The 57,671-nt window shown below is 61.9% G+C and carries 48 protein-coding genes, 1 tRNA gene and 1 pseudogene (1 of these 50 cut by a window edge); 29 read left to right on the forward strand and 21 right to left on the reverse strand.

Annotated features, from left to right (window positions below; all coding sequences use genetic code 11):
• The first annotated feature begins 374 nt into the window (after nt 1–374).
• The 4 genes from CIT37_RS11975 (at nt 375) to CIT37_RS11990 (ending at nt 4,215) form a co-directional block, all read left to right on the forward strand.
• Nucleotides 375–1,937, forward strand: a complete 1,563-nt coding sequence (locus CIT37_RS11975; protein WP_028144432.1) for a 2-isopropylmalate synthase — start codon at nt 375–377, stop codon at nt 1,935–1,937.
• Nucleotides 1,938–2,159: 222 nt separating this feature from the next.
• Nucleotides 2,160–3,164: a TRAP transporter substrate-binding protein gene (locus CIT37_RS11980; protein ID WP_028144433.1), complete on the forward strand. Its 1,005-nt coding sequence runs from the start codon at nt 2,160–2,162 to the stop codon at nt 3,162–3,164.
• A 209-nt stretch (nt 3,165–3,373) separates the two neighbouring features.
• A complete protein-coding gene (locus tag CIT37_RS11985; protein ID WP_028144434.1) occupies nt 3,374–3,982 on the forward strand; it encodes a Spy/CpxP family protein refolding chaperone in 609 nt (202 codons plus the stop codon).
• Between the two features lie 157 nt (nt 3,983–4,139).
• Nucleotides 4,140–4,215 (forward strand) — tRNA-Lys (locus CIT37_RS11990).
• 475 nt (nt 4,216–4,690) lie between these two features.
• Here CIT37_RS11990 and CIT37_RS11995 read toward each other — a convergent pair.
• From CIT37_RS11995 to CIT37_RS12030, 8 genes are all read right to left on the reverse strand, one after another.
• Nucleotides 4,691–5,479, reverse strand: a complete 789-nt coding sequence (locus CIT37_RS11995; protein WP_038973595.1) for a 3-hydroxybutyrate dehydrogenase — start codon at nt 5,477–5,479, stop codon at nt 4,691–4,693.
• A 65-nt stretch (nt 5,480–5,544) separates the two neighbouring features.
• Nucleotides 5,545–6,336 (reverse strand): acetoacetate decarboxylase, encoded by a 792-nt coding sequence (locus tag CIT37_RS12000; RefSeq protein WP_095425547.1) that lies wholly within the window; start codon nt 6,334–6,336, stop codon nt 5,545–5,547.
• Nucleotides 6,337–6,370: 34 nt separating this feature from the next.
• On the reverse strand, nt 6,371–7,540 hold the full coding sequence (locus tag CIT37_RS12005) for a DUF3734 domain-containing protein (RefSeq protein WP_038973597.1): 1,170 nt from the start codon (nt 7,538–7,540) through the stop codon (nt 6,371–6,373).
• Between the two features lie 151 nt (nt 7,541–7,691).
• Nucleotides 7,692–8,291: a PepSY domain-containing protein gene (locus CIT37_RS12010; protein ID WP_095425546.1), complete on the reverse strand. Its 600-nt coding sequence runs from the start codon at nt 8,289–8,291 to the stop codon at nt 7,692–7,694.
• Nucleotides 8,292–8,334: 43 nt separating this feature from the next.
• Nucleotides 8,335–8,922, reverse strand: coding sequence for a hypothetical protein (locus tag CIT37_RS12015; RefSeq protein ID WP_152036329.1), 588 nt, complete (start codon nt 8,920–8,922; stop codon nt 8,335–8,337).
• Nucleotides 8,923–8,962: 40 nt separating this feature from the next.
• A complete protein-coding gene (locus tag CIT37_RS12020; protein WP_038951218.1) occupies nt 8,963–9,181 on the reverse strand; it encodes a hypothetical protein in 219 nt (72 codons plus the stop codon).
• An 18-nt stretch (nt 9,182–9,199) separates the two neighbouring features.
• Nucleotides 9,200–9,358: a hypothetical protein gene (locus CIT37_RS12025; protein ID WP_167456562.1), complete on the reverse strand. Its 159-nt coding sequence runs from the start codon at nt 9,356–9,358 to the stop codon at nt 9,200–9,202.
• Nucleotides 9,355–9,561, reverse strand: a complete 207-nt coding sequence (locus CIT37_RS12030; RefSeq protein WP_038973599.1) for a hypothetical protein — start codon at nt 9,559–9,561, stop codon at nt 9,355–9,357. The genes CIT37_RS12025 and CIT37_RS12030 overlap by 4 nt, the downstream gene beginning before the upstream one ends.
• A 176-nt stretch (nt 9,562–9,737) precedes the next feature.
• Between CIT37_RS12030 and CIT37_RS12035 the strand changes: the two genes are divergently transcribed.
• The 3 genes from CIT37_RS12035 (at nt 9,738) to CIT37_RS12045 (ending at nt 11,156) form a co-directional block, all read left to right on the forward strand.
• The gene (locus CIT37_RS12035) at nt 9,738–10,031 is read left to right on the forward strand and encodes a hypothetical protein (RefSeq protein WP_095425548.1); all 294 of its coding nucleotides are present in this window, start codon (nt 9,738–9,740) and stop codon (nt 10,029–10,031) included.
• Between the two features lie 4 nt (nt 10,032–10,035).
• On the forward strand, nt 10,036–10,473 hold the full coding sequence (locus CIT37_RS12040; RefSeq protein WP_244611228.1) for a hypothetical protein: 438 nt from the start codon (nt 10,036–10,038) through the stop codon (nt 10,471–10,473).
• Between the two features lie 65 nt (nt 10,474–10,538).
• Complete coding sequence (locus CIT37_RS12045; RefSeq protein WP_240536551.1) at nt 10,539–11,156, forward strand: TetR/AcrR family transcriptional regulator; 618 nt, start codon at nt 10,539–10,541, stop codon at nt 11,154–11,156.
• 19 nt (nt 11,157–11,175) lie between these two features.
• On the opposite strand, the gene CIT37_RS12050 is transcribed toward CIT37_RS12045, so the two are convergent.
• Entirely contained in the window at nt 11,176–11,838 is a 663-nt protein-coding gene (locus CIT37_RS12050; protein WP_038951224.1) for a TetR/AcrR family transcriptional regulator, read from the reverse strand.
• A gap of 208 nt (nt 11,839–12,046) precedes the next feature.
• Between CIT37_RS12050 and CIT37_RS12055 the strand changes: the two genes are divergently transcribed.
• Entirely contained in the window at nt 12,047–12,772 is a 726-nt protein-coding gene (locus CIT37_RS12055) for a sensor histidine kinase family protein (RefSeq protein ID WP_244611398.1), read from the forward strand.
• Here CIT37_RS12055 and CIT37_RS12060 read toward each other — a convergent pair.
• Nucleotides 12,763–13,827 (reverse strand): IS630-like element ISRj1 family transposase, encoded by a 1,065-nt coding sequence (locus tag CIT37_RS12060; protein WP_011084514.1) that lies wholly within the window; start codon nt 13,825–13,827, stop codon nt 12,763–12,765. The genes CIT37_RS12055 and CIT37_RS12060 overlap by 10 nt on opposite strands.
• A gap of 196 nt (nt 13,828–14,023) precedes the next feature.
• Here CIT37_RS12060 and CIT37_RS12065 point away from each other — a divergent pair, with 196 nt between their 5' ends.
• The 4 genes from CIT37_RS12065 to CIT37_RS12080 all read left to right on the forward strand — a co-directional run bounded on the left by CIT37_RS12065 (nt 14,024) and on the right by CIT37_RS12080 (nt 19,912).
• Nucleotides 14,024–15,136 (forward strand): efflux RND transporter periplasmic adaptor subunit, encoded by a 1,113-nt coding sequence (locus CIT37_RS12065; protein ID WP_095424429.1) that lies wholly within the window; start codon nt 14,024–14,026, stop codon nt 15,134–15,136.
• Nucleotides 15,133–16,209, forward strand: a complete 1,077-nt coding sequence (locus CIT37_RS12070) for an efflux RND transporter periplasmic adaptor subunit (protein ID WP_095424428.1) — start codon at nt 15,133–15,135, stop codon at nt 16,207–16,209. Before CIT37_RS12065 ends, CIT37_RS12070 begins: the two co-directional genes overlap by 4 nt.
• A complete protein-coding gene (locus tag CIT37_RS12075; RefSeq protein ID WP_095424427.1) occupies nt 16,206–19,358 on the forward strand; it encodes an efflux RND transporter permease subunit in 3,153 nt (1,050 codons plus the stop codon). The genes CIT37_RS12070 and CIT37_RS12075 overlap by 4 nt, the downstream gene beginning before the upstream one ends.
• 329 nt (nt 19,359–19,687) lie before the next feature.
• Nucleotides 19,688–19,912, forward strand: coding sequence for a hypothetical protein (locus tag CIT37_RS12080; protein WP_193374900.1), 225 nt, complete (start codon nt 19,688–19,690; stop codon nt 19,910–19,912).
• A 428-nt stretch (nt 19,913–20,340) separates the two neighbouring features.
• Here the strand turns inward: CIT37_RS12080 and CIT37_RS12085 are convergent.
• The 3 genes and pseudogenes from CIT37_RS12085 to CIT37_RS12095 form a co-directional block, all read right to left on the reverse strand.
• Nucleotides 20,341–20,740, reverse strand: a pseudogene (locus tag CIT37_RS12085) (Lrp/AsnC family transcriptional regulator); the annotation flags it as partial.
• Nucleotides 20,741–21,230: 490 nt separating this feature from the next.
• Nucleotides 21,231–21,467: a hypothetical protein gene (locus CIT37_RS12090; RefSeq protein ID WP_038951231.1), complete on the reverse strand. Its 237-nt coding sequence runs from the start codon at nt 21,465–21,467 to the stop codon at nt 21,231–21,233.
• A 983-nt stretch (nt 21,468–22,450) separates the two neighbouring features.
• The gene (locus CIT37_RS12095; RefSeq protein WP_081494417.1) at nt 22,451–22,792 is read right to left on the reverse strand and encodes an H-NS histone family protein; all 342 of its coding nucleotides are present in this window, start codon (nt 22,790–22,792) and stop codon (nt 22,451–22,453) included.
• Between the two features lie 485 nt (nt 22,793–23,277).
• On the opposite strand from CIT37_RS12095, the gene CIT37_RS12100 reads away from it, so the two are divergent.
• The 17 genes from CIT37_RS12100 to CIT37_RS12180 all read left to right on the forward strand — a co-directional run bounded on the left by CIT37_RS12100 (nt 23,278) and on the right by CIT37_RS12180 (nt 48,990).
• Nucleotides 23,278–23,994: a hypothetical protein gene (locus tag CIT37_RS12100; RefSeq protein WP_038973609.1), complete on the forward strand. Its 717-nt coding sequence runs from the start codon at nt 23,278–23,280 to the stop codon at nt 23,992–23,994.
• A gap of 166 nt (nt 23,995–24,160) precedes the next feature.
• Complete coding sequence (locus CIT37_RS12105) at nt 24,161–24,352, forward strand: hypothetical protein (RefSeq protein WP_028144438.1); 192 nt, start codon at nt 24,161–24,163, stop codon at nt 24,350–24,352.
• A gap of 2,054 nt (nt 24,353–26,406) precedes the next feature.
• The gene (locus tag CIT37_RS12110) at nt 26,407–36,222 is read left to right on the forward strand and encodes a VCBS domain-containing protein (RefSeq protein ID WP_109866594.1); all 9,816 of its coding nucleotides are present in this window, start codon (nt 26,407–26,409) and stop codon (nt 36,220–36,222) included.
• A gap of 485 nt (nt 36,223–36,707) precedes the next feature.
• Nucleotides 36,708–36,923 (forward strand): hypothetical protein, encoded by a 216-nt coding sequence (locus tag CIT37_RS12115; RefSeq protein WP_095426978.1) that lies wholly within the window; start codon nt 36,708–36,710, stop codon nt 36,921–36,923.
• A 101-nt stretch (nt 36,924–37,024) separates the two neighbouring features.
• Complete coding sequence (locus CIT37_RS12120; RefSeq protein WP_038949703.1) at nt 37,025–37,531, forward strand: A24 family peptidase; 507 nt, start codon at nt 37,025–37,027, stop codon at nt 37,529–37,531.
• Nucleotide 37,532: 1 nt separating this feature from the next.
• Nucleotides 37,533–38,498, forward strand: a complete 966-nt coding sequence (cpaB, locus tag CIT37_RS12125; RefSeq protein WP_038949702.1) for a Flp pilus assembly protein CpaB — start codon at nt 37,533–37,535, stop codon at nt 38,496–38,498.
• Nucleotides 38,498–39,703 (forward strand): CpaE/TadZ family protein, encoded by a 1,206-nt coding sequence (locus CIT37_RS12130; RefSeq protein WP_038973516.1) that lies wholly within the window; start codon nt 38,498–38,500, stop codon nt 39,701–39,703. Before cpaB ends, CIT37_RS12130 begins: the two co-directional genes overlap by 1 nt.
• Nucleotides 39,700–41,118, forward strand: coding sequence for a TadA family conjugal transfer-associated ATPase (locus tag CIT37_RS12135; RefSeq protein ID WP_091962875.1), 1,419 nt, complete (start codon nt 39,700–39,702; stop codon nt 41,116–41,118). Before CIT37_RS12130 ends, CIT37_RS12135 begins: the two co-directional genes overlap by 4 nt.
• The gene (locus CIT37_RS12140; RefSeq protein ID WP_038949698.1) at nt 41,115–42,047 is read left to right on the forward strand and encodes a type II secretion system F family protein; all 933 of its coding nucleotides are present in this window, start codon (nt 41,115–41,117) and stop codon (nt 42,045–42,047) included. The genes CIT37_RS12135 and CIT37_RS12140 overlap by 4 nt, the downstream gene beginning before the upstream one ends.
• Nucleotides 42,044–42,952, forward strand: a complete 909-nt coding sequence (locus CIT37_RS12145) for a type II secretion system F family protein (RefSeq protein WP_038973518.1) — start codon at nt 42,044–42,046, stop codon at nt 42,950–42,952. The genes CIT37_RS12140 and CIT37_RS12145 overlap by 4 nt, the downstream gene beginning before the upstream one ends.
• Before the next feature lie 2 nt (nt 42,953–42,954).
• Complete coding sequence (locus CIT37_RS12150; protein ID WP_038973519.1) at nt 42,955–43,602, forward strand: methyltransferase family protein; 648 nt, start codon at nt 42,955–42,957, stop codon at nt 43,600–43,602.
• A 51-nt stretch (nt 43,603–43,653) separates the two neighbouring features.
• Entirely contained in the window at nt 43,654–44,085 is a 432-nt protein-coding gene (locus CIT37_RS12155; protein ID WP_049806641.1) for a hypothetical protein, read from the forward strand.
• A 9-nt stretch (nt 44,086–44,094) separates the two neighbouring features.
• A complete protein-coding gene (locus CIT37_RS12160; protein WP_038973521.1) occupies nt 44,095–45,432 on the forward strand; it encodes a TadG family pilus assembly protein in 1,338 nt (445 codons plus the stop codon).
• Nucleotides 45,429–45,848 (forward strand): TadE family protein, encoded by a 420-nt coding sequence (locus tag CIT37_RS12165; protein WP_038973522.1) that lies wholly within the window; start codon nt 45,429–45,431, stop codon nt 45,846–45,848. Before CIT37_RS12160 ends, CIT37_RS12165 begins: the two co-directional genes overlap by 4 nt.
• Before the next feature lie 433 nt (nt 45,849–46,281).
• Nucleotides 46,282–47,961: a type II and III secretion system protein family protein gene (locus CIT37_RS12170; protein ID WP_038973523.1), complete on the forward strand. Its 1,680-nt coding sequence runs from the start codon at nt 46,282–46,284 to the stop codon at nt 47,959–47,961.
• A 12-nt stretch (nt 47,962–47,973) separates the two neighbouring features.
• Complete coding sequence (locus CIT37_RS12175; RefSeq protein ID WP_038949689.1) at nt 47,974–48,372, forward strand: hypothetical protein; 399 nt, start codon at nt 47,974–47,976, stop codon at nt 48,370–48,372.
• Between the two features lie 168 nt (nt 48,373–48,540).
• Nucleotides 48,541–48,990 (forward strand): tetratricopeptide repeat protein, encoded by a 450-nt coding sequence (locus tag CIT37_RS12180; RefSeq protein ID WP_240536539.1) that lies wholly within the window; start codon nt 48,541–48,543, stop codon nt 48,988–48,990.
• A 37-nt stretch (nt 48,991–49,027) separates the two neighbouring features.
• On the opposite strand, the gene CIT37_RS12185 is transcribed toward CIT37_RS12180, so the two are convergent.
• The 8 genes from CIT37_RS12185 to CIT37_RS12220 all read right to left on the reverse strand — a co-directional run.
• Nucleotides 49,028–49,774, reverse strand: a complete 747-nt coding sequence (locus CIT37_RS12185) for a hypothetical protein (RefSeq protein WP_028143803.1) — start codon at nt 49,772–49,774, stop codon at nt 49,028–49,030.
• Nucleotides 49,775–50,018: 244 nt separating this feature from the next.
• Nucleotides 50,019–53,171: an efflux RND transporter permease subunit gene (locus CIT37_RS12190; RefSeq protein ID WP_095426979.1), complete on the reverse strand. Its 3,153-nt coding sequence runs from the start codon at nt 53,169–53,171 to the stop codon at nt 50,019–50,021.
• Nucleotides 53,168–54,406 carry an efflux RND transporter periplasmic adaptor subunit gene (locus tag CIT37_RS12195; RefSeq protein ID WP_049806640.1) on the reverse strand — a complete coding sequence of 413 codons (1,239 nt, stop codon included), beginning with the start codon at nt 54,404–54,406 and terminating at the stop codon, nt 53,168–53,170. Before CIT37_RS12195 ends, CIT37_RS12190 begins: the two co-directional genes overlap by 4 nt.
• Nucleotides 54,407–54,470: 64 nt before the next feature.
• Entirely contained in the window at nt 54,471–54,716 is a 246-nt protein-coding gene (locus tag CIT37_RS12200; RefSeq protein ID WP_028143801.1) for a hypothetical protein, read from the reverse strand.
• A gap of 332 nt (nt 54,717–55,048) precedes the next feature.
• Entirely contained in the window at nt 55,049–55,606 is a 558-nt protein-coding gene (locus tag CIT37_RS12205) for an HdeD family acid-resistance protein (protein WP_028143800.1), read from the reverse strand.
• Between the two features lie 172 nt (nt 55,607–55,778).
• Nucleotides 55,779–56,264, reverse strand: coding sequence for a DUF992 domain-containing protein (locus CIT37_RS12210; RefSeq protein WP_028143799.1), 486 nt, complete (start codon nt 56,262–56,264; stop codon nt 55,779–55,781).
• A complete protein-coding gene (locus CIT37_RS12215; protein ID WP_028143798.1) occupies nt 56,265–56,855 on the reverse strand; it encodes a hypothetical protein in 591 nt (196 codons plus the stop codon).
• On the reverse strand, nt 56,852–57,671 hold the 3' portion of the coding sequence (locus CIT37_RS12220) for an AI-2E family transporter (RefSeq protein WP_095427035.1). The gene runs 293 nt beyond the window's last position; only the last 820 of its 1,113 coding nucleotides appear in the window; the start codon falls outside the window, past its right edge; it ends in the stop codon at nt 56,852–56,854. The genes CIT37_RS12215 and CIT37_RS12220 overlap by 4 nt, the downstream gene beginning before the upstream one ends.

Here is a 57,671-nt window from a genome sequence, read left to right on the forward strand (position 1 = left end):
AGACCCTGCAACCAGGTCAGGTTCCCTGACCATCTTTTGGCGTTGCAGTTGCTGCTATTTCTCGTCTAGAAACGGGTCACTGAGCCTCCCGGCAACCAACCGTCAACGGTTTTGACCGAGGATTTGGGGCTCAAAAGGGTCTGGCAATGCTGATTCGCGGCCAAATTGATGGGATTTCGGGGGAGGTGGCTCTGGCCGCCGCCACGATCCCGGCCGCGCTGCTGCCCACCCTCCTTATTGGCGGCCTTCTTCTTACTTGCCCCTGAGGGCCGGCTGGGCGCGACGCGCCTGGGCACTCAGGGGTTGGTCGAGATCACCGGACACCTCAAGCGCCCAGCAGACTGACGGCGCAAAAGCTCAAAAGGAAATTTGCAATGGTCCCCGCGAACAAGTCCGACAAGGACCGCGTCATCATTTTCGACACCACCTTGCGCGACGGCGAGCAGTGCCCCGGCGCCACCATGACCTTCGAGGAGAAGCTCGAGGTCGCCGAGTTGCTGGACGATATGGGGGTCGACGTCATCGAAGCCGGCTTCCCGATCACCTCGCAGGGTGACTTCGAAGCTGTGAGCGAGATCGCCCGCCGCTCGAAGAATGCCGTCATCGCCGGCCTGTCCCGCGCCCATCCGGCCGACATCGACCGCTGCGCCGAAGCGGTGAAGTTCGCCAAGCGCGGCCGCGTCCACACTGTGATCGCGACCTCGCCGTTGCACATGCGGGTGAAGTTGAACAAGACGCCGGAAGAAGTGCTGGAGACCTCGGTCGCCATGGTCGCCCGCGCCCGCAACCAGATCGACGACGTCGAATGGTCGGCCGAGGACGGCACCCGCAGCGAGATGGACTACCTGTGCCGGATCGTCGAAGCCGTCATCAAGGCCGGCGCCACCACGGTGAACATCCCCGACACCGTCGGCTACACGGTGCCGGAGGAATACACCCACTTCATGAAGACGCTGATCGAGCGCGTGCCGAACTCGGACAAGGCCGTGTTCTCCGTGCACTGCCATAACGACCTCGGCATGGCGGTCGCGAACTCGCTGGCCGGCGTCGTCGGCGGCGCGCGCCAGGTCGAGTGCACCATCAACGGTATCGGCGAGCGCGCCGGCAACGCGGCGCTCGAAGAGATCGTGATGGCGATCAATGTCCGCAACGACAAATTCCCGTACTGGAACAAGATCGACACCACCCAGCTCACCCGGGCCTCCAAGGTGGTGTCGGCGGCTACCTCGTTTCCCGTCCAGTACAACAAGGCGATCGTCGGCCGGAACGCGTTCGCGCATGAGAGCGGCATCCACCAGGACGGCGTGCTGAAGGACGCCTCGACTTACGAGATCATGCGGCCCGAAATGGTCGGCCTGAAGCAGTCCTCGCTGGTGCTGGGCAAGCACTCCGGCCGCCATGCCTTCGTGCACAAGCTGGAGGAGATGGGCTACAAGCTCGGCCCGAACCAGCTGGAAGATGCGTTCACGCGGATGAAGGCGCTGGCCGACCGCAAGAAGGACATCTACGACGAGGACATCGAGGCGCTGGTCGACGAGGAGATGGCAGCGTCCCACGACCGCATCAAGCTGACCTCGCTGACCGTGATCGCCGGCACCCACGGTCCGCAGCGCGCGACCATGAAGCTGGACGTCGACGGCCAGATCAAGATCGAGGAAGCCGAGGGCAACGGTCCGGTCGATGCGGTGTTCAACTGCATCAAGCGCCTGGTCCCGCACGAGGCCAAGCTGGAGCTGTATCAGGTCCACGCGGTGACCGAAGGCACCGACGCGCAGGCGGAAGTCTCGGTGCGGCTGTCGCAGGAGGGGCGTGCGATGACGGCGCGCGCGGCGGATCCGGATACGCTGGTGGCTTCCGCCAAAGCCTATCTCGGCGCGCTCAACAAGATCGTCATGAAGCGCCAGCGCGACACCGTGACGACCGCGGCGGCGAGCTGACGAACATAGTTCGTCATTCCGGGGCGATGCGAGAGCATCGAACCCGGAATCTCGAGATTCCGGGTCTGGTCCTTCGGACCATCCCGGAATGACGGTATTTATGATGAATACCTGCCCTGCTAACGGCCAATAGCGGCTGCGTCTCCCAGCCGCTATTGATGCTGTCGGCAAAAGGATTGGCCGCCCGCGCGCGGGCGGCTTAGATAATAACAGGGAGAGATTATGCGCACCTTCGCGATCGCCGCGTCCATCGCGGCACTGGCACTCGGACTTGCCGGGCCGGCATCGGCGCAATCGCCGATCATCATCAAGTTCAGCCACGTCGTCGCCACCGACACGCCGAAGGGCAAGGGGGCGGAGAAGTTCAAGGAGCTCGCCGAGAAGTACACCGGCGGAAAGGTCAAGGTCGAGGTCTACCCGAACTCGACGCTGTACAAGGACAAGGAAGAGCTCGAGGCGCTTCAGCTCGGCAGCGTGCAGATGCTGGCGCCGTCGAACTCCAAGTTCGGACCGCTCGGCATTCGCGAGTTCGAGGTGTTCGATCTGCCCTACATCCTGCCCGACCTGAAGACGCTGCGGAAGGTGACGGAAGGCCCGCTCGGCACGCGGCTTCTCAAGCTGCTGGATGCCAAGGGCATCACCGGCCTTGCCTATTGGGACAACGGCTTCAAGCAGATGAGCGCCAACAAGAAGCTGATCGCGCCCGTCGACTATCAGGGCGTCAAGTTCCGCATCCAGTCCTCGCGCGTGCTGCAGGCCCAGTTCAAGGCGCTCAGCTCGCTGCCGCAGGTGATGGCGTTCTCGGAAGTCTACCAGGCGCTCCAGACCGGCGTGGTCGACGGCCAGGAGAACACCTGGTCGAACATCTATACCCAGAAGATGCACGAGGTGCAGAAGTACATCACCGAGACCAATCACGGCTACATCGGCTACGTCGTGATCGTGAACAAGAAGTTCTGGGACGATCTGCCGGCCGACATCCGCGAGCAGCTCACCAAGGCGATGAAGGAAGCGACCGACTTCAGCAACGCGCAGTCGCAGAAGGAAAACGACGACGCGCTCGCCGAGATCAAGAAGAGCGGCAAGAGCGAGATCATCAAGCTCACCGGCGAGCAGGACGAGGCGATGCGCAAGGCGATGGAGCCGGTCTACAAGGACGCCGCAGGCCGCATCGGCCAGCCGCTGATCGACGAATTCCTCAAGGAAGCCAAGAGCACCACGAATTGAGCGCGACGAACTGATCGTTTCGAACGATGAACGAAGGCTTCCGTGCGGTCTGCACGGAAGCCTTTTTGTTGCGAATGATGTCCGATTGCGGCTGGAGGTAAAATCGGGCGTTACAGTCCTGGTAAGGGCGCGCTTCCTGTCCAAGTTGTAAGTTGCGGGTCAGCCGCGTCGGGCCCATCTTCAGGGACATCCTTCCAGAGGAGGTCCGGATGAGGAAGTTCACCATCGCCGCCATCGCCGTGCTCAGCATCGCCGGCTCGGGCGCGGTCTATGCCCAATATCATCGTCCGTGGATGGAGCACATCCGCCACATCCGCATGAACCCGGAAGACCGCGCCGCTTTTGTCGACGCGCGGATCGCCGCCGTCCATGCCGGGCTGAAGCTCAACGCCGACCAGGAGAAGCTGTGGCCGCCGGTCGAGGCTGCGGTGCGCGAATTCGCCAAGCTGCGCATCGACCGCGCCAATGCGCGGATGAATGCCGGCCCCGGCGATGCCGGCAAGGACGCCGACAGGCCGGAGGATCCGGTCGCCCGCCTGCGCCAGCGCGCCGAGGACATGGGCGCGACCTCGGCGGCCCTGAAGAAGATCGCCGATGCCGCCGACCCGCTCTACAAGACCCTGGACGAGGGCCAGAAGCGGCGCCTCGCCGTGCTGACCCGCCACCGCGGCCCGTTCGGCGGCGGCGAAGACGGCCCGCACCGCCACTTCATGGAACGCGGCATGGACCGCATGATGGAGCGCGGCATGGAGCACTTCCATCGTGACCGTTTCGACCGCGACGGCGGCGAGGGCCGGGATCGCGAGGGCCGGCTCTGAACGGGACTGGATTTTGCGACGATTGACCCTGGAGAAGCCGCTGGAATCCAGCGGCTTTTCGCTTTCTGGGGACTGTGGAAAAACCTTCATTGCATCGCTTGCCAGACCCGGATCGCTTTGCTAAACGACCGACCTCGCAAGGCACTAGCCGCCTTTCGGGCGCATAGCTCAGTTGGTAGAGCAGCTGACTCTTAATCAGCGGGTCCCAGGTTCGAGCCCTGGTGCGCCCACCAAATCAACGACTTAGCCAGCAAGACCGTTTGAGCAACTGATTTTTCAAACGGTCCTTTTGGAAAATGTGACCCACCAGCACTCGATGCTGTGGGGCGCGGCCTCGCTCCATAGATTAGGCAGTTCGCCCGCCTGAATTGCTACCGTCGCAGCAAAAAACGGTCTTGCGGCCCGAGCCCCGGCCTCAAGAGATGGCGACCGGGAAGGCGCCGCGATGTGTCCAATGATGGACTGGAGCGAGAGTTCAAGTGTTTCAATTGGTTAGGACGCGGCGCGTGCACGACGTGTGCACCGGGAGATCAAGAAAAAGCTTGCGAGAGCCAGTGTTAGCAGACGCTCAGAAGCGGAGCAGGGCACGTGAACTTGGCCGACGTGCGCGAGAAACGACTCGCCAGGGCGCGGGAGCTACGGGTGCGGGGACGAGCGGCCGCTGGTGCTGGCTTCAGGTTGGCGGCCTCCGATGCAGGACAGGCAGCCCTATGCGGCCGTCCAGCCGCCATCGATGGCGAGATTTGCGCCGGTGATCTGCGCGGCGTCGTCGCTACACAGGAACAGTGCGAGCGAGGCGACCTGCTCGGCCGTGACGAACTCTTTCGTGGGCTGTGCTGCGAGCAGGATGTCACTGATGACCTCATCTCTCCTCAAGTTGCGCGCCTTCATCGTGTTCGGGATCTGCCTCTCCACCAGCGGGGTCCAGACGTAACCCGGGCTGATGCAGTTGCAGGTGATCTTCGACCGGGCAAGCTCCAGCGCTGCCGTCTTTGTGAGGCCCGCGATGCCATGCTTGGCAGCGACATAGGCCGACTTGAAGGGGGAGGCGACCTGCGAATGAGCCGAGGCCGTGGTGATGATGCGGCCCCAGCCGCGCCTCTTCATGCCGGGCACCGCTGCTCGGATGGCGTGGAATGCGGCGGACAGGTTGATCGCGATGATCGCATCCCACTTCTCGACCGGAAATTCTTCAATGGGAGAGACGTGCTGGATGCCGGCGTTGTTGATGAGAACGTCAACACTGCCGAAGGTGCTTTCGCCGAGCGCGATCAGGTCGACTACTTCTTTCGGCTTCGCCATGTCCGCGGGCGAATAGATCGCCTGGACCGAAAATTCGCTCTCGATTGCGGAGCGCTCCGTCTCGACGTCGGCCGGAGCGCCCATGCCGTTGAGCACGATGTTGGCGCCGGCGCCTGCGAACGCACGCGCGCACGCAAGGCCTATGCCGCTGGTCGAGCCGGTCACGACTGCCGTTTTGCCTTTCAGAATACTCATCTCAATTCGCTTGTTCTGTATGTTGGGTTAAAGCTCACGGGGGTGCTTGGTTGCGTGGAGCTTGGTCAGGTGACCAGACTTCGCTCCGAGGCCCGGAACGCACGTCGGCTTGGTTCCTGCAGATAGTCATGGGCCACTCTGCCGAGGCCGAGCGTGAGATCCGCACGGATGTGAGTTGCGGAGACGATTTCGAGCACCGGCAGATCGGCCACCGGTGCCAAGGCATGCGGCGTCAGCGATAGGGCTGCGGGCCCGGTCCAGGCCCCCTTCAGCGCAATCTGCTCAAGATGGTATTCGACGAGCTCGCAGATCCGCGGGCTGCCGTCGACATGCGGGATGATCTTGAGCAGGAAATTCGGCTCGCCCAGCGCGGCCTTGACCTGGCAAAGGTCGGCCTCCCGGTGCTTGTAGCCCATCGTACCCGTTGCAACCCGCAAGGGGCCGTAGTCCAGCGTGCCGATCAGGGTGTCGATTTCGGTTCGTAATGTCGGCTGGGCCAGCTTTTTCGGAAAGCCCCAGAGTTCGCGCCCGCCTGCAATCGGGCCTTCGTCGTTGAGGAACATGCAGTGCGTGTACCCGCCCTTGCGCCCTCGGAAGGAGACCGGGATGACCTGGCCACTTTCGGTGTAGTCGCCAAAGCCGTTCGAATCCGGCATGCGGATGAATTCATATTTGACGAGCGCTTCGCGTGCATCGAGCTCCAGTGGTTCAGGCACCACGGCGCGCAGCTTTGCCGGGTCGGTGCGATAGGTGATGATCAGGTATTCGCGGTCCACAAACCGATACGGTCCTGGCGTATAGGCCGGGCTGGTAAGCGGCATTGCAAAGGCACGCTTTCGTACTTCACTCTCACGCATTTGGTTCTCCCTGCAGCGGCCATGACGGCCGGACCTATTCGCGACCATCGTTCTCCAGGTCGAATGTAAAAACGCCGTCCGCGCTGGCGGGGCGTGTGAGCACCTCGGGATGTCGCAGCGTGCGGAGTGCATCGTGGTAACCGGCGCGCCAGTGATCCTGCATCGAAAGCCGGGAGAACTCGTAGTCCTTCGAGTGCCCTTCGTGATTGCGTGCGCGATAAATCAGGTGGACGATGTTGTAGACGTTGTGAGAGACCGCGGTGCTGAGGAGCTTCACGTCGTCATGTTCCTGAAGCTCTTCCGGAAGCCGGCCCAACAGGGCGGTGAGCGCACGTCGCAGGCGCTGCACACGCTTGAACTGATCGGTGCTTGCGCGCGTGCGGCTCGAATATTGAACCTCCTTTTGACGCGTGACGACCTCGGCCATGTTGCCCGGGAGCTGACCTTTCGCGCTCCAGAGATCGACCTGAAAGGCCAGCATGTCCTGCGGCGCACCCCAGTCGATCACCCATTGCAGCGGCGTATTGGACACCAGGCCGCCGTCCCAGTAATGCTCGCCCTCGATCTCCACCGCGGGAAAGCCCGGCGGCAGCGCGCCGCTCGCCATGATGTGCTCCGGCAGGATCGTATGGGTGCTGTTGTCGAAATAGACGAAATTGCCCGTTCTTACGTTGACCGCACCTGCACTGAAGCGCGTCATTCCCTCGTTGAGACGATCGAAGTCGACCAGGCGCTCCAGCGTGCTCTTCAACACACTTGTGTCGTAGAAGCTGGTCGCCTCGGTCGTTCCGCCGGAATGTAACCAGGGCATGAGGGGGCGCGCCGAGAAAAATCCGTTTGCGCCGCATGCCGCGGCAAGGCCGGCGCTCATCTGGTTGAGGACATTGCGTGCATTGTCGTTGCGCCGATCGAGAAGTGGATTTCCGGACCAATCCCAGGGCGCAGTGGAAGTCACTTGCGTCCAGAAATCGCGGAGCCGGTCAACACGGGACTCCGGCGGGTTGCCTGCGATGATCGCGGCGTTGATTGCGCCGATCGAAATGCCGGCCACCCAATCTGGATGGATGCCGGCTTCGGCGAGCGCCTCATAGACGCCCGCCTGGTAGGCCCCCAGAGCGCCGCCGCCCTGCAGCAGCAGGGCAATGCAATCGAATGGTAGCCGCCGTTGGGCGGCGGGCAGATGGGGGCGAGGCTGGAAGTTCATGACTTGGCTTGCTCTCGGGTGTGTGTTGATCGAGGCTGACGTCGTGCGAAGGCCTCGATAAAAAGAAACTATACGGTATAGTGTATATACGTGCGCATCGATCAAGCAACTCACGAGATCGTGTTTCAGCGGCAGATCAGCCAGTTGTCGGTTAGTGCTGAGTTGATCGCTGTCCGACCTTGGGCGGCTCGAGCATCACTTCCTTCAAGCGATCACCACTGGCGACGACGACCACGAAGTTGAGTTTGCCGTCCTGCTTCACCAGCCCACCGGCGAGTGCGTTTCCCGCCGCGGCCTTTTCGGCGACCCGCACCGCGTCCGACAGTTCCTGCTTGATCCACTTCAGGGCGATGATGTTGGCCAGGTCCTCTCGATCGAGTTCCTTCAGCGATGACGCAATTTCCGCTTGCGATACGCTTCCGGTGTTCGCATCTATGACATTTTCAAAGATCCGCTCATTCTTGACCGTGCGCACGCGATAGACCGGCGGGCCCGATATCTCGAAACTGACGTCTGCGGTCCTCGAGCCGTCATGCAGCCGCTCCGCGATCGCCATTGCCTGGCCGAGTGGTACCTTCGTGGTGCTGAATTGTTCGAGCACACGGCGAATAGCTGCTTCGTCGGCATTACCCTGCGCGGCCGCGGTGTGCTGTTCTGCATCGGCAGGAGCCTGCGTGACATCGGCCATAGCTCCCGTGCCAGCAAGGGCAGCCGAAAAAACGATCAGGGCAAACAGGTGCTTCTTGGACATCGCGTGAATCCTGTGGTTTTCATCCAAAAACATGAACAGTGACTTAGTTCGGCACGAGAGCGTACCGGCAAGGACCGTGCTCGCGACTCAATGAAACGCAGCCGCCGCGGCTGGTTTCGAAACCCGGATGTCGAGCGGATCGCCGCCGCTTTCCGGGGCGTGCCTGAGCGAGGGTGCGCTGTCCTGCCGCGACATCACGTGGCCTCGTGGCTTTGCTTGCTTGATCGTGAACGGGGGACTGCAACCGTGCCAGGCTTTCGCGGAGGCGCAGATCAGTCGTCGGCGCTGGGCTACTGTCACTGATAATCACAGCGGCGTTGGCGACCTCAGGTTCCAGCAGCTGCGATGGAGCCACAGCGATATCGTGTTCAGGGGGCATCGGGAGCAGTCCGAACCCGATGGTATCGATGATGACCGCTTCCGGTCCTCTCAGCTCTGTGTGGATGCGGATCGGCGGCAGCGCAGAATGCGAGTCCGTGAGCCGGCTCGGCAAAGGTGCGGGCAGCACCCAATCGGCGGCCAGCAGCAGCAGGAGCAGCGCTCCTCCAACCGACAGAAAATAGGCCCGCAACGGAAGCTCGGGTTCGACAAGACTGTTCGCGTGTCTCGACAGCGCAGATTTCCTGCTCACGGCAGCCGGCTCCTGGACATGGACTGATTTCGTCTCACCGTCAGATGCCCCAGGGGCGGGGATGCCGGCGCGCGAGTTCGGCATCGAGATAGCCGCGCTCGTCGATCCAGTCGGCCGGGCAATAGGCCATCGCCTTCGGGTCGATCAGGTGCCCGTCGCGTTCGAGGGCCGTTCGCGTGCCGGTGAGTCCGGTCCACACTGAAGCGCCGGTGGCCGGCTCCACGTGCATGATGTCGAACACTTCGATGAAGTTGAGCATGTCGAAATTCCAGGATGCTCAGGCGGCGGAGGGGGAAGGGTGCTCGACCCCTTCAAGCGCGATGCCTCTGCGGACGAGTTCCAATTCGATCATGTCGAACATGCATTCGACTGGCGCGAGCCAGACGTTGACCGAATAGATGATGCAACCGCGAGCGAGCAGCAGTGCCGCGGTCATGCGAAGCTCCGTGGGCTGGCCGCATGCCGTACCGGGGCGGGCTCGCGATCGGCGAGCGCGTGCACCCAGGCGAGCACCGAGATGGTGAGACCCACCAGCAGGCTCACGCCCACGAGCGACACGGCCACGATCAGATTGAGCGACGCGACGGCAATCCCCGGCCAGGGATTTTCCCGTACCAGCGCCAAGAACAGGCTTGACATCTTCGACCTCCTAAATAAACTACACCGTATATTTCAGATACAGCGCGGATCGCGGGATGTGTCAAGAGCTGAGACTCACAAGCCCGTGTTCGTCCTGGTTGGACGATGGGGGCTTCGGAATGAGGCCGGGATTCCCCCTTCGGACAGCAGTGCCTCAACTTGAGAAGGGATTCGATATGTTCAAGAACCGACTGGTGCTCGCAGTCCTGGTGTTCGTTGCGCTGGGCGCCGAGGCTGCTTTCGCGCAGGAGGACCGCGGCACAGCCGAGCAGAGGGCGGCATGCGCGCCTGACGCGTTTCGCCTGTGCGCCGGCTACATCCCCGACGCCACGAATGTGGAAGCCTGTCTCAGGCAAAAAAAGTCAGAGCTGAGCGAAGCTTGCGGAGCTGTCTTCGAGCACGCAGCGGCCGCTGCTTCGGTCAAGGCCGTGGGGTCGCACCGGTATCGTGGCACAAAAGATGAGGAATGATCGCATGAACACGATCTATTTTCCCGCTTTCGCCGCGTTCGGGGGCTCTGCCTTCGGAGCGATTTCCACGATCGTGACGGGATGGGTGACCCGTCGCCGCAGGGTCCGGGAGCGCCATCATGCCCACGCGGTCTCCAAGCGTGAAAAGCTGTATCGATGCTTCATCGAGGAGGCGTCCCGGCTTTATGCGGACGCGCTGACCAGCGACAAATCCGAGATCCCGGCATTGGTGAATTTGTATGCGCTGATCGGGCGCATGCGGATCCTGTCCAATGATGAGGTTGTCAATGCTGCGGAGCGGGCAGGGCGGCTGATCATCGAGACCTACCTTGCGCCGAACACATCGTTCGTCGACCTGCCGGGCTTCTTGGAGGAGATGGACCCGTTGCGCGAGTTCGGCGAGGCCTGCCGGCGTGAAATGCAGGCGTCCCCGTCACGTTGAGGCCGAACGTGCTCCAGGCACAGACTACCCGTCAGGTTGGATCGTCGTGCACCCACGAAAGAATTGTGCAGGCTGCCATTCGGCTGTACCGGGCCATCGGCTATCGGAAGACGACGGTTGCCGACGTCGCCCGCGGCGCGTCCATGTCCCCGGCAAACCTCTACCGGTTCTATCCTTCCCGCCAGGCGCTCGAAGAGGCAGTGGTGGCAGAATTGCTTGATGAGGTGTCGGCGGCAGCCGCAAGTGCACCTCGCCGTGGCGGCTCCGGCCTGGACCGCCTGAGCGCGACTCTCATCACGATCTCCCAGCGACATGAACACAGGCTGACACACGATCTCAGGCTGCACGAATTGGTGGTTGCCGCAGGACAGGCGAATTGGCCGATCGCCCTGTCCCACGCCGACGGGGTCCGCGGTCTCGTGCAGTCGATCATCGCGGCTGGGCAGGCGAGCGGCGAATTTCGAGCAGGGAGCCCGATGGTGCTCGCTTGCTGCCTGCTCGATGCGATGGATGCATACCTCAATCCGTCGCGCATCAAAGCGCATGCTCTTCGGCCGGCCTTCGGCGAGATGATGAGCTTTTGCGCCGAAGCGCTCAGCAACGCAGCGTCCGTTAACGCGGCGTCCTCTCAAGTGACCGGCATCCGGGTCGATTTGCTTTACAAGCCTGCCGGTCGAACCTAGCGCTCGACGGGTTGCCGGCTCACGGCGTCCAGTCCGCCTCACAGGCCGCAAGGAAAAAGCCGACCCGTTCGCGCACGAAAGACGGCAATTCCCGTCTCAGCTCCTTCGGTGTTTCTCCCACCAACGAACGAAACAGCATCGGCAACAGGATCAGATCCAGAAAGATCTGAGCGGTGGCAAGGCTTCGCTTCCCGGTGAAGGGACCTTTTGGAGAGCGCGCCAGCTTCTGCGTCGCTTCATTCAAGAGTTGGGAAACGGCGTTGACGGAGCGATCGCGCGCGGCATCGTGGACGTTGCGGCTCAATTCGGGGAAACGCTGCGCCTCGGCAATCGTGGCGCGAACCATGCCCAACGATTCTTCGATGACCTTCTCCACGACCGCGGTACCGAGACTTGAGAGCTTGTCCTGAAGGGTGCGGCCCTCAGGCTCGAAGCCTTCGAAATCCGTCAGCCCAGTGATGGTGCGGGCCACCACCGCCGCGAACAGTGCGTCCTTGCCGGGGAAATGAGCATAGATGGTCGGCTTGCTCGCCGGCGCCAGCTCGGAGATGTCATCGATGCTGGCGCTGCGGTAGCCCTTCTCGAGAAAGAGTTGCTGAGCTGCATCGAGGATTCGAGCCTGGACGTCACCGGCCAGGTCTTTCGTTGGTCTGCCCCGTTTCGGGCTGCTCTTTTTTGTCATCCGTCGGTCTCCCAATCACGAGTCTGTGCGCACGCAGATCGCACTTGACACGCCCGGCGGGAAAAGGCAAGAAAAAGAAAATATACGGTATAGTTTATTTATGCGTCGCTGGGTCGGCAAAGACCTGCGACGGCCTCCCGGATGGTCGAAGCCGCAAGGTGCGTTGGCCTCGCGATCGTCCGGTCCACATCAGGAGATCACAGTGACCATGTTGAGCCCGGACCCGTACCGCCCACAAGACGGCATCCTGCTGCGCGAATTGCATCACAGGGTCGATAAAGGGATCGCCTCGGCGATCGATCTGGTCGCGGCTGCGGCCATCCGGGCCGACGGGGCGGAAGCAAAGGCCGCTTTGAGCGATGTGGTCGAGCTGCTCCACGGACATGCGGAGTTGCATCGGGCGCTTGCAGTGCCACAGGGCGAAGCCCTCAATGACGCCGCGACATACATTCGCAGACTGGGCTGCGCCATGCGCCAGTCCTTGTTGGATCGAATGGGGATCCGGCTGGCATTCGCAACTGAGGCTCTCCCGCTTCAATCAGAGCGGTGCGGGCGGCTTGGCCTGATCGTCCACGATCTGATTGTAAACGCAGCGAAGCATGCGTATTTCGGCGCGCGCGCCGGCGAGATCAAAGTCAAGCTGACGCGCATCGGCTCGGTCGCCAACTGCGTCGTGCTGGATAACGGCTCGCGGCCGGGGCGGGCGGCCCCGGGCCGGGAGCTCCAGATCAGCAATGATCTTGCCAAGGGGCTCGGCGGACGGATCGAGCACGGCATAGCCGCCGAGTTCACGTCCGTCATTTTCTCATTTCACCTGAGCGAGCGGGAGCAGCAGGCGAGCTGGTCGATGGCGACGCGCCGCATGAGGTCGCCACGTCGGCTGAAGGCCAGGTCGTCCGTGGCGCCTGGCCCTAGTACCCGGAATCAGAGCTGAGTGATACGGCGGCCTTTGAAACGGCGTTGACGGACCTTTTTCTTGGTCCAGACGAAGGGCTCGGCTCTGTCGTTGTATGCGTTGACGTAGGCATCGATGTGTTCCTGAAGCTGCTTGAGGCTCGTGAAGGAGGTGCCGCTGAGCGACTGCCCCTGCAAGATGGAAAACCATACTTCGACCTGATTGAGCCATGACGCACTTGTCGGCGTGAAATGAAATTGCACGTTGGGGTGGGCCTTGAGCCAGTCCTCGTTCTTTTTATGGGTGTTGAGGTTGTCGAGGATGACGTGAAGCTTGCGGTTCGGAAAAGTCGCGGTGACGCTGTTCATGAAATCGAGAAACTCGACGCGGCGCCGGCGTTTTGAATGGGTCGCGATGATCTTTCCGGTGGCGACTTCGAGCGCCGCAAACAATGTTGTGGTGCCATGCCGCTTGTAATCGTGGCTTTGGCCGGTTAAGGCGCGGCCATTGGGCAACTTCAGATAACCCTGCGCTCGCTCCAAAGCCTGGATCGAGGGCTTCTCGTCCACGCACAGCACAATGGCCTTCGCCGGCGGCGCGACATAGAGGCCGACAACATCGGCGGCTTTGGCCGTAAAGTTCGGGTCGTTGCTCTCGCACCAGGACTTGCGAGCCACCAGGTCAATCTTGTGGCTGCGCAGGAACCGCCAGACATATTGGACATCGACATCGCCCAGCGCCTCGGCCAGCAGGGGGCCGGTCCAGCGCGCAAACCCTTGCGGTGGCGGCTTATCCAGCAGCTTCAGAATCCGCTTGTCGGTCGTCTTCGTATAGATCGGCTGCTTGCCAGGCCGCGGCTTGTCTTGCAGCCCTTCAAGGCCATGGTCGGCATAGCGATGCCGCCAAAGGCTGACAATCCGCGGCTGGACCCCAACTTCCTTGGCGATCGACCGGGTGCTGCGCCCATCCGCCGCCAACAGAACTATCCGCGCCCGCTTCAAATCGCGCTGCAACGTCACCGGTGAGCGACAGCACGCCTCAAGCACCTTGCGATCTTTCCTCGAAAGGTGGACTTCTCTTGCTTCGGGTATCATCCCGACCTTGAATCACGACTCACGTTCCAAGAAAAGTGGGTACTAGCTCCGGCCTCTCGGATCAGATCGAGCGTTCGGCCGCCATGCGAACGGATCCAAATCTATTGCGAGCGCATCCGAGCGAACCGGTCTCGCTCAGCGGGGCCTCGGACGTCTTGGGCGGACTGCTATCACCCTCTCCCCGAATGGCCGCGCTATGAAACCGCGCTATTTCAACCATTCCAAGATCGGTCTGAAACCTCTCGGCGCCTTGGCGCTCGCGCTTGTCGCCGGCCCGCTCGGCGGGTGCGATAATCACGCCGCCATGCCCCCCGCGCGCGCCGCGTTCGTGCGCACGGAAATCGTGCAGCCCAGGGATCGGCAATCCTTGATCACCTTGACCGGCGAGGTGCAGGCCCGCTTTCGGGCGGATCTCTCATTCCGCGTCAGCGGGCGTGTCCTCGCGCGTTATGCCGATGTCGGGACCCACGTGAAGGCCGGCGAAGTGCTGGCGCTTCTCGACCCGGCCGAACAGGAGGCCGATGTCGATGCCGCGACCGCCGCTGTTCTCGCCGCAGAATCGCAGCTGCGTGTGGCAAAGGCGACTTTCGATCGGCAGAAGGCGCTGATCGCAAGCGGCTTCACCACGCGCACGGCCTACGACCAGGCGCAGGAGGGATTGCGCACCGCGGAAGGCGCGCTCGAAGCGGCAACAGCGCAGCTTGGAACCTCAAAGGACGCCCTCGGCTATACCGCGCTGCGAGCCGGAGCGGACGGCGTCGTCACCGCGCGCAATCTGGAAACCGGTCAAGTCGTACAGGCTGCGCAACCCGTATTTTCGCTGGCGCAGGATGGGGAGCGAGACGCCGTCTTTGACGTTTATGAGTCCATTTTCCTCAGCAATGCCGATAGCCGCGACGTTTCGTTGGCGCTCGTCTCCGATGCGGGCGTGACCGCAGGCGGCCAAGTTCGGGAGGTTTCGCCGGCCGTCGACGCCAAGAGTTCGACCATTCGGGTCAAGGTTGCCATCGAGGATCCGCCTGCCGCAATGACGCTTGGAAGCCCCGTCGCGGGAACTGTGAAAGTAAAGGCCGAGCGGCAGATCGCATTGCCCTGGCGTGCATTGATGGCGGCCGATACCAGGCCCGCGGTCTGGACCGTCGATCCGGCGACGCGGACAGCCTCGCTGAAGCCGGTAACAGTGAGCGGCTACGAGGCCGGAGAAGTATTGATCAAAGCGGGCCTCGAGCCGGGCGAGCGCGTCGTCGTCGACGGCGGCAAGCTTTTGAGCGTGGGCCAGTCCGTGACTTATGAAGGAGACCGGTCATGACGAGCCGCGCAATGATCGTGGCGGGCCCACTTGCATGTGCGTTGGCACTTGCCGGATGTCAGCAGGAGACAAAGGCGCCCGAGCCCGTGCGGCCAGTCCAATCGGTGCTTCTCGAAGCGGACCGCGCAGACGATGCGGTGGCGGTGGGCGTCGTCGAGCCACGCTACAAGACAAATCTCGGTTTCCGCGTACTGGGACGCCTGACCACGCGACCTGTCTATGTCGGTGATCTCGTGAATGAAGGACAGACGGTGGGCGTCGTCGATCCCACGGCCCTTGAGCTCGCCGTTCGCGCCGCCAAAGGGCAGCTTGCCAAGGCCGAGGCGCAGTTCGCGACCGTGAGAGCGACGGAGGAACGGCAGCGAACGCTCATCACGACCGATGCGACCACCAAGCAGACGTTGGACAACGCCGAGCAGGCGCGTGCCGGCGCCGAAGCAACGGTGGCTCGCGAACAGGCAAATCTGACCAAGGCGATCGAGCAGCTCGGCTATTCGCAGATCAAGGCCGATTTCGCCGGTGTGGTCACCGCAGTGGGGGCTGAAGTCGGCCAGGTGGTATCTCCCGGCCAAAGCGTGGTGACGATCGCAAGACCCGATATTCGCGAAGCTGTCGTCGACATCGGACAGGACTTTCCGTTGCCGCTGGAGATCGGCCTGCCATTCACGGTCAGCCTGCAGCTCTTGCCCTCCGTTCAGGTGCAAGGGAGCGTTCGCGAGATCGCGCCGCAAGCCGATCCGGTGACGCGATTGAGGCGGGTCCGCATTGCGCTCAGTAATCCGCCCGAAGGATTCCGCCTCGGCGCGACTGTCACCGCGAAACTTGACAAGAGCCAAGGCGGGATATTGCGCCTGCCCAGCTCGGCGCTGCTCGCCAAGGACGGCGCAAATTTTGTCTGGATCGTCGATCAGCCCGCCAACACGGTCTCGCTGCACAGGATCGATGTGGCCGCAGACCAAACCGGCGCGCGCGTCACCGGCGGGCTCGCTCCCGGCACACGCGTCGTCACCGCGGGGATCCACAGCCTCAAGCAAGGACAGCAAGTCCGCATTGCACAGGATGAAATGCCATGAAACCGTTCAACCTTTCCGACTGGGCGCTCGGCCATCGTTCGCTCGTCTGGTATTTCATGATCGCCTTCATGGCCGCGGGCCTTTTTGCGTACCTTCAGCTGGGACGACAGGAAGATCCTGACTTCACCATCAAAACCATGGTGATCCAGGCGCAGTGGCCGGGCGCCTCGCCTGAAGAGATGACACGCCAGGTCACCGACCGGATCGAGAAGAAGCTGGAGGAGCTCGAATCGCTCGACTACACCAAGAGCGTGACGGTTGCGGGCCAGACCACCGTCTTCGTTTATCTGCGCGACACCACAAAGGCTGCCGACGTCAAGCCGACATGGGTTCGCGTCCGCAACATGATCGCGGATATCAAGGGCGACTTCCCGCAAGGAGTGATCGGGCCCGGCTTCAACGACCGCTTCGGCGATGTGTTCGGCAACATCTACGCGTTCACCAGCGACGGGCTGAGCCAACGACAGCTGCGCGATCAGGTCGAGGACATCCGAGCCAAGGTCCTGACCGTGCCCGATGTCGGCAAGGTCGACATCCTGGGCGCGCAGGACGAGGTCATTTATCTCGAATTCTCCACCCGCAAGATCGCAGCCCTCGGTCTCGACGTCCACTCCATCATGGCGTCTCTGCAGGGGCAGAACGCGGTCACGCCGTCCGGCGTGTTCCAGGAAGGGCCCGAGCGGATCAGTGTGCGAGTGAATGGCCAGTTCACGTCGGAGGCAAGCCTGAAGGCAGTCAATCTGCGCATCAACGATCGCTTCTTCCCGCTGACCGACGTCGCCACCATCACGCGCGGATATGCCGACCCTGCCAGGACCTTGTTCAGGTACAATGGCGAGCCGGCGATCGCGCTTGCCATCGGCATGAAGTCCGGCGCAAATCTGCTGCACTTCGGCGAGGCGCTGAAGGAGGAGATGTCGAAAATCACGGCCGACTTGCCGGTCGGGGTCGGCGTTCAACTCGTCGCCGATCAACCCATGGTGGTCGAGCATGCCGTGTCCGGCTTCACCGAGGCGCTGTTCGAGGCCGTGATCATCGTCCTCGGCATCAGCTTTCTCAGCCTGGGCATGCGCGCCGGACTCGTCGTCGCGATTGCGATTCCTCTGGTTCTCGCCATCACCTTCGTCGTGATGGCCTATGCCGGCATTTCGCTTCAGCGAATCTCGCTTGGCGCCTTGATCATCGCGCTCGGCCTCCTGGTCGATGACGCCATGATTGCGGTCGAAATGATGGTAGCGCGCCTCGAAGTCGGAGATCCCCTCGAAAAGGCGGCAACCCACGTCTATACCTCGACCGCCTTTCCCATGCTGACGGGCACGCTGGTGACCGTCGCCGGCTTTATTCCGATCGGGCTCAACAACAGCAATGCGGGTGAGTTTACCTTCACGCTGTTCGTTGTCATCGCGGTTTCCCTGATCGTCTCCTGGATCGTGGCGGTGCTGTTCACGCCGTTGCTCGGCGTCACCATCCTGCCCGCAAAAATAAAGGGCCATCATGAAGAGAAGGGGCGCGTAGCGCAGCTGTTCGCGCGTCTCTTGCTCTTCTGCATGCATTATCGCTGGATGACGGTCGGCGTCACGGTTGCGGCCTTTCTGCTGGCGCTGTTCGGCATGAACTTCGTGCAGCAGCAGTTCTTCCCGTCGTCCGATCGCGCCGAGCTGGTGATCGACTGGAACCTGCCGCAGAACGCGTCGATCGCCGACTCCAATGCGCAGATGGCGCGCTTCGAACGCGAACAGCTTCAGGGCAACCATTCGGTCGATCACTGGTCAACCTATGTCGGCACCGGCTCGCCGCGTTTCGTCCTGTCCTTCGACGTGCAGACCGCCAACACCTGGTTCGGCCAGATGGTGGTCGTGACCAAGGGCGGCATCAAGGCGCGCGACCAGGTCAAGACACAGTTCGAGGACTACCTGAAGAAGACGTTCCCCGGGACCGACACCTACGTCAAGCTGCTCGAAGTCGGGCCGCCGGTGGGTCGTCCCGTGCAGTATCGCTTGAGTGGGCCCGACATCGCGAAGGTGCGAGATCTCTCGCAAAAGCTTGCCGGTATCGTGCGAAGCAATCCCGATCTCGGCAATGTCGTGTTCGACTGGATGGAGCCGGCCCGCGTCGTCAAGGTCGACGTTCTCCAGGACAAGGCGCGCCAGCTCGGCGTGACCTCGGAGGACATTGCTACGACCTTGAACTCCGTGCTCGAGGGCACGCCGATCACGCAGGTGCGCGACAGCATCTATCTCGTCAATGTCACCGGACGTGCAACCGCGCCGGAACGTGCTTCCATCAACACGCTGCGCGATTTGCAGTTGACGGGGCTCGGCGGTCAATCCGTGCCGCTCGGAGCCGTCGCCAATCTGCGGTACGAGCTCGAGCAGCCGACGATCTGGCGGCGCGCACGGATCCCCACCATCACGTTGAAGGCCGGCATCGTCGGCAACGTGCAGCCCAAGACGATCGTGGACCAGCTCGCGCCGAAGGTGGCGGAGTTCAGCAAAGCGCTACCGGCCGGCTATTCGGTGATGATCGGCGGCTCCGTGGAGGAGAGCGCCAAGAGCCAGGCGCCGATCATGGCCGTCGTTCCGCTCATGCTCTTCGTCATGGCCACGGTGCTGATGATCCAGTTGCAGAGCTTCCATCGCTTGTTTCTGGTGTTCGCCGTTGCGCCGCTCGCCGTCATCGGCGTGGTCATGGCGCTACTGCCGAGCGGTGCCCCGCTTGGCTTCGTGGCCATCCTCGGCGTGCTCGCCCTGATCGGCATCCTGGTGCGCAACTCCGTGATCCTGATCGTCCAGATCGAGGATTTGAGGAAGGAGGGGCGCGCGGCCTGGGATGCCGTTGTGGAAGCGACCGAGCATCGCATGCGACCGATCCTGCTGACCGCGGCCGCGGCAAGTCTCGCGCTGATTCCGATCGCGCGCGAGATCTTCTGGGGCCCGATGGCTTACGCGATGATGGGCGGCATCATTGTCGGCACGCTGCTGACGCTGCTGTTCCTGCCTGCGCTGTATGTGGCCTGGTTCCGCATTCACCCTGATCACAGCGATCACTCGTCCACGCATGAGCCCGCGGTGCCTTCTCACGATGATGCGCCTGCGTCGGAGCGGATATCCGTACTCAAACCCGAGCCCGTTCTCGAAACGCAGTTTTGACAAGAGGAAAGACCATGTCCCGCAAGACACTCCTGATACTGTCCCTCACTGCGACGCTCGCAGCCGTGACGCTGTCGCCACATGCAGCCTTCGCGCAGTTTCCTCCGCCGCCCCCCATGGCCGGGCCTCCGCCGATTGCGGCCGGCGGGCCGCCTCCGCTGGCAGCCGGAGGTCCTCCGGCTTTCGCAGCTCGTCCTCCGATAGGGCCTGGCGGTGCCCCCCGTGCCGGCCTTGGCGGCCCGGCGCCTCGTCTCGGTACTGGACCTGCACCGCGCGGTGATCTCGCGGCGGCTGGGCGTGTCGGCGCCGCTGGTCGGGGCGGACCGACGGTGGAGAGTGCGGTTCGCGGCACATCGGTCACTTACAACCGCTTCGGAGACCACGGCCGCTACGGCGGATATCAATACGGCCATCGCGCCGCCTATGTTGCAGGCGCCTATGCTGCCGGAGCCTCTGCCGGCTACACCTATGGCCGTTCGCGCGATGACTATTCCTCGGACAGTGACTGCCACTACGTCTACGGGCGATACCGGCGCGTGATGGTGTGCAATTAGCGCATCGCGATTGTGCTCAGACGCGACTTCATCCTGCGAGGCGCGTGAGTCACTTGTCCCCTTTAAGCAACTCAACATTGGCCTCCGCCTTCCGGAGTTTCGCCGCGCCGGTAAGGTTGCGATCGTGCGACGAAACCATTCTCGGTCGGATAAGCCCGGTGCTGCGACCAGTAAGTCAGAGCAGGCGAACAACGGGATCGGAGTTCGAGGCGCTCCGCGGCTGCTTTGCGTATGATTTCACGCTAGCCTACGATCTTGTGCGATGTTTGTACGGATCGCGCTTGGCGCTGATTGCGTTCTATGCGCGAGGCTTGAGAAGGGCAGGTATTGGAGCAAGCCGTCCGCTAAACAACAGCGCAAGTCAGCCTGGGGTGTGATGCGGAAGCGTCAGCAGCGAGTTGGTCGCCTGACCACTGAGGATCGAGCGGTGTCTTGAGCGGAAGGGCATGCTTCACGATGGGGGATTTCAGCACGATATAGCTGAAATATTTCTCGATGCCGACGTTGCGTTCAAGTAGGTTTTCCATTCGCTCTTGATAGTGGTTGATGTTGCGGCACACCAAGCACAGCAAATAGTCGTAACCGCCGCTGATAAGATGGCATTCCATCAGCTCGTCGACGTTGCGCATACAGGACTCTTGACGAAATCTTCCTTGCGGTGACGACTAAGGTGATTTCGGTGAAGACCGTTATGCTCTCGGTCAGCTTCGCAGGGTTGATCTGCGCACCATAGCCCCTTATGTACCCGGTCGCTTCCAGCCGCTTGACACGTTGCAGGCACGGGCTCGCCGAAAGGCCGACTGCCTCGGCCAGATTGGCGTTGGTCATCCTGCCGTCCTTCTGCAGCTGGACGAGGATGTTCAAGTCGATTCGATCGAGCTTCGGGATGCCGTTCAATCGTCTTGAACTCTTAATCAGCGGGTCCCAGGTTCGAGCCCTGGTGCGTCCACCACCTTTAAAAGATTGGCCCGCAAGAGCCTTTTTAAGCTCTTCGACAGAACAATGCACGTCTCGTGCGACGTTCTTTGTATGGGGTGGACACGGCCAGATTGCCGTTCGGCTTTTTCCTGGTCTCTATATCGTCACCCATTCGATAAAGCGCACAGATCCGATGGGATAAGTCGATTACGTGCTTGTCGTAGCGCTCGTACGGATTGTCTCAGCCGCGAAAAGGGCGGCGAACCTTCTGAAAGTCAGGTGGATGCCACAAGCGGGGCGTTGCGGGACAGCTGGCCCGAAGAGGGGGCGTGGGGCGGCGCAGCGATCGCTGGCGGAGCCGCAAAGATCCGTCGTGCACGCACGATCTAGCTCTTCCGCGTCAGCCGCGCTTTCGCTGAGAGGGTGGCTTGAACTCCACGACCTCGTGCTGGCCGCACGGATTAGGTGGCTCATTTTTCTTCACGATTAGCTCAAGCTCGAGAGCCTCGAAGGCGAGCTCATCCGCCAAGCGCTTAAACAGCTCGCGCTTTTCCATGTCCGTCGCCTGCTGACTCATCAGCGTAAACTCTCTGGCGTCAGCGCGGACCTTTTCCAAACGTCGTCGGAGGTCCTTCATGTGTGCCGGCTTAGCTTTTAAACTTATCCTCGGCCCGAACAATCAGTTTGCTTGTTCGGATCCACCGGGAGTCAACTGCCGAAACTCGAATTTGGTTCTATGCGGACCGCCAAATTCGCCGCTCATCGTGCTGCGAAATTTGGTCATGCTCCATGACCCGGCCCCTGTTCAGGGATTGCGGGCTGAGGACGGCCGTCCTGGCTGATGAGCCATCCCTGTCCGGCTCTCGCCGGATGATGCATAGAATTAGCATACCTGAAGGGCCATGAATGTTCGAAAGCGCACAGACGCGAGTGTTGCGCCCGACTAGGCTGTGAGCCATCCTGGACGCTTGCGAAGCGCTCAGGACCCAACGGCCTTGGGGCACGCCAAATGTGCCGGCTGCGCTGAAGCGGCTCCGTCCGCGAACGCAGTGTTGCCGGCTGCGCGCCGGGTTATGAGGCAGGAGTAAGCTCGGCGATTTTAGATCAACGATGGTCGTTCTCGTGCGTACTTTCCTTCTCATTGTGGGAATATGGCTACTGGTGAACGTTCTGTTCGTTGTAGTTGTCCTGCCCTCGCGCAGACGGGCACCTACTCGGCGAGCAGGAACCCCATCTCCGGTGACGATCAACACGACGGCCGGCCGCTCGGTCGATCACGACCCACCACTCCTGCGGCGCGGAATGACGCCGGTTGCAATCAGAGTTTTTTTCGTCGCCCTCCTCCTTCCAGTCCTTCGAGCGTGGAATGCGGCTAGGCGGCACTTCAGAGGGCGCCCCGACTAGACGCGGACCATCGCGCGCTTGAGATTCTCGTCGATGTCTTCACTGCGCCGCGGGCCCCCCCGAGCGATTCAGCTAGACCATCAGACAGATCGCAAGTGCGCTCGCTATGGCCATGCCTCCAAGCATGATTATGACCCCGCGTTCAAACTATGATGTGAAGAGCTCAGAGCCCCAGGAGGTAGCAACTGGCGCCGTCTCAAATGCCGCAATCGGCGCTCAATTTGTCTGCCGCTTTTGAGCTGAAGCCCCATCGATCAGGAAATCGTCCAAATCTCGGCCGCTTCGAAGCTGCGGACGCAGCCATCGCGGCTGCCTGCCGCGACCCGACCATGTCTCCGCTGGGTTCTTCGGATTGCGATATTTGGGACGGACAGGCGGGTATGGACGGCGGCGCTTACGATTGAGCCGTGTGGCCTCGTTGGCCAGTCCAATCCTGTGGAGCCTTTCCTCCAAATGTGCTTTTTGCACCAACATTTTCTGAGCGAGTTGGGCGGCGACCTCTTGGTGAAGTATCCAGAGCTCGTCAATGGAGAGCGAATTAAAATGCGCGGTGTTCATGGCTCCATCCGAATCTTGGGCAGAAGGCCCAGGCAGACAAGTCGGGAATCCGGGAGCAGACAAGCCGTCAGTTAAATATTGATCCTGCAATCCACATTTAAATGTGAGAGGTGGCAGGGAGAAAGGCGCGACAGTGGTAATATCGTGGCGAAGTATTTAATTCGCTGCGAGAGGTAGCCACGTCTCGTGACATCCACAGACTCATTCCTCGGCGAGTTGCGCTTTCGTGTTTCGACGAGCGCAACGATGGCGATCGACCGGCGGCCGCGGCGCAGATCGTGGGCGGGAGCGAGGGCCGGCGCAACTCAGATGGATCGATGAATCGATCGCGCTGCCTCGTGTTGCACCCCTGGAGTGCTGGGCCGGCACATTAATTAGGTGGTCAAGAGGACAATTAATTCATCGCGCCGCCCGATTTAAGCCGTATGGGAGCCGTTGTCGCCGCTAAGGCTCAAGCGGGGGTAGGGCGCACCCGGGAGTTTTCGATGTCCGGTCAATTGCGATTGTATTTCGCCAGTTTGGTCCTTGTCGGAGGTTTTTCGGCGGCGCCCGCGTCCTCCAATCCTGTTGCCGACTTCTTCAATACTGCTACGTCCCAACCCACGGTAACCTCTCCGCCGCAAGCCGAATGCGTGCCGCGTCCCGGTACCTCGACCAGTGGCGGACAGCATTGGGTCTACCGAACGGACGGTCGCCGCAAATGCTGGTTCCTGGTCGAGGGCATCGCGACGGTGAAGAAGCCCATTCGGGCTCGCGTGGCCAAAGACCGCAGCGCCAGTTTGGACGGAAACGGGACCACGCAGGCCAGGCGGAGCGCGGTCGTTGATGCGCGCGCGGAGTTGCTGCGCTCCGCGCCGCCCGAGCGATCTCGGACGACTGTACCCGAAATGCAGGTAGCAGATGCCGCTCCCGATCTCGGCACGGGCTCTACCCTGATGTCGGCGGCCCCCATCGTAGATATTCCCAGCAACCAGCTCACGCCCGAACACTCCGTGCCGGGCCAAGTCGACGCTGGGCAGCTTCTCGCCGCCGCGCCCGCCAACCCACCTCAGGATATGCCGCTGGGCGCGCGCATTGCAGAGGCGCACGACGAAGCGCGCAGCTGGACGGCCTGGTTCGGTGTGCTGCTGATGACGCTTGGTGGCCTCTCGCTCTTGAGCTCGAGCCGCACGCTTCGGCACGCAGTGAGATTACGCCACTGAGGTAGCGACATATAAGGTGCTGCCGCCGCGCGGCCGAGGGATTGAACGAGCAGGCACGGCCGAACTGCTACACGTACAAAGGTTCGGTGCGTCGCACTTGGTTTGGCACTGCCTCAGACGGACAATCGGGTACGATGGTGGTCACCCTTTTGGATCGGACTGCATCATGCGGTACAAGGTGTTCGTGGTGGACGGCAGCCGGCAAGTGATCTGCGCTGCAAAGCTCGACTGCATTGACGAGCAGGCGGCGAGACGACGAGCCGAGCAAATGCATGACGAGCACGACGTTGAGCTTTGGGAAGGCGATCGACTCGTTGCAGTGTTCCGAAGTGCAACGTCGAATGAAAGTCGGAGCTAAGGCGCGATCCTGAACAGGTGGCCGGTCTCGCCGCCGAGTTTAGTTCACACCCCGGCCTGGCTGGTTGGCGAGATGTCGCAGCGACGTCATCGCGGAGGCTCGCTACTGTGGGGATGAAGGCGCCCAGTCCCCTCTCAAAGTAGTGGCAGATGCGAGGAGCGCGGGCATCCGTGCATCGAACCGCGCGAGTGAGCCAACGCCGGTCAACCTTCGGACCCGGCGGGTCTCTAAACGGCTCTTGCTCTGCCGCTCGCTTTGGTACGCCGTCTTCTGCCGATTGTTTTTGCCTCTACATGTCGGAGCTTACTTCGAAGCTTCTCCACCTCTCTAAGCTCCTCCAGAAGCGCCTGGTGCCGTTCGCTCAGAACAGCACTAGAAAAGATCTGACGCGTACTCGACATCACATGCCTCAGAAAATGACTTGAAGTAAGAAGTCGACGAAAAGCGAAAGACAAAGAACGCTCGACCGAAGCTCAATGAGCTAAGGCCGCAGCCGCCAGATGTTCCCAATACTCTGCCTCTGCAAGCAGTTTCCAGCTTCTCTCAGGTTGGAGTGCGGCAGTCTGTCGGCAAAGTAACGCCATTGCGCGAAAGCGGCGGGCAGCTTCCATTTCAACCTCCCTGTTTTCTTTTCCCCAACATATTTTTCAATTTTGCGATGGAGTCATCATGATTATACACAATAATCAAATATATCATTTAATGGCGGTCGATTTGGCCGCGTTCGCGCGTCAACCGGGAACTGGTTTCGGTTTTAGCTTCACATGGATTTCGAACGCGGCTTGCCGAGGCCCTGTTGCGCGTTAAAGCGAACGAGAGACGTGCGGGACAGCAACAGGAGATGCGAAGCTTCGTGCGAGAGCATCGAGGATTCTTCTCGCCGCACCCCAGGACACATGCGCCGGCTACCGAGCCATAACCCAGCCATTGGATAGCATCAGCGCTCTGGCTACGCGTCTCGCTCTTAGAGCGCACCACCATCGGATCCCCCGCGATGGTCTCACGCTCTGGAACGTACGCCCGGGCGACAAGGACGGCTACATTGACCCGATGGGATGACCAGCAACACATTGAAGGCCACGTCCGCCGCTTCACGGTGGGCCTGGATCGTCGGATGCGCAAATTAATAAGCACAGGTTGGTGCAAAGTATTGCGAGACTGCTGCTTTCATGCCTCGTCTTCGTGAATGGGGCTGAGTTTCGGCTCCAATTGCTCCCTGCGAGTTGCCGATCTGCGCGAGGCAAAGATCATCTCGCGAACCGAGTGCATCCGGGAGGCAAGCCGTAAAATTCCGGTGTCGCCTCGCAAGGAGGGACGCAAGAGCCTCTTTGTTATTGATTTCGATGTATTAATTATTAAATCGATCGCGTAAATAAATAAATGGACTGATGCTTTAATTTAAAATAGGCTTATTTAATTAGGGGCGGGCGGCCGTGGCGCTTCTCGATCACGGTCGTCGCTTCTGGAGCCGCGAATATTGCAAGATCAAATAATTGCCAAAACGTGGGCGGCTAAGCACCGGCCACGTTGGGCAGGGGGATACCGCTCTAGATCTTTTCGAGTAACTTGGCAGCAGTCTGATGGACTGTCGCTGGCTGGCGGACCTATCGCCGTCCGAGCGAGCGCTACCAATTGCGTGAATTGATTTGCGGCGACGCTCTCTGCTCTGCATTGGCAGACGAGGGTTGCGAATGACGTGCACGCATTTTGTAGCAATGTTCGGCTGGGCTCGGGCAAGTTCGAATTCTTCGTCAATTTGCGATCTTCCGATCCAACCAAGTTTGCGGTTTGCGAACATGGCGGCTGTCAGGCGCGCGACCGTGCGCACGACATCCGATCGCGAGCCCGGATCGACTCCAGCCCCAAACAGGCTTGAGCGGCACGTGTTCTGTTTACACCTTTTCGAAGCGCTGAGCATGACGGCAGGCATGCTGAGCAGCTCGGCATTTTTCTTCAGCAGCATAGGCAAGGCAACGGCCGATCATCCCCGCGCCATTGTGCAATTTGTGCCGGTCCGTGAATGCGGAAGGCGCATCATCCAGAGGATTTAAGCTATGGCGACGCAGACAACGGGCGGCGGCAGCACGGTTTCGTTCGGCAATACTCCGCAAGCCAACACGGACATTTTCTCGTTTACGGAAGACGCCAGCAACATTCTCATCTTGAATGTGCTGGCAAATGACCTTGGGGGCGCGGCCAAGACGCTGTTCTCCCTGGACAATGGAACGAGCGCCTCCGCGTCCACCAAGAACTACGCACCTGCAGATCTGCTGGTCAAAGATGTGGCGTACAGCAGTGATGCCGCCGGAATGGCTGCAACCGGTGACCGCAGCGCCCTCGGTGCACGCATCTGGATTGAAGCGGACGGCACCGTTCATTACGACAAGGGCGACATCAACGTTCAGCTTCAGGCGCTGGCGACCGGGCAAACGCTGACTGACACATTCACCTACGCTATCCAGCTGGGCAATGGCACGCTCAGTTGGGCGACCGTGACACTCCAGTTCAACGGCGCAAACGACTCGGTCATCATCACATCGAGTCCGCAGAGCGGCTCGGTGGTAGAAGACGCGAACACCACGCCGAATATCTCGGATTCGGAGAGCGCGGCGGGCACCATCAGTTTCAACGATGCCGATCTCGGCGACACGCATTCGGCCTCGTTCGCGGCAGCCTCTTCCAACACCACGTCGCTCGGCGCCTTCTCGCTTGATTCTGTCAACGAGACGGCCAATGCCGCCAACGGCTCGGTGCAATGGCATTACAATCTGAACAACGCCGCCGCGCAATACCTCGCTGCGGGCCAGACGATCACCGAGAGCTTCGTGGTGACGATCAATGACGGCCACGGCTCGACAGCTACCCAGACGGTGACGGTCACGATCACAGGCACAAACGATTCGGCTACGGTCTCTTCCGAGGCGAAGTCCGTCACCGAGGGTGATGCCGCCGCCGCCCTCAACACGAGCGGCCAACTCAGCATCATCGACCCGGATACTGGCCAGGCCCATGTCGTGGCGCAATCGAACGTCCACGGGACCTACGGCGACTTCAGCATCGATGCCAACGGCGCCTGGAGCTACACCGGCAACGGCGCGCATGACGAGCTCACCGCCGGCCAGCAGGTGCAGGATCAGTTCACGGTGACCAGCCAGGACGGCACCGCGAGCGGCATCGTGACGGTCACCATCACCGGCAGCAATGATGCGGCCACGGTCTCGTCGGACTCGAAGTCCGTCAGCGAGGGCAATGCCGCCTCCGCGCTCAATGCCAGCGGCCAGCTGACGATTGTGGATCCCGACAGCGGCGAAGCCCATGTCGTGGCGCAGACGAACGCGCACGGGACCTATGGCGACTTCACGATCGATGCCAACGGCGCCTGGAGCTACACCGGCAACGGCGCGCATGACGAGCTCACCGCCGGCCAGCAGGTCCAGGACCAGTTCATGGTCACCAGCCAGGACGGCACCGCCACCGGCACGGTGACGGTGACCATCACCGGCAGCAACGATGCGGCCACGGTCTCTTCGGACTCGAAGTCTGTCACCGAGGGTGGCACGGCGGCGGCGCTGAACACCAGCGGCCAGCTCAGCATCACCGACCCGGATACGGGCGAAGCCCACGTCGTCGCGCAATCGAATGTCCACGGGACCTACGGCGACTTCACGATCGATGCCAGCGGCGCCTGGAGCTTCACCGGCAACGGCGCCCATGACGAGCTCACTGCGGGCCAACAGGTCCAGGATCACTTCACGGTGACCAGCCAGGACGGGACCGCCTCCGGAACGGTGACGGTCACCATCACCGGCACGAATGACGCGGCGACCGTCAGCTCGGACTCGAAGTCCGCCACCGAGGGCGACACCCCGGCGGCGCTCAACACCTCGGGCCAGCTCACGATTGTGGATCCCGACAGCGGCGAAGCCCATCTCGTGGCGCAATCGAACGTCCACGGCACCTACGGCGACTTCAGCATCGATGCCAACGGCGCCTGGAGCTACACCGGCAACGGCGCGCATGACGAGCTCATCGCAGGCCAGCAGGTCCAGGACCAGTTCACGGTCGCCAGCCAGGACGGCACCGCGAGCGGCACGGTGACAGTGACCATCACCGGCAGCAACGATGCGGCCACAGTCTCATCGGACTCGAAGTCTGTCACCGAAGGCGACACGGCCGCCGCACTCAACACCTCAGGCCAGCTCACCATCACCGATCCCGACAGCGGCGAAGCCCACGTCGTCGCGCAATCGAATGTCCACGGGACCTACGGCGACTTCACGATCGATGCCAGCGGCGCCTGGAGCTACACCGGCAACGGCGCCCATGACGAGCTCACTGCGGGCCAGCAGGTCCAGGACCAGTTCACGGTCACCAGCCAGGACGGCACCGCGAGCGGCACGGTGACGGTGACCATCACCGGCAGCAATGATGCGGCGACAGTCTCATCGGACTCGAAGTCCGTCACCGAGGGCGACACCGCGGCGGCGCTGAACACCAGCGGCCAGCTCAGCATCACTGACCCGGATACCGGCGAAGCCCATCTCGTGGCGCAGAGCAATGCCCACGGGACCTACGGCGACTTCAGCATCGATGCCAACGGCGCCTGGAGCTACACCGGCAACGGCGCCCATGACGAGCTCATCGCCGGCCAGCAGGTCCAGGACCAGTTCACGGTGACCAGCCAGGACGGCACCGCGAGCGGCATCGTGACGGTGATCATCACCGGCAACAATGACGCGGCGACGGTCTCGTCGGACTCGAAGTCTGTCACCGAAGGCGACACGGCCGCCGCACTTAACACCTCAGGCCAGCTCACCATCACCGATCCCGACAGCGGCGAAGCCCACGTCGTCGCGCAATCGAATGTCCACGGGACCTACGGCGACTTCACGATCGATGCCAGCGGCGCCTGGAGCTTCACCGGCAACGGCGCCCATGACGAGCTCACTGCGGGCCAGCAGGTCCAGGACCAGTTCACGGTCACCAGCCAGGACGGCACCGCGAGCGGCACGGTGACGGTGACCATCACCGGCAGCAATGATGCGGCGACAGTCTCATCGGACTCGAAGTCCGTCACCGAGGGCGACACCGCGGCGGCGCTGAACACCAGCGGCCAGCTCAGCATCACTGACCCGGATACGGGCGAAGCCCATCTCGTGGCGCAATCGAACGTTCACGGGACCTATGGCGACTTCACGATCGATGCCAACGGCGCCTGGAGCTACACCGGCAACGGCGCCCACGATGAGCTCACCGCCGGCCAGCAGGTGCAGGACCAGTTCACGGTCACCAGCCAGGACGGCACCGCCACCGGCATCGTCACGGTGACCATCACCGGCAGCAACGATGCGGCCACGGTCTCTTCGGACTCGAAGTCGGTAACCGAAGGCGACACGGCCGCCGCACTCAACACCTCAGGCCAGCTCACCATCACCGATCCCGACAGCGGCGAAGCCCATGTCGTGGCGCAATCAAACGTCCACGGGACCTACGGCGACTTCACGATCGATGCCAACGGCGCCTGGAGCTACACCGGCAATGGCGCGCATGACGAGCTCACCGCCGGGCAGCAGGTGCAGGATCAGTTCACGGTGACCAGCCAGGACGGCACCGCGAGCGGCATCGTGACGGTGACCATCACCGGCAGCAACGACGCGGCCACGGTCTCATCGGATTCGAAGTCTGTCACCGAGGGCGACACCGCGGCGGCGCTCAATACCGGCGGCCAGCTGACGATTGTGGATCCCGACACTGGCGAAGCCCATGTCGTCGCGCAGACGAACGCGCACGGGACCTACGGCGACTTCACGATCGATGCCAACGGCGCCTGGAGCTATACCGGTAACGGTGCCCACAATGAGCTCACCGCCGGGCAGCTGGTGCAGGACCAGTTCACGGTGACCAGCCAGGATGGCACCGCGAGCGGCATCGTCACGGTGACCATCACCGGCAGCAACGACGCGGCCACGGTCTCTTCGGATTCGAAGTCTGTAACCGAAGGCGACACGGCCGCCGCACTCAACGCCTCAGGCCAGCTCACCATCACCGATCCCGACAGCGGCGAAGCCCACGTCGTCGCGCAATCGAATGTCCACGGGACCTACGGCGACTTCACGATCGATGCCAGCGGCGCCTGGAGCTTCACCGGCAACGGCGCCCATGACGAGCTCACTGCGGGCCAGCAGGTCCAGGACCAGTTCACGGTCACCAGCCAGGACGGCACCGCGAGCGGCACGGTGACGGTGACCATCACCGGCAGCAATGATGCGGCGACAGTCTCATCGGACTCGAAGTCCGTCACCGAGGGCGACACCGCGGCGGCGCTGAACACCAGCGGCCAGCTCAGCATCACTGACCCGGATACGGGCGAAGCCCATCTCGTGGCGCAATCGAACGTTCACGGGACCTATGGCGACTTCACGATCGATGCCAACGGCGCCTGGAGCTACACCGGCAACGGCGCCCACGATGAGCTCACCGCCGGCCAGCAGGTGCAGGACCAGTTCACGGTCACCAGCCAGGACGGCACCGCCACCGGCATCGTCACGGTGACCATCACCGGCAGCAACGATGCGGCCACGGTCTCTTCGGACTCGAAGTCCGTCAGCGAGGGCGACACCGCGGCGGCGCTCAACACCAGCGGCCAGCTGACGATTGTGGATCCCGACAGCGGCGAAGCCCATGTCGTGGCGCAATCAAACGTCCACGGGACCTACGGCGACTTCACGATCGATGCCAATGGCGCCTGGAGCTACACCGGCAACGGCGCGCATGACGAGCTCATCGCGGGCCAGCAGGTGCAGGACCAGTTCACGGTGACCAGCCAGGACGGCACCGCCACCGGCACGGTGACGGTGACCATCACCGGCAGCAACGACGCGGCCACGGTCTCGTCCGACTCGAAGTCCGTCACCGAGGGTGATGCTGCCGCCGCATTGAACGCCTCCGGCCAGCTCACGATTGTGGATCCCGACACGGGCGAAGCCCATGTCGTGGCGCAATCAAACGTCCACGGGACCTACGGCGACTTCACGATCGATGCCAATGGCGCCTGGAGCTACACCGGCAACGGCGCCCATGACGAGCTCACCGCCGGCCAGCAGGTCCAGGACCAGTTCACGGTGACCAGCCAGGACGGCACCGCCACCGGCATCGTGACGGTGACCATCACCGGCAGCAACGACGCGGCCACGGTCTCGTCCGACTCGAAGTCCGTCACCGAGGGTGATGCTGCCGCCGCATTGAACGCCTCCGGCCAGCTCACGATTGTGGATCCCGACAGGGGCGAAGCCCATGTCGTGGCGCAATCGAATGTCCACGGGACCTATGGCGACTTCAGCATCGATGCCAACGGCGCCTGGAGCTACGCCGGCAACGGCGCCCACGATGAGCTCACCGCCGGCCAGCAGGTGCAGGATCAGTTCATGGTGACCAGCCAGGACGGCACCGCGAGCGGCATCGTCACGGTGACCATCACCGGCAGCAACGACGCGGCCACGGTCTCTTCGGATTCGAAGTCCGTCACCGAGGGCGACACCGCGGCGGCGCTCAATACCAGCGGCCAGCTGACGATTGTGGATCCCGACAGCGGCGAAGCCCATGTCGTCGCCCAAACCAATGCTCACGGGACCTATGGCGACTTCACGATCGATGCCAACGGCGCCTGGAGCTACACCGGCAACGGTGCCCACAATGAGCTCACCGCCGGCCAGCAGGTCCAGGACCAGTTCACGGTGACCAGCCAGGACGGCACCGCCACCGGCACGGTGACGGTGACCATCACCGGCACAAATGACGCGGCGACCGTCAGCTCGGACTCGAAGTCCGTCACCGAGGGCGACACCGCCTCTGCGCTCAATACCGGCGGCCAGCTGACGATTGTGGATCCCGACAGCGGCGAAGCCCATGTCGTCGCTCAGGCGAACGCGCACGGGACCTATGGCGACTTCACGATCGATGCCAACGGCGCCTGGAGCTACACCGGCAACGGCGCCCACGATGAGCTCATCGCGGGCCAGCAGGTCCAGGATCAGTTCACGGTCACCAGCCAGGATGGCACCGCCACCGGTACCGTGACGGTGACCATCACCGGCAGCAACGACGCGGCCACGGTCTCTTCCGACTCGAAGCCCGTCACCGAGGGCGACACCGCGGCGGCGCTGAACACCAGCGGCCAGCTCACCGTCACCGACCCGGATACGGGCGAAGCCCACGTCGTCGCGCAATCGAACGTCCACGGGACCTATGGCGACTTCACGATCGATGCCAGCGGCGCCTGGAGCTACACCGGCAACGGCGCTCATGACGAGCTCACCGCGGGCCAACAGGTCCAGGATCACTTCACGGTGACCAGCCAGGACGGGACCGCCTCCGGCATCGTGACGGCCACCATCACCGGCAGCAACGACGTGGCGACGGTCTCGTCGGACTCGAAGTCCGTCACCGAGGGCGACACCGCGGCGGCGCTGAACACCAGCGGCCTATTGACGATTGTGGATCCCGACAGCGGCGAAGCCCACGTCGTGGCGCAATCGAACGCGCACGGGACCTATGGCGACTTCACGATCGATGCCAACGGCGCCTGGAGCTACGCCGGCAGCGGCGCGCATGACGAGCTCACTGCGGGCCAGCAGGTGCAGGACCAGTTCACGGTCACCAGCCAGGACGGCACCGCGAGCGGCATCGTGACGGTGACCGTCACCGGCAGCAATGATGCGCCGGTGCTGAACGCCAATGGCGGTTCACTGTCCTATGCCGAGGGTCAGGCCGCGACCGCGATCGACACGGCGCTGATCCTGTCGGACGTTGACAGCACGAATCTGACCGGCGCGACGGTCGCGATCACAGGAAACTTCGCCTCCGGCCAGGATGTGCTCGGTTTTACCAATCAGAACGGCATCACCGGCAGCTATAACGCCAGCACTGGGGTGCTGACCCTGACGGGTTCGTCGAGCGTGGCGAACTACCAGGCGGCCCTGCGCTCGGTGACGTATTTGAACTCGGGTGACAATCCGTCGGGCGCGACCCGCACCATCAGCTATCAGGTTGACGACGGCCAGACGGCCAGCCACGCCAGCAACATCGTGAACGCGACAGTCACGGTCATTCCGGTCAACGACGCGCCGGTGAATACGGTTCCGGGAGCACAGACGACGAACGTCAACACGACAAAGGCGATCACGGGACTTGGCATCTTCGACGCCGACTCGGACGGCGCCAGCGAAACGATCACGTTGTCGGTAACCAACGGCACCTTGACCGTTTCAGGAGGTACCGCAGGGATCAGCGGCAGCGGAACGTCGACGGTGACGCTGACCGGAACAGTCAGCGCCATCAATTCTACCCTGGCCTCGACGGTCAACTACGTTCCGACATCGAATTTTGCCGGAACCAGCACTCTGACCATGACGACAAGCGACAATGGCCACAGCGGAGCGGGTGGCGCATTGACCGATGTGGATACGGTGACCATTTCGGTCACGAGCCCCAGTCCCTTCGCTCTCACGACCGGCACCGATACGGTCTTCTATGCATCGGGCACCAATACTGTGACCGGTACCCAATCTCCCCTAACGCTAAACAACGGTGACATGCTGACTGGGGGAAGCGGTACGGACACTCTCGCCGTCAGTGGTGGCGGTCTGGGGCCATTCACCTTCGGCGATGGTGCAGGAAGCATTGGCCTGACAAACTTCGAAACGATCAGTTTAAGTGACAGCAACAGCGGAAATCACACTGACACCCTGACATTCCTTTCGACATTCCAAAATGGAGGAACGCTCACGATTGACGGATCCGGCATTACGGGGAACGGCGACCTGGTCGTAGATGCTAGCGCAGTCACGTCTGGATCGTTTGTCATCATGGGCAGCTCAGGAAACGGCGGCGATGATACCCTCAAGGGCGGTTCTGGTAACGACACCATCAACGGTGGCGCAGGCACTGGCGCGGACAGGATCGTGGGTGGTGGTGGCGCAGATGCGCTGACTGGTGGTGGCGGGAACGATACATTCGCCTATCTCGCTGTCACCGACGCGGGTGACCACATCACCGACTTCAGCACCTCAGGGGATAAGCTGGAATTTACGGTAACCGCCGGACGGTTCGTCATTGGTGATGTCGATACGACCGTTGAAAATGTCAGAACGGGCAACAACGCTGCGCTAAATCTCGCCAACACGGAGGTCGGCATCAAAACAGACGCATCCGTGACGACGGCGACAGTTCAATCAACGATCAACAGCTACTCCAACATCACCACAGGAGCCCTATTTGTATTCCACAATTCGACGGTGGGCCACGCGCAAGTTTACTACGATGCCAATCCGAGCGTCGCAGGCGGCGCGACACTCGTCGCCGATTTGGACAACCTGACCACTCTGGCGAGCATAACCGGTACTTTCAGCGCGGCGGATTTTGCGTTTGGAACGGCCCTTGCTCCTGCGGGGGTGTCGGGCGAGCCCATCAATCTCGGTCTGACGGACTCGCCCGCTCATCAGGGTCAAATCGCCACCGTCACTGTCGGCAGCGTGCCCGCAGGCTGGACATTAAATGGTGGGATGCTGCTCCCCGATGGCAACTGGACGATCGAGACGACTGACGTCAGCTCGCTAATGGTGACATCGCCAGTCGATTTCGCCGGAGCATTGCATCTCGACGTGACCGTGACCTGGATGCAGCCGGATGGCTCGGCTGTAATCGAGACATTCGCCGACAATGTTGAAGCTTTTGCAGCGGGCTCCGCCATCATCGCCATTTCCGGCGACGACTATCTCACAGCGTCAAGTGGCAGCGATCTGCTCGTATTCTCGCAGCCGATCGGCCACGACGTCATCTATAATTTCGAGATTGCGCATGATCAGATCGACCTGATCGGCTACGCCGGCTTCAAGACCTTCGCGGACGTCCAAACGCATCTGTCTGCCGACAACGACGGCAACGCCGTCATTGCGCTGGCCGACGGTCAAACGATCACTCTGGATGGCGTCGATGCCGGCTCGCTCGCAGCGGACGACTTCGTATTCGACTTCAAGCCCGTGGTCGACAATTCAGGCACAATGACGATCGGCAACGGCGCATTGCTGCCGTTATCCGGTAACATCCACAATACGGGCACGATCTCGTTGAACTCGACGGGCGCCGAGACCGACCTCCAACTCGTCGGGCACGGAATTTTGCTCGAAGGTGGCGGTCAGGTGCTGTTGTCCGACAATAGCGAGAACACGGTCAGTGGAACTGTTTCCGACGTCACGCTGACCAACATCGACAATACCATTTCGGGAGCCGGACAGCTTGGCGGGGGGACATTGATCCTTGTCAACCAAGGTACAATCAACGCGACGGGCACCAACGCGCTCGAGATTGACACCGGTAGCAACACCGTCGTCAATTCCGGAACGATTGCGGCCAGCGGCAGCGGCGGACTGGTCATCGACAGCAACGTGGATAATTCAGGGCTGCTGTGGGCGCATGGAGCCAACATCACTCTCAATGGCAGTGTAAGCGGCAGCGGCACCGCGCTGATGGATGGCGTGGCTACGGTCGAGTTCGGAGCGGCTTCATCTGCGCATGTCGCGCTCGATGCCGCAGCGACCGGGACAATCGTGCTCCATGACTCCTTCGACTTCAGCGGAGTCGTGTCCGGGTTTGACGGAGATGACCACCTGGATCTCCTCGACGTCGCGTTCGGGGACGGCACGACCGCTAGTTATGTCGCAAATCAGGCCGGCACTGGAGGAATCCTTTCGGTGACTGACGGAGTTCATACCGCCAATATCAGCCTGTTCGGCCAGTACGATCCCGCGAGCTTCCAGACTGAGGCAGACAAGAACATGGGAACGCTTATCAGCTACCACGAGTATCTCGTCTGAGGCGCTGCGAGGAGGTGGCTAAAGGCGCTGACTGCGAAGTCGGTACTTGGTTCGCAGCTCCATGCGCGCCGGCCTGGTCGCAGCATCCGCTCGATTATATGTGCGTGGATTAATCGGTCGACGCAGCACCGCAGTTCAATGCCATCACATAATTACTGTATCTCCGATAAATAAAATTATACCGCCTGATTTACCCGTATAATTCCGGTGATTTCCGGTCGACCCAGCGTAGCTCAGCCTGAGATTCGATTATGGCGGTCAGCTAACGTCTTTTTATTACGACGTTTTCGCTGATTGTGATTTCCATCTTTGATTTTCACGGGCTCGTTCCGGTAGGGTTAATTCAAAATACATTATATATTAAATGTTGACGGTAATAAACATTTAATGGATAGTTTACCGCTGGCGGGGCCGGACATAAATCCGCAGCCGCTGGAAGTCGCCGAGGTGTCTGCAAATTCATCTTGAAAGAAGGGATTCTTCCTATGTTGCATCATTTCATCGAGACCAAGGAAACGTTGAAGCGTCTGCGAACTGACCAGGATGGCGTGGTGTCATTCGAGTACATCATCGTCGCGGTTTGTATCGTCGGCGCGGTGGGTGCCGTGTTCGGTGGCGGAGCCGGTGGGCAGATCGGGGCGGCGCTGACGACCGGGATCACCGCAATCACCACCGCTTTCACGACCGCGATCGCTGGTTGATACCGCCATTTTGGCGCCAGAGGGGGGCAATCCAAGCTGCCCCCCTCCTGCAGAAGTGCTCCCGCCAGTTTGCCTTCCACCTTTTTTGAAACGTGCATTTCATGAGTTGGATTGCTCCCACAGCCTCGATCCTGGAAATCCTGTTGTTGCTCTATGTCGCAACGATGGACGTTGCGACGCGCTTGATCCGAAACGAATTTTGTCTTGCGCTGGCGCTGCTCGGGATCGCCGGTCAATTGCCCAGCCCGATTCAAGTCGCTGTGTCGCTGATCACAGCCGGGATCCTCTTTCTGCTGCTTTTTGTCCTGTACGCGCGCGGAGGAATTGGTGGCGGCGATGTCAAGCTGCTGGTTGCCCTGGCGGTTGGTCTCCCGCCGAGCGGCGTGATGCAGTTGCTGACCGTCACCGTGCTGGCCGGCGGCGTCCTTGCCTTGGTGCATCTGATGATGCGTCACCTGCCATATCCCAGACTGGCACCCGCCGGATCGTCGCTCGCGCGCCGGATCTACGCGATCGAGCGGTGGCGCCATTTGCGACACGCCCCGCTGCCTTACGGAGCCGCTATCGCCTGCGGCGGTATCTGGACCATTTTGAGCAAAGGATCGTGAAATGTCATCCGCGCTGCGTCTGTCGATCATCGTGGTGCTTTTGCTTGCAACCACAGCGTTCGGACTGATCGCCTACAGCATGAACCTGCCGAAGGCGCAGCCTCCGGTCCCAGTACAGGTGACGGAGGCGCCCCTCGCGCCGGCGGCGCCGGCGACCGCCGGATACTTCGTCGCGGCACGGCCATTGCCGAGGGGGACGTTGGCCCGCGAAGAGGATTTCGCCGTCCGCTCGGTGCCGCCGGAGCGCGTTCCCCAAGGGGCTATCCTTGAAACCCCCGAGTCCAAGGCCGGACTTGCCGGTTCACTCATCCGCAACTTCGTCGAAGCGGGCAGTCCCGTTACGTTGCAGGATATCCTGCGTCCGCGGGATCGGGGTTTCCTCGCCAGTGTCCTGGCGCCAGACAGCCGTGCCATCAGCATCAAGGTTGACGAGGAGGCCGGTGTCTCGGGTCTCATCAGGCCAGGCGATCACGTGGACGTCGTGTTGACCCAGGTCTTCGAGAAAGTCGATACCGCGCGCCGCGCCCTCAGCGAAACCGTTCTGCGTAACGTTCGAGTCATCGCGATTGATCAGGAGATCGTGCAGGGCGCGCGACCCATCAGCGGGATGGCAGGTAAGCAAACGCAGACCGTGTCACTGGAGCTTACGCAGGTGCAGGTCAAGAAAGTCACCGTCGCAAAGCAACTCGGGACGCTCTCGTTCGCCGTACGCGCAGCAGTCGATCAGTGGGACAAGGCAGACACCGGCGCGATGTCGAGCTGTGACGTGTCGCCAGAACTTGCCCGCCAGTATGCAATTTCCGCACAGAGAACGGCAGTGTTCGTTCATTCAGGCGGTGAGGTCAAGCAATACACGGTCAGGAAGCAAGAGGAAGACGCTCTCGTCAGCTGCGACGGTGCATCGGAAGCCGTGCGCCCGACTGCGACGGCGGCGGGTTACGATAACAGGTTGTCGGAGAAACGTTGATGAGCATCGCCATAGCCACTCCGCCTGAAGAAACGACGTCAATCGTTACGCGTAACCGCATCGTCGGTTTCGTAAACGATGAGCTCAGCGCTGCGGCGTTGCGCAAGGGGCTCGAAGGCGCCAATCTCTCGATCAGACGCGGCACGATCCGCAATGCCATACGGATGCTCGAAACCGACACGGATCTGTTCGCGCTGGTGGTAGACATCAGTGGCGTCGATGATCCCTTTACTGAACTGGAAAGGCTGGCCGGCGTCTGTCCACCCGATGTCCGCGTAGCCGTGATCGGCGACAACAGGGAGATCACGTTCTACCGTGAGCTCCTGGAGCTTGGCTTGACCGAGTATCTGCCGCGGCCGCTCACGCGCGATCTGGTGCTGGACAAGCTGCGCCCCAAGCTTCTCGGCGACGTCGCAGCCAACCAGATCGATCGTGGCGGGCACGTGGTCTCGATCTGCGGGGCGCAGGGCGGCGCCGGCGCCACGAGCATTGCGATCAATCTGGCGCTGCAACTTGCCGAGACGACCAAGGCCAAGGTGGCGCTGCTTGATCTTCATCTGCAGGGCGGCGAGGCCGCCGTGATGTTGGGTGTTCGTCCCGGGCCAGGGCTGCGTATCGCTCTGGAAAATCCGATGCGGGCGGACACACTCTTCCTCGAGCGCGCGGCAATCGAAGTCAACGAAAGGGTTTGCCTGGTCTCGGCCGACGAGGACCTCGATGCGCAGCTTGAAATTACGGAGGCTGGCGTACGACACGTGCTTGGTCTGCTGCGTCAACGGTTCAACTACATCGTGGTCGATGTACCCGTCCCGTTTCCGCCGTCGATCTATCCCGTGATTGCGCTTTCCCGTCATGTGATGGTGCTGCTCGAATCCGAGGTGACCGGACTTCGCAATGCCCATGCGCTACGCACCGCCGTGATCAACATCGCGGGCAAGGACCGGGTCTTTACCTTGCTCAACCGGGCCGGTCGTCCCGGGGGCCTTCCGAGGGCGGCGGTTGTCAAGGCGTTGGGTGCAGAGCCCGACATCGTCGTTCCCGATCTCGGCAAGGGCATGACTGAGGCGCTCAATCTCGGAATTCCAGCTCTGAAGCACGTCAGGAAATTGCGGCGTCACCTGGCGCCGATCGTACGGGAGATCAGCGGTGTCGCTGCCGAGCGGGTTAGCTGGTGGAGGAGGGTGCTCACAGCACATCTGCGATGAAGAAGTTTGGTAGGCGCGAAGACGACGCACCAGCTCACGTATTGGCGGCAGGCGTCCCTGCATCTGCGATAGGCTTGCCGTTGCCGTCGGCCGGCGCGACTGCAGCCGCACCGAACGTGCCGTCACCTGCGCCAAGGCGCGACGAACCTGCGATCCACCAACCCATCATTCCACCTTCGCTGCGTGAACGGGTGATTGAGCAGATCGAACCCGCGGTGGCCGCAACCGTCTCGCGGGAGGTTCTCCGGCGGCAGATTGAAGAGATCATCCATCATATTGCCAACCAGGAACGGCTCGAGCTGTCGGGCCGCGAGCAGCTGCAGCTCGCGGACGAAATTGCCGACGACATGACGGGCTACGGGCCGCTCCGTCCGCTGCTGCTGGACCAGTCGATCAGCGATATCATGGTGAACGGCCCAAGCAATATCTACGTGGAGCGAAGCGGCAGGCTGGAACGAGTGGCGGTGCGTTTCCGCGACAATGATCACATCGCCTCCGTCGCTCAGAAGATTGCCGCGCAGGTCGGTCGGCGCGTCGACGAATCCAGTCCGATGGTGGATTGTCGCCTGCTGGATGGCAGCCGGGTCAACATCATCCTCCCGCCGCTGGCGATCCATAGTCCGTGCATTTCCATCCGCAAATTTCCAAGCCGTCGTTTGGACATCGCCGGATTGATCGAAAACGGCTCGATGACCCCGGCCATCGGACAATTGCTGGAGATCGCCGCCCGCTCGCGGCTCAATGTTCTGGTCTCCGGCGGCACCGGATCCGGCAAGACGACGCTCCTGAACGCGATGAGTCAGTTCATCGATCACACCGAACGTATTGTCACGATCGAGGACGCGGCGGAGCTGCAGCTTCAGCAGCCCCACGTGATCAGCCTGGAGACCCGGCCTCCCAGCCTCGAAGGCACAGGGCAGGTGACACAACGCGATCTGCTGGTGAATGCCCTGCGCATGCGTCCCGACCGGATCGTCGTCGGCGAGGTGCGCAGTTCCGAAGCATTCGACATGCTGCAGGCGATGAACACCGGCCATGATGGTTCGATCTCCACGGTACACGCGAATAGTACCCGGGATGCCCTGACTCGCATCGAAAACATGGTGCAGATGGGACAGGTCAATCTACCGTCGCGCGCCATTCGAAGTCAGATCGTCGCTGCGCTGGATCTCATTGTGCAGGTCGAACGCATGCGGGACGGACAGCGCCGCATCGTTCAGATCAGCGAGGTGATCGGCCTTGAAGGGGAGGTGATCACCACCAATGACATCGCAGCCTTCGAGTATCAGGAGGAGGATGTGAACGGGCGGATATCGGGCAGCTACAAGTCCAACCTTGCAACCCCGAAGTTCAAGAGCCGGCTTGTCTATTTCGGGCTGGATGGTGCTTGGGCCGAGGCCATGAGGCAAATATGACGCTGGAGTCCGTGATCGTCACTGTTCTGGCGCTCGCGATGTGCGCAGCAGCCGTTTCGTTGTGGCTCGACGCTCGGGAAAGACGCATCAATCGTCGGTTGGCGGTTGCTTTGCCAACGTCGCATCCGGCTAACCTGCCATCCATTCGCCGCTTGGAGGCCGGGTCTCAGGATCAGTTTCTCAATCGGCTGTCCAACTACAATCCCGATATACCTTACGTGTTGCGTCCCGCCTACGTGCTGCTTGCCGGTGCATTCGGAGCAGCGGCGATCCTCTATGCGAACAGCCAGCTGGGATATTCCATCGTCTACGCGTCCATTGTCGCGGCAATCGCGGCCCTCATTGTGATACGAGGCCTGTTCGGATGGCAGCAACGTCGCTTCGCTCTTCAGCTTTTTCGACAGCTGCCTGATGCGATCCAGCTGGTGACAAGTACCGTGCGATCGGGTCTGCCTGTGCACGAGGCATTTCGTGCCCTCGCGCGGGATATGCCGCAGCCAACGGCCGGGCAGTTTGCCATCGTATGCAGCGAAGTGAATCTGGGAAGACCTGCAGAGGAAGCGGTCCAAGCTGTCTATCGGCGAACGCAGGTGGCAGAGTATGCGATCTTTGCGGTGACACTTGCCGTGCAGTTGAAGTCCGGTGGCAGCCTGGCCGAGACCTTGCAGAACCTGGGAGACACTGTCAGGCAACGTGTTGCGCTGGCTGCCCGCGCCAAGGCGCTGGCAGGAGAGGTGATCTTTTCCTCACGGGCGCTGACAGTCTCGCCCTTGATCGCAGGTGGGGTCCTGTACGCAGCCAATCCGCAAACGGTCGATCTGTTGTTCACCGATCCGGTTGGAAACAAGCTGCTGGCTTACGCAGTCCTTTCGGTGCTTGTCGGAGCCCTGGTGATAAGCTGGATGGTCAGAAGGGAAACAGAACTATGACTTCTGGTCTCAGTCTGGTGGCCCTTGCAGTCGTGGCTGCGACTGCGTCCTGCATGTTGATCATCCGCGAAATACACATTCGTACATTGGACGCCCGGGTATCAAACGCCGTGATGGGCGTTGCTGGCCGGTCTGCGCCCTTCCAGGACGTGACCGGTTGGTTTTCGTCACTCGGCATGCGCTACCGTCGCTTCTATGCCGAGGAAAATCTGGATCAGCTACGAACCATCCTTCAATCGTCGGGTTTCAATCATCATCGAGCCTTGCCGACCTGGATCGGTGTCAAAGCCGTCAGCATGGCGCTATGCCCGATCATCGCCGGGGGTGCCGCTCAGCTTCTCGGGAAGCCGCTGCTTGATGTACTGGTCTTCACACTTATTGGCGTGGCGATCGGAATTTTAGCGCCGCGATTGATACTGGCGGTGCTGAAGCGGCGGTTTGATGCCGCCATTCGACTGGGCACGCCGGACATGATCGATTTGCTGGTTGTGTGCAGCGAATCGGGAATGGGACTGGAAAGCGGGCTCGCACGCGTAGCGCAAGAAATGCAAGAAACCAATCCCGCCATAGCCAGGGTCATGAGCGGACTTCTTGATGATCTCCGGATCCTGCCAAGCCGCAGCGACGCATTCGAGAAACTGGGAGCTACATCGGATGGGCTTCGCCGATTCGGAATCATGGTCGGCCAAAGCCTGCAATACGGAACTCCGGTGGGCCAGGCGCTGCGGAGTATCGCTGTCGACCTCCGGCGCGAACGAATTACCAAGCTTGAAGAAAGAGCACACAAGTTGGGCGCCAAGCTGACCATTCCGATGGTCTTGTTCCTGCTTCCAGCCATGTTCGTCATTTTGGGAGGAAGTCCCATTCTGCATCTCGTGCGTTCGTTCGCCAGCTTCGGTAAGTAGCCATGAGCACGATTGCCCTGTCGAAAACGTCCTCTTACGATCGAACAATGCAACTGTTCGGCGGCATGTGGTTCATGTTGCTGGCGCTTGGCGTGGCCATCAAGATCGGATCATCGGCTCATGATCCTTGGCCGTCGCTCCTGTCAAGTGTTTGCCTCGCTGTCTTCTACGTGCTCCTGGCGCTGTTGATCGTCACGCGGCCCCCGGCGAAGGCGCAAGCGAAGGGCCGTCTCCCAAGGATAGCGGCGTTCGTCGGCACCTATATGCCGTGGACGATCGCTTTCTTCGGCGAAACCGACAAGGCGTTGCCAAACCTGGCCTCCACTGCGTGCGTGTTGATCGGCATGATCATGATGCTGGTCACCATCCGACATCTTGGCAGGTCCTTCAGTCTGGTGCCACAGGCGCGCAACGTGGTGCAAACGGGGCCGTATCGGTGGATCAAGCACCCGCTCTACCTCGCGGAAGAAATCGCGGTGCTGGGCGTGGTGCTGAGAAGCCCGACGCCGCTGACAGCGGTGTTGCTCGTCTTGCATATCGGCATCCAGGTTTGCCGGATTCATTACGAAGAGGACCTGCTTCGGCGCAACTGCCCTGAATATTCCGCTTACGAAGCATCGCGCTGGAGAGTGATCCCTTACGTTTGGTGAGTGCTGTTCCGGTCGACGACCGGAAGGGTGAGTATTGGTCGAGGTCAACTCATGAGCCGCAAGAAGTCGTTCATCGGGGATCAAGGCGGCGCCGTCGCGTTTGAGACATTGATCGTCTACCCAGTTTTGGTGGCGTTCCTGCTCATGCCGCTCGCCGACCTGGCTGCTGCGGGATTCCAGTTTATCTCAGCGTGGAGCGCATTGCGCTCCTTCGGGCAGTATGTGCAGTACGCCAATCCGCTCGCCCCTGACGGCACGGTGAGCTGGAAGACAGGGCTACAGACGACAGTCGCTGGTCATGCGATCAGCAACCTTCAGGTTTTGTGCGGAGACGCAGGGGCCACCTGTTCGCCAGGCAATCTAGCTTCTCCCAAGTACATTACATTCTCGACAACCATCACCTTGGCTCCAATTGTCTGGAGAGGGGTGCTGTGTCCCACCACCTGTACCTACACGCTGCCTTACTCAGAACGCTTCCAGTAGGGGGCTTAAATGCGTAGTCTACTCCGTTCCCAACGAGGCTCCGTCGCATTCGCAACAGTCATCGCTCTCGTGCCGCTCATCGGAGTAGTTGCACTCGGGGCGGAGGCCGGATCGTGGTACGTCACCCGCCAGCATGCGCAGAACGCCGCCGACTCGGCGGCCTATTCGGGCGCATTGCGGCTTTCATGTACGATGGCCGGTGCGGCCTGCGACACGCAGTCCGTGGATTATCGCGGCAAGGAATTCGCGGCACAGAACGGGTTTTGCAACTCAAGTCCCAACGACGCTACCGGCTATCCGGGCAGAAACTGTCCGACGAGCCTACCGACCAGAATCTCGCGGGCCGTGCAGATCGATATCGGCAACTACAATGCCGGCACGTTCACAACGCCACCTGCAGGCACCGGCAATGCCGTTCGCGCCAGGGTCAGCCAGCAACAACCGGCGTACTTGGCGGCAGTGCTGGGTTTGACCAACATCAACATCCCCGCCCAAGCCATTGCAGTGGTCCAGCAGCCGACCAAGGCCTGCGTCCTGGCGCTTGGACCTGATTTAGGCGCACTCAAGCTTGCTGGTAACCTCAGCAACAACGGAACTGGCTGCGCCTTGATGTCGGATACCAGTGTTCAACTTGCCAGCACTCCAACGTTCACCGGCTCGGGATGGGCCGTTTATGGTGTAAGTGGCTGCACCCCCTCAGGCAGCTGCAGTAATGTTAGCGTGCCGCACAACTATTTTATGACGTACGCTAGCAATCCGCTCAGCAAACTGGACACCGCATCGTTCAACAGCAGGACGGGCAATACAAATATGCCATGCACCCTTCAGGCGGACGGGTGGAAGCATTGCGCGCCGAATAGCGCGGGGACTGGAGCTTACGGCAGTTTCACGGTGCAGAACGGCGACAAGTACGTTTTGGACCCGGGAACATATGTCTTCTACAAAGCAAATATAAAGATGACCGGCGGACAACTGAAAGGCGCAGGCGTAACCCTCGTCTTGCTCGGAGACTCGCAGCTCACCATCAACGGGGGTACGGCTGATCTCTCCGCACCTGCCACTAACACCTTCTCCTCTGATCTAAATGGCGTCCTGATTGATGATCAGGCCCCGAGCAAGACCAGCAACAAGGTCACCATAAACGGTGGCGGCCAGGTTAGCCTGGGCGGGGCTATCTACTTTCCCAATGTCGACGTTAGCTGGGCCGGTACGACTTCAAGTGCGAATACGACCTGTTCGCAAGTGATCGCCAAAACGATCGACATGAGCGGTGGCGGCTACCTCAGCACGGAAGGCTGTGCGCCGGCCACCATCGTATACACCCAAGTTGTCGCTTTGGTGCAATGATGAGAAAGCTCGACAATCGCGGTATGGCGCCGTTTGAATTTATCATGGTGTCCGTGGCGCTTTTCACGTTGATGTTCGCCATCTTCGATCTTGGGCGCTATGCCATCACGATGCAATCCTTGCGGACGCTCGCGAGTGCCGGCGCCCGTGCGGTCATGATCAGCTGCTATACGCCTGCCTTGCTTCAAAGCCCGCCGCAGTCGCCGGCCGGCTGCATCGGGGATCCCCTGTCCACCGCCGCCAAGCAGAACGCGGCCCCCTTCCTGTTTTTTGGAGGTCTCACGCCAACGCTGACCGTGGGTGCCAACAGCAACAGCTTGAGTGTTACAGCTTCCCAGGCAAACTTTAAGATGCTGATGCCCATATGGGGCACAACGCTCAATGCGCCGATCGCCTCCAACCAGATTCCCTTCTAAGGCGAATATGGCAGCACGCCTGACATGTTTCGCTCGACAGCTCTTTGTCGCCGCGGCGTGCGGGCCAGACGCGCGGGTGCGGGATTATTCGGCCAAGCGAATCGCCAAGCGTGCGACCGATTGTCGTTCCATCGCAAGGCCACGACCGGAGCGCGCGCCAAGAGCGGTCGTGCTGCGGGATAGTTCCCCACAACCAGTGAGAATGATGCGCGCTGGCAACATCGAAGGGTTTTCTTTCTGCTTGCGGCGCTGCGGTAAGTATCTCGTCTTGCAAGCTGCCTGCATGAAGGAGGATGATCTTGGAAACACGAAGTAACGAATTGTAGTGGGACAGATTGTAAACTCTGCGACGTGGTGCGCAGAGGGGACATGTTGAGGACGTCGAGCACGTAGATTTGCGGGGATCTCCGTGGATCGCAGTGGGGGGACTCGGATGAGTGGCGATCGCGTTTCGGGTAACAGGATCGGGAGGCTTCTCGCCTTCGGCGTGATGGGTCTGGGCGCGGCGCTCGCCTCCTCTGGGGTCACGGACCGTGCGACGGCTGCAGACCGGCGCGGCTCCTCCGGCGGCGTCATCGTCAGCGAGATGAATGACGTCCAGCGGGTCAAGCTCGTCGTCAACAAGTCACGTACCTTCAAGGTCGACACGGCCTTTGCGACGATCGTGGCGGGTTCGTCTGACATCGTCGACGTGAAGTCGCTGAGCGATCATCTCATCTACGTGCAGGGCAAGCAGACCGGCACCACCAACGTCATCCTGTTCGACAGCTCGATGAAGCAGATCGGGATCCTCGACGTCGAGGTCGTGATCGATACCGGCAATCTGCAGCAGAACATCCGGACCAGCACCGGCGGGCAGGGTATCCGCGTGTCGGCTTCCGAGGGCCAGGTGGTGCTCAGCGGGGTCGCCGCCGACGCAGTTACGGCCGAGCGGGCCATGGCGATCGCCACCAGCACGGTCGCGAAAGGAGGCGTCGTCGTCAACGCGATGAGCGTCGCGGCGCCGCAACAGGTGATGCTCGAGGTGCGCTTTCTAGAGGTGAGCCGGGAGGCTGGACGCAACTTGGGCGTCAATCTGTATGCGGCTAATGCTAACGGCACCAATGTGGGCAATAGCGGACTTGGTTCGACGACGGCCGTCGGGCGGGCACCCATCGGTGGCATCAATAGTCTCACGAGGGTACCCACCACCGGCGGCACTAGCAACCTTAGTCCCAGCAGTACTCCTGTTGGCGCCAATCCTGCTGGCAGCCTTCCGATACTCGGAACTCTTGGGACGCTGGCCGGTACTGCTGGAGGCATTGCGCCGGCGCCGTTCGGAAGCTTGTTGACCAGCATTATCAGGACCAGCAGCGGGGGCTCGGTGGACCTGTTGATCTCGGCGCTGGAAACCAAAGGATTGGCACGCCGGCTGGCGGAACCAAATCTGACCACGCTGTCCGGCGATGCTGCCCGCTTTCTCGCCGGCGGTGAATTTCCAGTGCCGATCCCGACCCAGACGCAGAACGGCTTTCCCACCATCACAATTGACTACAAGAAGTTCGGTGTTGAGCTCGCCTTCGTCCCCACCGTGCTCTCGCGCGGTGTGATCAATCTTCGGGTCGAGCCGTCGGTCAGCGAACTTGATTTCGCCAACGCGGTGACGATCCAGGGGACGACCGTTCCTGCGCTGACCCGCCGCGACGCGCGAACCACAGTTGAGTTGCGCGATGGCCAGAGCTTTGCCATCGCCGGCCTGTTGCAGACCCGCAATCGCCAGGACGTCTCGCAGTTGCCCTGGATCGGCTCGGTGCCGGTGATTGGAAGCCTGTTCAGCAGCAAATCGTATCAGCAGGAGGAAACCGATCTGGTGATCATCGTGACGCCGCGCCTGGTCGCGCCGGCGGCACCCGGTCAGCAACTGGCATCGCCACTCGACTCCCGCCTGCCGGCCAACGACGTCGATTTCTTCCTCAATGGTCAGATGGAAGTCCGCAAGCGGTACAATGACTACGTCAATTCCGGAGGCGAGGTGAAGGGACCGTATGGCCACATCATCGCGCCTGAAGTCCGGACCCCCGTCGTCGTCCCGGCCGCGAGTGCCGATCAGACGGTCGTCAAAACTCTAAACTAGAGGACGCGCGAGATGACGATCAGGTATCTGGCTCTGTTTGCGCCCTTACTGCTCGGGGGATGTTACGGCGTCGCCGGTCATGACGAGGTGGACCGCTACTTTCAGCGTTCCGACAGCATCACGATGACCGCCGGCGATGCCAAGCAGGTCAACGCCGTGACTCATACAATTCATCCATGGCCGCGATACGTCGGTGATCGCCGGATCGCATACGATGCTCGACGTGTGGGCTCGGCCGTGACGCGTTACGGCAACCAGCAACAGCCGGTGGATCAGCTTCCCGACATGGGCGATCCGACGAAACTCATCGGCCAGCGGCCTCCGGTCACGCAGAATGTCAACGTAACTGGATTGGGTGCGGGAGCATCGGCGGGAGTATCGGTGCCGGTCGGCGGGGCAGGGGGCAGGTAGCGGCTTCGGGTAATTGAGTTGAGGGACGGGACATTTGAGTGCGGTGCAGTGCGTCCGCTGGGCCGGGCGGGGGACAAGATTATGCGACGTGCCATTCTACTGCTGACCTGTTGCTGGCTGGCGCCAGGCCTTGCGGCATGTGACTATACCACGAGGGAGGCTGCCATCGTGGCTCCCGTCGAGCCACCGGGTGGGGACCCGGTGCAGGAGCCGACCGACGTCAAGTACTACCCGTCGGACGAGCCTGTGCGGCTGGGCCTGGAGCATTACAATCGCGGCAGTTACGGACTCTCGCAGCGCTATTTCAAGGACGCCGTCGAGAAATCACCCAAGGACGTCACGGCCTGGATTGGCCTCGCAGCGAGCTACGACAAGCTGCGTCGTTTCGACCTGGCCGATCAGGCCTATGCCCAAGCGATCCGGCTGGGAGGCGAAACCGTTCAGATCCTGAATGACCAGGGATATTCGTACATGCTGCGCGGCAATCTGAATGCGGCGCGACGGAAGTTCGAGAAGGCTTATTCGCTCGATCCGGGTAATCCGGTCATCGCCAATAACCTCGAGCTTCTCAATGGCAGCCGGCGGTTCATTGAAAGACCACCCAACAACCAGCCATAAGTGCTCGACCGGCTACCGCGATCGCGACCAGTTCTCGTTAATTTGGCCCAATCACAGCATCAGCGTGACGGCTGCCGCTGCGGATGATGACAACAAGGCCATTGCGAACGGTAAATCGCGCGCCGAGCAGTTTCCGCACCTTCTCCGTGATCGGAGAGGGAAAGGGAACGGTCTCTCCCGCGACGGGATCGCCGACTTTTATCGTCTCAGTCGCGGGGCCTGCAACTGGTACAGGCTTGATATAGTCTCGGATAAGCTGAATCTCTTCACGTGACAGGATGAGCGGAGCCTGGTCAGGCTGGGTCTCCGACGGCGGCTTGGTTGTTCCACTGCTTGCCTTTTCACGTATCTCATTGGTGCTTGCGATCTGATCGAGCCTGGCTACGCGTAGCTTGAGCGCGATGATGTCACGTTGCAGTGCTGCGATCTCCAATTTGCGCGCGTTGACCTGCATGAAGACAATGATCGCGCAAACGCAGCTCACGACGAAGCCGACGCTCAGCAGTGCGATCAACCACCGCTCAAAGTTTCCCATCGACCCTCCGGTCGTCCGGGGGAGTCGATCGCGCTGGAGATGGCGCCGCCAGATGCGACGTCCTCGGTCGATCCAATCGGTAGAGCCCGTTACGCCGGTCGCCGCCTGGCCCGACCCAAAATGCGCGGGCGAGGTGGCTTCCTCTCGGTCCGGATCAACTGACGACGTTAGATTCTCGGGGACGCGATCCCCCGTAGCCAGATGAGCGGCAGGGTGGAAGGGATCCATCTGCTTATCGAGCCGGCCCATCTCCGCTCTCCATGCCGCCATCTATCAACGCAGTTCCGCCGACGCGGCTAGAACAGGGTACCCGAGGATTCGATCAATCGGAACGGAAAAGGCTCCAGGCCCCCGGCGTGAGCCGCTCTAAGGGTAGCTTCAAGAGATCGGGCACCAACTGGATGCCAAGGTTCACCCGCGCGGATGCCGACCACGAGGACGGTAGCCGGTGAGGCGAGGATTGCCGGATGCAAGGGACACCTCCGAAGCCTGCCTAGACTGCATTGCGGTCGGGCGAATTCGGCTGACGGCTTGACTTGAAGGCTGCCTTCGCACGCTCACGCAGGCGCTGGAAAACCACGTAGAGCATCGGCACCATGAATATTCCGATCGAGCTTGCGGCCAGCATGCCGGCGAAGACGGCCGTGCCGACGGCGCGCCGGCTGAGGGCGGCTGCGCCGGTCGCGATCACGAGCGGCAAGAGGCCCAGGATGAAGGCCGCCGAGGTCATCATGACGGCGCGAAAGCGCATATGTGCGCCCTGGATCGCGGCCTCGTCGAGCGGCACACCGGCCTCGCGTTGCTCCTTGGCGAACTCGACGATCAGGATGCCGTTCTTGGCGGCAAGCGCGATCAGGACGACGAGGCCGATCTGGCCGTAGAGGTCGAGATTGAGGCCAGCGATCTTGATGCCGAGATAGGATCCGAGCACGCCGACGACGACCGAGAGCAGCACGGGGATCGGGATCACGGTGCTTTCATAGAGCGCGACCAGGAACAGATAGGCGAAGAGGACGGCGAGCATGAGCACGATGCCGGTCTGGCCGGCCGCCTGCTGTTCCTGGTAGGCGGTGCCGGTCCACGCGAAACCGTAACCCGACGGCAGAACATCCTCCGAGATCTGCGTCATGGCGGCGATCGCGGCCCCGGAGGAGATGTCCGATGCCGGGCTGCCGTTGACGGTCACCGAACGATAGTTGTTGTAGCGGGTGATGACCTGCGGCCCGGTCACGATCTTGAGGCCGGCGAGGGATCGCAGCGGCACCATCTCGCCCGAGCTGTTACGCACATGGATGCGCCAGACATCGGACGTATCGCCGCGATCGAGTGCTTCACCCTGCAGATTGACCTGCCAGGTGCGACCGAACAGGTTGAAGTTGTTGACGTAGATGCCGCCAAGCGTGGCCTGGAGCGCAGTGAAGATGTCGTTGACCGTGACGCCCAGCGCCTGGGCCTTGCGGCGGTCAATATCGAGATAGAGCGATGGATTGGTCGCCGTGAATGTCGAGAACACGCGCGCGAGCCGAGGATCGGCATTGGCCGCGCCGATCAACGCGTTCGTGACGCTGGAGATCGCGGCCGGAGCCTGACCTTCCAGGGCCTGCAATTGATATTCGAAGCCACCGCCGGTGGAGAGCCCGATGATCGGCGGCAGGTTGAACGGCAGCACGTTGGCTTGCCGGATCTGCGCGCCGGCGGCGAAGGTCTTGGCGATCAGCGCCTGTGCGGAATCCGTTGCCGTCTTGCGGTCGGCGAACGGCTTCAGTCGCGCCACCACCAGCGCACTGTTCGGCTCGGAAGCTCCGTCGAGTAGCGAAAAGCCGATCACCGCGAGGACGTGATCGACGGCCGGCATCTGTTTCAAGATGTCCTCGATCTGCCGGGTGATCTCGCTGGTCCGAGCTACCGATGCGCCGTCCGGCAGCTGAACCGAGGTGAAGAAGGCGCCCTGGTCCTCCTCGGGCAGGAAGCCCGTCGGGGTCACCAGCGACAGGCCGAAGATTGCTGCGGCAAAGGCGGCCACCAGGAGAAGCGACAAGGCTGCCATGCGCACGAGCCGGCGGACCGCGCCGCTGTAACGATCCCGCACCCAGTCGATGCCGGTGAGGATGCGGCCGATGATGCCGCGACGCCGTCCTGTGTGACGCAGCAACAGCGCGCAGAGGGCCGGCGACAGCGTCAGGGCATTCAATGCCGAGATCATCATGGCGGCGCTGATCGTCACCGCGAATTGGCGGAACAGCGTGCCCGAGATGCCGGGAATGAAAGCGATCGGCACGAACACCGAGAGCAGCACCAGCGTGATCGCGACGATCGGCGCGGTGATCTGGCTCATGGCTTTCTTGCTGGCCGCGGCCGAAGACAGATCAGGCTCCTCCGCCATGACACGCTCGACATTCTCGACCACGACAATGGCGTCGTCGACCACGATGCCGATCGCGAGCACCATTGCGAGCAGGGATACGGTGTTGGCGGAATAGCCGAGCGCGAGCAGAACGGCGAAGGTGCCTACGAGGCTTACCGGGACTGCGACGGCCGGAATCGCGGTGGCCCGCATGTTTCCGAGAAACAGATAGACCACGATCACAACCAGGACGAAGGCCTCGCCCAAAGTCCACAGCACCTCCATGATCGTGTCCCGGACGAAGGTCGTGGAGTCGTATTGCACGAGATAACCGAGCCCTGCCGGAAACCGGCCGGACAGCCGCTGCATCGTGTCCGCGACCGCGCGCGCGGTGGTCACCGCGTTGGCGCCGGGGGCGAGGTAGATCGCAATCGGAACGGCAGCTCGCCCGTCGATCCGGGCTTCGCTGTCGAGATTTTGCGCGCCCAGCTCGACGCGGGCGACGTCCCTGACCAGCAGCGAGGATCCGTCCCGATCGGCGCGCAGCACGATGTTGGCGAATTGATCGGCGGTGGCGAGGCGGCCCATCGTCTGCACGTTGAACTGGAACTGCTGATCGTCGCTGATCGGCCGCGCGCCAATGCGGCCGACGGGAGCCTGGACGCTCTGTGCGCGAATGGCGGCGACCACGTCCGAGGGGGTCAGGTTGAGGCTGGTGAGGCGCTGCGTATCGAACCAGATCCGCATCGAATAATTCATCTTGGCGAACAGATTGGCCTGGCCGACGCCCGGCGTGCTCGCAATCGCGTCCAGCACGTTGATGATGGCATAATTGGTGATGAAGAGCGGGTCCTGCCGACCATCTGCACTGTAGAGCACCAGGAACTGCAGGATCGAAGAGGATCGCTTCTGGACGGTCACGCCCTGCTGTTGCACTTCCGTGGGCAATTGCGACAATGCGCTCTGGACGCGATTATTGACGTTGACCGTGTTGATGTCGGGATTGGTGCCGAGCGCGAACGAAACCGTCAGCGTGTAGCTGCCGTCGTTGCCGCTGGTCGACTTCATATAGAGCGCGCGGTCGACGCCGACCACCTGCGCCTCCAACGGCTGTGCGACGCTGCTCTCCACGACCTCGGCGGAGGCGCCGGGAAAGTTCGCGGCTACGGTGACTTGCGGCGGCACGATATCGGGAAACTGCGCCACCGGGATCTGCGTGAGCGCCAGTGCGCCGGCGATGGTGATGACAAAGGCGATCACCATCGAAAGACGCGGCCGGTCGACGAAGACGCTCGATATCATTGGCTGCCGCCCTTGGGGGTTCGGGGCAGGGGAGCGCGCGCCCCTTGCGGAGCCGCCTCGCCGGTTGAATCCTTCATGCTCGACAAGATCAGTGGACTTGCCGGCTCTGGAGAGATGGTTTGTCCGGCGCGAACACGCTGCAAACCTTCCGCGATCACCTTGTCACCGGCCGTCAATCCGCTGATGACGGCAGCGATCGTGGGAGTCGATTGCCCGAGCTGAATGCGCCGCTGCTCCGCCTTGTCGTTTGCGCCGACGACGAGAACGTAGTCGCCGCGCTGGTCGGACAGCACTGCTGAGCGCGGGATCGCCAGCACCTCGATAGGCTGGACTCCTTCGAGGACGACGGTGACGAATTCGCCGTTGGTGAGCTCGTGGACGGTAACGCCCGCCGCCGAGGGAGCGCGCAGGATCGGGTTGGCGATCTCTCCGCGCACCGTGATCGTGTCGGTGTTCTGCGCGATGGTGTTGTCGACGAAATTCAGCTTGCCGGATTGCCCATACATGCGCCCGTCGGGCAGCCGCAATCGGATCGTCACCGCTTCGAGGCCGCCTTGGGGGCCGTAGCGTTCGCGCAACTCGAGCCCCTGGCGCAGCGGCACCGGGAACGTGACATACATTGGATCCTGGCTGACGATCGTGGTCAGCACGCCCGAATTCGGACTGACGATGTTGCCTTCCGTCACGGCCGTGCGTCCGATCTTGCCGTCGATCGGCGCGCTGATGATGGTGTAGTCGAGGTTGATCTGCGAGGCCTGGACCTGCGCCTGTGCAGCTTTGACTTGCGCCTCGAGGCTGCGCTGGCTCGCGAGCGCGGCATCGTAGGTCGATTGCTGCCCGGCCGGTCCGCCAAGCAGGGTGCGGGCGCGCTCGGTGGTCAATTTGGCATTCTCGAGCGTCGCTTCGAGCTGTGCTACCTGCGCCTGCTTGGCGGCGACATCCGCCTCGAACGGGCCGCGTTCGAGCCGGTAAAGCTGCTCGCCTTTCCTGATTTCCGCGCCCTCGGTGAACAGCCGCTGCTCCAGAAAAGCGGTGACGCGAGCGGCAATATTTACCTGGTTGATGGCCTCGATCCGGCCGAGAAACTCACTGCTCTCGGTGATCGGCCGCTGCGCCGCTTCGACGACGCCGACGGCAGGTGCGGGTGGAGCTGGCTGCGGCCGCGCGGGTTCGCCGGCCAACAATGTCACGAGGCTCGCCGCCAGCAGTCCGAGCCGGACGTCAGCAAGGTTCATCGTCCGCTCCCTGCACCAGGCTCGGAACTGCCGGCGTCAGGCCTCCGCGATTCGACCAGCTGAGCTAGTCCCGCGCGGTTCGGTTACTGCGCGCCGGCTCGTCGTAGCCCTTGCGATGGCTATAGAACATCAGCGCGATCAGGCCGCAGCCGAGCACCAGAACGAGGATCGCAGCCGCCGCCAGCACGATGTTCCCGTATGGCGGCATCGAGGGCGTCGCCCTCCAGACTGACACGCAGAACCAGCTCGCGCCGAGGAAAAGCACTGCCAGCACGGCGACGAGGAGCCATTGGTTCTTGTTGCGTACCATTTCCTCATCCCCTTCGGACTACCAGCGCCATCCGCAATGACGGCGCCCACGATGCCACCAACAAACCCAGCGGCGGCGTCGGCGCGGTCGCGGGCCCCAGCCAGGACGAGACGGGCCCCAGCCGGGTCGCGGCGGAGGTCCCCATTGCACCGGGATGGCGCGATCTTCCGGTGCCCGGCCGGCCCGAGAGAGATCGGGATCGACCGGCATTGCGTCCGCAACACCGATGAGGTGCGCGCCGGACGCTCCGATCGCGGCGGCGGCAATAGCGTTCATCGCAAGGCTGAGGAAGACGCGGCGACTGGGAGCATCCATGGTTGTTCTCTCCTCTGTTATCCGGTCGTTCGCACCGATTGCAGCGCATAGAGCAGCCATGCCAGGCCATGGGCAATCAGGTCGACGCCCAACAAGAAGCCGAGAGCCCAAGCGCTGATGGTGGGGAAGCCGAACAGGACCAGCACGCCGGCGATCACCGCGAAGACGCCCGAGATCAGCATCATCCATCCGTTTTGCCGCCAATAGGCAAAGCTCAGCACGCATCGAATGACACCCGAAGCGAACAGCACCGCGCCGAGGAAATAGGTCAGGATCAGTGCGCCCGAGACCGGCTGGGTGAGCAGCACGACACCGAAGGCGAGGTAGAGCGCGCCGAGCACGACTTGCCAAAGGAACCCGCCCCATCCCTTGGTCCAGAAGGCGTGGGCAATCTCGAATGCGCCGGCGGCGATCGCGATGAGCCCGATGAGCTTGACACTGACGACGGTGGCGAAGGCAAGGTCGCCGAGCGCGAGCAGGCCGGCGGCGATCAGGACGACGCCGAGGAGTGCACAAACCCACAGCGGCGGAGCAACCACGGCATCGAGACTCCCGCGACTGTCATACACTGTCATGCGATCCTCCTGGGCGGTTACGGCCCGATCGAGCATGCATCGGATCCTAACGTCGAACACCCGACGCCGACATCGGACGAAACCCTGAGCGGCGGGGCGGGAATGTTCTCATCCTCTCCCTGCGCGGACCGGCATCAAGAGCAGACCGAACCGCGGGACCGAGACGGCGGGATCAGAGACCGCCTCGCGGTCCCAATGTCAGATGAGTCACGCCAGCCGCGAGATTGAGCCCGATCGAGCGTTCGACCGAGATCGGCTGCAGCATCACGCTCCTCCGCGAGCCGCCGACCAGGACGTTGGCGCCGAGGCCGGGACCGAATGCAAAATTGCCGCTCGCGCCGACATAACTGCCGCGCAACGTGCCGGGGCCTATCCGCGAGTTCCTGGCGAAGACGGCCCAGGATAGAGCGCCGGCGCTGGTCACACCGATATCAACGCCGACGCGCCGTATCCGTCCCTCGTAGACGTACTGCCGGGGCGGGCGCAGCGCGTTGAACACGCAACGCAGCGCCTGCGTCGATCCAAGCACCAGTCCGACGCGTGGCTCCGAGGAGCACAGGAGCCTGCCGACCCTGAATCTCTCGGCTTGCGCGGGCGAGGTGACGGCGCAAAGAACGACGGATGCGCCGATGGCGGCAAGATATCTCAACGCTTGCATTCAATCCTCCCGTTGGCTCGTGATGTCCCTGGCGGCGCTCTGCGAGGGGCTGCCGTCCTGGCGCCACCAGAACGAGATGGCGAGGCCAATCAGCAGCACCGCCCCGAGCAGGAAGAAGAAGATGGATTGCTTCAGCCAGGATATCGCCGGAACGGCGGCGCCCATCGCAAGGCCAAGGAAGGCGATCTGCAACGACAGCAGGCTCAGGCCCGCAAGGAACGTGCCGAGCGCGAGCAACGTCAGCAGGACGAGTCCCGTTGCAGGGGTCGGAAGCAATTGCTGCACGCCGGAGACCAGCATGATGTTCATCGTGATCAGGACCGCGATCCAGTGCAGGGCCTGCGTCCAGATCAGCCGGATCTGGCCCTCCTTGCCCTCTATCTCCGGCCACTTGGTGACAACGCAGACCACGCCGATGGCGAGCGCCAGGAACTCCCAATAGCCGGTCAACGGCTGGTGCGAGACGTTGGTGTAGGCAACGCCGACGATGGCGAGCAGCAGCGCGACGACATAGGGAAGTTGCTGCCACAGGAAACGGGCCGTTGTCGAACGCGCCGGGGCATCATTCGAATGCGCTTCGAACTCGCTCATGGCTGCTCACTCGCAATCGATCGTGGCTTGGGTCCGCCACCCAGATAGTCCTCGACATAAAACCTGACGATCGCAACCCGACCGATCGCAACCAGCGGCATCGCGACCGCTACGCCCATGACGCCGAACTGAGCGCCGAGAAGGACGATCGCAACCAGTGTCCACGCCGGAGGGGTCTCGACCGCCTGGCGCTGGATCAGTGGGCCGATCACGTAGCCCTCGATCGACTGGATGATGGTGTACACGGCGACCGCCCAGATCAGGAGCGATGCGCCGAGCGGCATCGCGACGAGCGCGATCGGGATCGCGGCAACGATCGGCCCGAGATAGGGAATGAAGTTCGACAGACCGGCTTGAAGTCCGAGCACGAAGGGACCGGGCAGCCCGATGAGATAGAGCGCGAGCCACACGCACAACGTCATCAGCATGATGCGGATCAATTGTCCGACGAACCACAGCCGCATGACGTTGCCCATCTCGTCCATCACGGCGCGCGCACGGGCGCGATGGGAATGCCTGACCAGCGCGATCACGCTTTCGCGGTGGCCGGTGGGATCGAAAGCGAAGAGAATGCCGAGGAACAGGATCACCAGCACGGCGGTCAAGAGGCTCGACGCTCCGCCGAGCAGAAACTGAGCGTGGCTGAAGAACCGGCCCTGATCGGCGAACAGCCATTGTGCAAAGTCGCGGCCCCATTCCGGGCCGAGCAGGTCCACGCCATACGACAGCAGGTGTTCCTGGAGCAGATCAACCTGCGCATCCATCACTTTCAGAAGCAGGCGTGTCTGTTCCGGCAACTTGCGCGCGCCCCAGGCG

This window comes from Bradyrhizobium ottawaense (assembly GCF_002278135.3).
GTDB classification, from domain to species: domain Bacteria; phylum Pseudomonadota; class Alphaproteobacteria; order Rhizobiales; family Xanthobacteraceae; genus Bradyrhizobium; species Bradyrhizobium ottawaense.

Coding starts and splice junctions, on each gene's coding strand:
- CIT37_RS12055 (WP_244611398.1), top strand. CDS start 12,047: ATGTTGAGCCCGGACCCGTACCGCCCACAAGACGGCATCCTGCTGCGC.
- CIT37_RS12135 (WP_091962875.1), top strand. CDS start 39,700: ATGAAGAAGTTTGGTAGGCGCGAAGACGACGCACCAGCTCACGTATTG.
- CIT37_RS12030 (WP_038973599.1), bottom strand. CDS start 9,561: ATGTCAAGCCTGTTCTTGGCGCTGGTACGGGAAAATCCCTGGCCGGGG.
- CIT37_RS12145 (WP_038973518.1), top strand. CDS start 42,044: ATGACTTCTGGTCTCAGTCTGGTGGCCCTTGCAGTCGTGGCTGCGACT.
- CIT37_RS12060 (WP_011084514.1), bottom strand. CDS start 13,827: ATGATACCCGAAGCAAGAGAAGTCCACCTTTCGAGGAAAGATCGCAAG.
- CIT37_RS12195 (WP_049806640.1), bottom strand. CDS start 54,406: ATGAACCTTGCTGACGTCCGGCTCGGACTGCTGGCGGCGAGCCTCGTG.
- CIT37_RS12150 (WP_038973519.1), top strand. CDS start 42,955: ATGAGCACGATTGCCCTGTCGAAAACGTCCTCTTACGATCGAACAATG.
- CIT37_RS12050 (WP_038951224.1), bottom strand. CDS start 11,838: ATGACAAAAAAGAGCAGCCCGAAACGGGGCAGACCAACGAAAGACCTG.
- CIT37_RS11980 (WP_028144433.1), top strand. CDS start 2,160: ATGCGCACCTTCGCGATCGCCGCGTCCATCGCGGCACTGGCACTCGGA.
- CIT37_RS12205 (WP_028143800.1), bottom strand. CDS start 55,606: ATGACAGTGTATGACAGTCGCGGGAGTCTCGATGCCGTGGTTGCTCCG.
- CIT37_RS12035 (WP_095425548.1), top strand. CDS start 9,738: ATGTTCAAGAACCGACTGGTGCTCGCAGTCCTGGTGTTCGTTGCGCTG.
- CIT37_RS12020 (WP_038951218.1), bottom strand. CDS start 9,181: ATGCTCAACTTCATCGAAGTGTTCGACATCATGCACGTGGAGCCGGCC.
- CIT37_RS12170 (WP_038973523.1), top strand. CDS start 46,282: ATGAGTGGCGATCGCGTTTCGGGTAACAGGATCGGGAGGCTTCTCGCC.
- CIT37_RS12105 (WP_028144438.1), top strand. CDS start 24,161: ATGCGGTACAAGGTGTTCGTGGTGGACGGCAGCCGGCAAGTGATCTGC.
- CIT37_RS12090 (WP_038951231.1), bottom strand. CDS start 21,467: ATGAAGGACCTCCGACGACGTTTGGAAAAGGTCCGCGCTGACGCCAGA.
- CIT37_RS12140 (WP_038949698.1), top strand. CDS start 41,115: ATGACGCTGGAGTCCGTGATCGTCACTGTTCTGGCGCTCGCGATGTGC.
- CIT37_RS12025 (WP_167456562.1), bottom strand. CDS start 9,358: ATGACCGCGGCACTGCTGCTCGCTCGCGGTTGCATCATCTATTCGGTC.
- CIT37_RS12200 (WP_028143801.1), bottom strand. CDS start 54,716: ATGGTACGCAACAAGAACCAATGGCTCCTCGTCGCCGTGCTGGCAGTG.
- CIT37_RS12070 (WP_095424428.1), top strand. CDS start 15,133: ATGACGAGCCGCGCAATGATCGTGGCGGGCCCACTTGCATGTGCGTTG.
- CIT37_RS12075 (WP_095424427.1), top strand. CDS start 16,206: ATGAAACCGTTCAACCTTTCCGACTGGGCGCTCGGCCATCGTTCGCTC.
- CIT37_RS11985 (WP_028144434.1), top strand. CDS start 3,374: ATGAGGAAGTTCACCATCGCCGCCATCGCCGTGCTCAGCATCGCCGGC.
- CIT37_RS12115 (WP_095426978.1), top strand. CDS start 36,708: ATGTTGCATCATTTCATCGAGACCAAGGAAACGTTGAAGCGTCTGCGA.
- CIT37_RS12005 (WP_038973597.1), bottom strand. CDS start 7,540: ATGAACTTCCAGCCTCGCCCCCATCTGCCCGCCGCCCAACGGCGGCTA.
- CIT37_RS12210 (WP_028143799.1), bottom strand. CDS start 56,264: ATGCAAGCGTTGAGATATCTTGCCGCCATCGGCGCATCCGTCGTTCTT.
- CIT37_RS12110 (WP_109866594.1), top strand. CDS start 26,407: ATGGCGACGCAGACAACGGGCGGCGGCAGCACGGTTTCGTTCGGCAAT.
- CIT37_RS12215 (WP_028143798.1), bottom strand. CDS start 56,855: ATGAGCGAGTTCGAAGCGCATTCGAATGATGCCCCGGCGCGTTCGACA.
- CIT37_RS12155 (WP_049806641.1), top strand. CDS start 43,654: ATGAGCCGCAAGAAGTCGTTCATCGGGGATCAAGGCGGCGCCGTCGCG.
- CIT37_RS12130 (WP_038973516.1), top strand. CDS start 38,498: ATGAGCATCGCCATAGCCACTCCGCCTGAAGAAACGACGTCAATCGTT.
- CIT37_RS12000 (WP_095425547.1), bottom strand. CDS start 6,336: ATGCGTGAGAGTGAAGTACGAAAGCGTGCCTTTGCAATGCCGCTTACC.
- CIT37_RS12100 (WP_038973609.1), top strand. CDS start 23,278: ATGTCCGGTCAATTGCGATTGTATTTCGCCAGTTTGGTCCTTGTCGGA.
- CIT37_RS12120 (WP_038949703.1), top strand. CDS start 37,025: ATGAGTTGGATTGCTCCCACAGCCTCGATCCTGGAAATCCTGTTGTTG.
- CIT37_RS12095 (WP_081494417.1), bottom strand. CDS start 22,792: ATGAACACCGCGCATTTTAATTCGCTCTCCATTGACGAGCTCTGGATA.
- CIT37_RS12165 (WP_038973522.1), top strand. CDS start 45,429: ATGATGAGAAAGCTCGACAATCGCGGTATGGCGCCGTTTGAATTTATC.
- CIT37_RS12175 (WP_038949689.1), top strand. CDS start 47,974: ATGACGATCAGGTATCTGGCTCTGTTTGCGCCCTTACTGCTCGGGGGA.
- CIT37_RS11975 (WP_028144432.1), top strand. CDS start 375: ATGGTCCCCGCGAACAAGTCCGACAAGGACCGCGTCATCATTTTCGAC.
- CIT37_RS11995 (WP_038973595.1), bottom strand. CDS start 5,479: ATGAGTATTCTGAAAGGCAAAACGGCAGTCGTGACCGGCTCGACCAGC.
- CIT37_RS12190 (WP_095426979.1), bottom strand. CDS start 53,171: ATGATATCGAGCGTCTTCGTCGACCGGCCGCGTCTTTCGATGGTGATC.
- CIT37_RS12065 (WP_095424429.1), top strand. CDS start 14,024: ATGAAACCGCGCTATTTCAACCATTCCAAGATCGGTCTGAAACCTCTC.
- CIT37_RS12160 (WP_038973521.1), top strand. CDS start 44,095: ATGCGTAGTCTACTCCGTTCCCAACGAGGCTCCGTCGCATTCGCAACA.
- CIT37_RS12010 (WP_095425546.1), bottom strand. CDS start 8,291: ATGTCCAAGAAGCACCTGTTTGCCCTGATCGTTTTTTCGGCTGCCCTT.
- CIT37_RS12040 (WP_244611228.1), top strand. CDS start 10,036: ATGAACACGATCTATTTTCCCGCTTTCGCCGCGTTCGGGGGCTCTGCC.
- cpaB (WP_038949702.1), top strand. CDS start 37,533: ATGTCATCCGCGCTGCGTCTGTCGATCATCGTGGTGCTTTTGCTTGCA.
- CIT37_RS12185 (WP_028143803.1), bottom strand. CDS start 49,774: ATGGGCCGGCTCGATAAGCAGATGGATCCCTTCCACCCTGCCGCTCAT.